Raw genomic sequence first — 57,671 nt, forward strand, 5'->3', positions numbered from 1 at the left:
CTTGCATGTGTTAAGCCTGTCGCTAGCGTTCATCCTGAGCCAGGATCAAACTCTTCGTTGTTAAATTGTTTTTTATACCTTTGCTCAGAATCTCGTTATTTATTGTAGTTATTGACGGTATGTTTCGTATTATACTATACGTCTCTTGTACTACTTGTTGATATGTAAATCTTTCAAAGAACTTGTCGCGTTTTCGTTTAGCGAACGTGGGTGCAAAGATAACAACTTTCTATTTTAACTTCCAAACGTTTTCAGAACTTTTTTCAAAAGTTTTTGTTTCATCACTTATAGACCAGCGTTCTCTCTCGAATGCGGATGCAAAAGTACTGCTCTACAACATAACTTCCAAATCTTTTCAAGACTATTTTTTAACCGGAATGTAATGAATTTTCGGGAGTCGCTGGTATATTGCACGTTACGGGGAAAACTTTTTTCAAATATCGAAATGAGTGGGAAAATCAAGAATTACTATTACTATATAATGTACGGGAAAGAAAATAAACAATACCGACTTTCCAGATAGGGAGAGACAGGGTGTAAAAGGATAAAAGTACGTAATCAACGACAAAACTTTACAATAACCCCTTTTCCGACTGTTTTTCTATTTCATCTGAAATGTTGATCCATTTTGAAGTGTCTCTTTTCACAGATTTAGTGCTTTTGTCTGACAATAGAAGAAATGAGATGCGCAGGGCGTCCTTATACACACACAATTTGGCTACAGAAAAGCAGAAATGCCGACAAAATGATAAACCTTAACTCCCGGAGAATCGAATATTTGAAAATAAAACGGACGGCGTTCCAAATATCGCAAGGAAATTTAGAGGCTTTTTCGCCTTGAAAACGGTCCTCTTTCTAATTACGACCGTCCAAATCGCCATTACGACCGTCCTAATCTTTGCGAGCTGCCGAGTGCACTACATATTAGCACGGTCGTAATGGCAAAGAGGACGGTCGCAATTGGGGAAAATGCTCAAAAAAGAGGAAAAAGTCCCTTTTTGACGGCGGAAAAGCGGATTAACATTTGTTTGGTTTCGGATGTCTTTTCATCCTAAAAAATGCGTTTTTTACAATAAGCCCCATTTGGATTTTACAACAACTATTGGATTAAATGAGTATATAGATATAACAAAAGAATGCCCCCTACCCTAAACGGATAAGAGGCATTTAATCCTTTTTTGTTTTCCTCCTGAGAGGTTAACCTAAATACGATTTGAGGAGCTTGCTACGCGTTCCTTGTCTTAGTCTTCTAATTGCTTTTTCCTTGATCTGGCGGACGCGCTCTCTTGTGAGGCCAAATTTGTCGCCAATCTCTTCCAATGTCATCTCCTGACAGCCTATACCGAAAAACATTTTGATTATCTCACATTCTCTTTCGGTTAATGTAGCAAGTGCTCGATCAATCTCTTTTGCCAATGACTCGTTCATTAACGACCGATCAGCGATAGGAGCATCATCGTTAACAAGCACATCTAAAAGACTGTTGTCTTCGCCTTCTACGAACGGGGCATCTACCGAGATATGTCTTCCTGATACTTTTAATGTATCCGAAATCTTATCTACTGGTATGTCCAGCTCATCTGCAAGTTCTTCTGGAGAAGGTCTACGTTCGTTTTCCTGTTCGAATTTAGAGAAGGCTTTGCTGATTTTATTCAACGAACCTACCTGATTCAACGGAAGACGCACAATTCTTGACTGTTCTGCCAAAGCCTGCAAGATAGACTGACGAATCCACCATACAGCATAAGAAATAAACTTGAACCCTCTTGTTTCGTCGAACTTTTCAGCTGCTTTAATCAACCCCAGGTTACCTTCATTAATAAGGTCAGGTAAACTTAATCCCTGGTTTTGATATTGCTTAGCTACAGATACGACAAAACGCAGATTCGCTCTGGTTAATTTTTCCAATGCTCTCCGGTCTCCTCTTTTGATAGCCTGTGCCAATTCTACTTCTTCTTCTACTGTGATCAAATCTTCACGGCCTATTTCCTGAAGATACTTGTCAAGAGAAGCGCTTTCGCGATTGGTAATGGACTTTGTGATCTTTAACTGTCTCATCCAATGTTTTTATATTGAGAATATCAGGGTGCAAAGATAATATTATTTTTATTGACAGAATTGGCTGGATGCACCCTACACCCAGCCAATTATAAACCTTTAACAATCTTCCCGCCAAATAAGACGAATATAACGTTATTTTATTATTCGGCCAGATCTATAGCATATACTTTTGTACGTCCATTCGGATAGAAACCTTTCACTACGATGTAGCGATCATCAGTGTTGCCTTTCAAGACCTTATCAACTATTTTTTCAAGTTGTTCCGGAGATGTAACCTTCTGATCGTTTACTACCATGATGATGAAGCCTTTCTTAATACCGGCATCTTTCAACTTGCCATTCAGCAAACCGGTCACTTCAATACCATAGCTTACACCTAATTCACGTTTCTGATCATCTGTCAACGCTTTAAAAGCGGCTCCTAAAACTTCTGCACTGTCACCGCCTCCTTTCACAACGGCCGTACTTCCTTGTGCATTACGAAGTTCTACATTAAATGTTTTTGTGCTGCCATTACGGTCTACCGTCACCTGGACTTTATCGCCCGGACGATATTTACTAATCTGTTCCTGCAAAGCATTGGCAGATTTCACTTTCACTCCGTTTACAGCAACAATCACGTCACCTTTTTCAATACCGGCTTCCTTAGCTGTACTGCGATCAGGGAAGTCTGCCACACACGCACCTTCAGACACTTTTATCTTTGATTTCAAAGCACTCAATTCTTCTTTCTGTGCACTTGGCAAGTTCGGATAACTCAACATATCAGCAATATCACCAACACTCATAATCTGAACACCCAGAATAGCGCGCTGTACGGTTCCATACTGCTTCAGGTCATTTGCAACCTTTCCTGCAATACTGATAGGCACTGCAAACGAATATCCGGCAAAGTTTCCTGTTTCGGAATAGATAGCTGTATTGATACCGACCAGTTCACCTTTCGTATTCACCAACGCACCACCACTGTTACCCGGATTCACAGCTGCATCAGTCTGGATAAACGATTCGATCTTGCTCTTATCGCCTCCTCCCATAGAAATACCACGACCTTTTGCACTTACGATACCGGCTGTAACCGTAGAAGTCAGGTTGAACGGATTACCTACAGCCAATACCCACTCTCCTACTTTCAACTTTTCAGAATCACCAAACGGAATCGTAGGCAGGTCTTTCGCATCAATCTTGATCAAAGCGATATCTGTAGTCGGATCTGTTCCTACCAGCTTAGCAGAGAACTTGCGGTTATCATTCAACGTCACTTCCAATTCATCCGCACCATCGATCACATGATTATTCGTTATAATATATCCGTCCGTTGAAATAATAACTCCGGAACCAGCCCCTACACGCGGTTGCGGCTGCGGACGCTGGAAATTACCACGTCCTCCGAATCCGAAGAAATATTCGAACGGATCGACATATTGCTGATTACCTCTGTCAGCATACTGTTTAGCGTTAGTTGTAGCTTTAATATGCACAACGCCATGAACCGTACTTTCCGCTGCGGTAGTAAAATCCGTATTCTCAGCAGCAACTGTTCCCAAGCTCGTGAGTTTATACGGTTGCTTAAACGTATTTTCAACTCCCGTAGCATATTGCACCGGCTGGCTGTTTTTGCTTGCCAGATAAGCGGTCGTTCCAACAGTAACACCTGAACTGATGGCTGCTATAAGAACAATTCCAAGCACATTCTTCCACATTGTTTTCATACTCATTTTATTTTATCAAACGTTTAAATTTAACACTTTTCTTTCGACAAAGAAAACTCAAAAAACGTGCGATTATTCCATTTGCGATTGTTTTTTTATCACTTTTAACGGCGACTTACAAGGGCTTAACTGCACTTAACAGTACTGTGTAATGCAAAGTACCTTTTTAACAATCAAGCGACTGACAAATGGTCATGTATTCAATAATATAACAGTAAGAACGGCAGAAAGTTCGAACCTATTGACAATGGATAATCGATAATTGGCAATAAGAAAAGTACCTAAACAGCCGTTATTCCCCACCCCTATCTCCAAATTCTCAATCCCCAATTCTTAATTTTCAATTTAAAAGCCCTATCTTTGTCCCATTGCAGTCTGCCGGTCTGTCGCTCATCCCTTGGGATGGGAGGAACGTCCGGGCAACACAGAGCACCATACTTCTTAACGGGAAGCTGTCCGCGAGGGTAGAGTAACGTAACAGAAAACGACCGCCGGATTCGTCCGGTAAGGGTGAAAAGGTGAGGTAAGAGCTCACCGGGTCCTATAGTAATATAGGATGCCGTACGTCTTATGGGTTGTAAGGTCATGTATACCGGCGCATGTAGGATTGCTCGTCCGATGCCGGGGGGTAGACCGCTAAAGCTTGCTGGTGACAGTAAGACGAGATAAATGGCAGACGCTTCCGTGCAAACGGAAGTACAGAACCCGGCTTACAGGCAGACTGCTTTTTTACATTTAAAATATGAAGACAGCTGATAAAAAGACGTTCGGAGAACGGATTAATGCCTTACTGACAAGAACGATCCGTTTTGTAACTTACGACATTTGGCGGATTACCGAAAATGAAGTAAGCGGGCTGAAAGAACTTTATATCAACATCATTAAAACAATCATACTCGCCTTCAGAGGTTTCCGGAATGAGAATCTGCAAACAAAAGCCTCTGCCCTCACCTATAGTACATTGTTATCTATCGTACCGCTTTTAGCTGTCTTGTTAGGCATAGCCAAGGGGTTCGGTTTTCAGGGGACAGTCCGCCAAGAGCTGTTCGACTATTTTCCCGGACATGAAGTTGAATTGAACAAGGCCTTCGAGTTCGTAGAGAGTTATCTGGCACAAGCACAAGGCGGAGTGATCATCGGAGTCGGCCTGATCCTGCTGTTCTATACGGTTATCAACCTGATTTCCTCCATAGAAGATACATTCAACGACATCTGGCAGATACAAAAATCACGCCCCTGGTACCGGAAGATATCCGATTATCTGGCCCTGTTCCTGATCCTGCCCGTACTGATGACGGCTTCCAGCGGTTTATCCATTTTCCTGTCTACGCTGCAAAATTCATTCCTCAGCCAGTATTTTTTCTTTACTCCCCTGGTCGAGCTGATTTTGAATATTGCGCCTTACATCATTACGATCTTAGCATTTACAGGGCTTTATATTTCGCTGCCCAATACAAAAGTCAGGTTTGTCAATGGGCTGGTTGCCGGATTCCTGGCCGGTATCGCTTTCCAGTTTTTCCAGTTTATCTATATCAGCGGACAGATTTGGGTGAGTAAATATAATGCTATCTATGGTAGCTTTGCCGCCCTGCCTTTATTGTTACTTTGGTTGCAACTGTCATGGCTCATCTGCCTCTTCGGTGCGGAAATTTCGTATGCGTCCCAGAACGTAAAGAAATTCAGTTTCGAACGGGACAGCAAGAATATCAGCCGGCGTTATAAAGATTTTCTCACACTGCTGATTGCCTCGCTGATCGTCAAACGATTTGTGAAAGGCGAGAAACCTTACACAGCTGACGAATTGTCGGATGCCTATCGCATCCCGATCCGTATCACCACGCAAATTCTTTACCTGTTGACCGAGTTGAACATCATTATCGAGGTCAACTACGGAGACGACGAACGGGTTGTCCATTACCAACCGGCAATCGACGTGAACAAGATCACGGTTAGTTACCTGCTGACACGCATGGACGAATACGGCTCCGAAAATTTCAAGATCGACACTTCCAAATTATTCAGCAAAGAATGGAAAGCCCTTTTGAAAACCCGTGAAGATATGATTAAGGCAAATGACACAATTCTTCTTAAAGACCTCTGAACAATTGACAATGGATAATTGACAATTGACAATTAAAAAGGGAGATGAATAAAAGTAAAGGAAATACGGATCTTACAAAGGGGAAAGTGTGGAAAGTGATCGTTCGCTTTGCACTGCCGCTTCTGATCGGGAATCTGTTGCAACAACTTTATAATGTAACCGACAGCGTTATCGTCGGACAGTTCTTAGGGAAAGAGGCATTGGCGGCCGTATCGGCTTCTTTTTTCATCTATTACTTTATCATCTCGTTTGTGATCGGCGTCGGAAGTGGGACAAGTGTCGTCATTTCGCAACTCTTCGGGGCTAAACAGTTCCAGAAAGTCCAACTCGCCTTCTCTTCCTTCTTTATCTTTATGCTGGTGGGGGGCGTTATACTATCCATCGGCGGGATTATCTTTGCCGAGCCGGTTTTTCGCCTGACAAACACGCCGGAAGAGGTTATCCCGCAGGCCGTCGCCTATTTCCGGATCTATATCGGAGGGACATTCCTGTTCGTGACATTCAATAGTATTATCTCGATCCTCCGAGGCGTGGGAGAATCCGTCCGGCCGATGATCTTTATATTAATCACGACCATCCTAAACATCCTGCTCGACTTGCTTTTCATCCTCGTATTCAAATGGGGCATCGAAGGAGCCGCCCGTGCGACCGTCATCGCGCAAGGAATCGGGATGTGTGTCGCCCTGGCCTACGTAAACAATACGCATCCCCTACTCTCCATCAAAAAGCAGGATATGCTGTTCGACGGCAAGCTATTCAAAGAAAGCCTGAAGATCGGCCTGCCGACCAGCGTGCAGCAATGCGCTATCGCCCTCGGACTGATCGCCCTATTAGGGATCGTAAACAGTTTCGGGACCAACACGCTGACAGCCTACGGAGCTGCCGGAAAGATAGACACGATCATCACGCAGGCAATCCTGACTTTATCCGGCGCATTGGCAGCATTCTGCGGGCAGAACATCGGAGCCGGACGACTGGACCGGGTCAAAAAAGGATTGAGGTTCACCATGTACGCCAATATCGCGCTGGGACTGCTGACATTCGCCGCCGTCTATCTGTTTGGCGACTCCATGATGCGCATCTTCACGAACGACGCGGATGTGATTGTTATCGGGAAGGAATATCTGTTGATTATCTGCGGTTTCTTCATCGTTCACGGGGCGTTGAACGTCTACAACGGGGCGTTGCGTGGAGCCGGCGACACCTTGTTTCCAATGGTAACCAGCCTGGTATGTCTCTGGATCATCCGCATTCCCCTCGCCTATTACCTCAGTTCATGGTTAGGACGAAGCGGGATCTGGTGGGCTATCGTGGCAAGCATCACGATCGGGCTGATCGTGACCTTCATCTATTATAAAACGGGAATCTGGAAAAGGAGATGCATCATCAAAGACGAGACATCTCCATAAACCCGTTTATCTGAATTGCATCATCTTGCTGATATACTTCCCTACGATGTCAAATTCGAGGTTGACAACCGTGCCTTTCTCGATCTGGCAGAAGTTGGTATTGTCGTGCGTGTAAGGAATGATCGCCACCTGGAAACTGTTCTGCTTTGAATTGCAGACCGTCAGGCTCACGCCATTCACACAGACGGAACCTTTCTCTACGGTTATATATCCCTGCGCGGCCATTTCCTTGTCGAACGGATATTCAAATGTATAATACCAGCTACCGTTCGCATCTTCGACGTCCGTACAAACGGCAGTCTGATCCACGTGCCCCTGCACGATATGTCCGTCCAGACGGCCATTCATCATCATGCTGCGTTCCAGATTCACCAGCGAACCCGGCTTCAGAAGCCCCAGGTTGGAACGTTCCAGGGTTTCGCGCATGGCAGTCGTTGTAAAGGTATCCCCATCTTTGCGGACAACAGTCAGGCAAACACCGTTATGAGCCACACTCTGGTCAATTTTCAATTCATCGACAAAAGAACATTTCATTGTGATATGAATATTGTCTTTATCATGCTCGATCGCTACGACCTGAGCTGTTTCTTCTACAATTCCTGAAAACATAAGATTGTTGTTTTAATGATTATCGGAGTCCAAAGATACGGAAAATAACTATATTTGCCTGTACAAATCGCAATTATAGATATGACACAACAAGACATACGTTGGCTGCAACGATTCTCTAATTACCGCAAAGCACTGGCCAAACTGCGCCAGGCTGTAGAGTTGGTTTCAAAGCAACAAGATTTATCCGAAGAGATAGACGAACTTCTGCAGGAAGGGTTGATACAGCGCTTCGAATACACGCACGAACTCTCATGGAAAGTAATGAAAGACTATGCCGAATATCAAGGATACACCGACATTCACGGCTCGCGCGACGCCATTCGGAAAGCCTTGGAAATGGGCATTATCGATGATAAGCAATGGATGAATACGATCAACGACCGCAATCTGACCTCACACAACTATGACGATGATGTGGCAACCGAAATATACGAAGCGATTGTGCAGACCTACTATCCGCTGTTCTGTCGGTTTGAAGATAAAATGTTATCCCTGTCCGATAATATGACCGACAAATGAAATACGGACTTACAGATACGGAAATCAATAAACTATGTGATCTTTTTGCCCGGTACAAGGAGATCGAGAAAGTTTTGCTTTACGGCTCACGTGCCAAAGGCAACTACAAACCATTCTCGGACGTAGACCTCACACTGATCGGCGAAAAACTGACTCATAGTGATATAAATCAAATAACATGGGCAATTGACGACCTGCTCTTACCTTATCAATTCGACATTTCTCTCTTTCACAAGCTGACAAATCCGGATTTGATGGAGCATATCCAGCGGAAAGGGATCGTCTTTTACCAGAAAAAATCTTAATATATTATGGAAGCAGAAAAAGTAGACAAGTTCCTTCTTGCCAACGAAAGCAAATTTCCCGATTATGAAATACCCATTCACCGGCTGCTCGACCTCTCGCCGGAGAAGGAGATCCTTTTAGAGCAAACCCACTTCAACAGTCCAGTCAAGATACTGCTCGCCTCCATCTTCTTAGGGATGTTCGGCGTAGACCGTTTCCTCATCGGTGACTGGGGCAAAGGCCTCTGCAAACTGTTTACAGGAGGCGGCTTCGGCTTCTGGTACCCTATCGACTGGTTCCTGATCATGAAGACGACGAAAAGGAAGAACATGGGGAGGCTGGAAGGGATTGTGAAGAAATAAAGAACCTACAAATAACAATCTCATATATAAGAGATAACTATATCTTTCCCTACTATAAACTAACCCATACTCAAAAATAAACAACCAATTATCCTGTAGAAGGAATCCAAAATACGCTGTACAGGGAATCAAGATCAATTTTATCTGTAAAATGCCGTCAGTATCGGGATAGAGCTTTCGCTAATTTACATATAAAAATAGAGGTAAAGCCTGACGCCCTACCTCTATCATTATCATAATATATTTGGAGATTATATTATTTAGCCTGTTCCAGCTGCAACGTCTTAGTCGGCTGGTCGCAAACTTCTGTCGGACCAAAGTACTGGATAGGACCTGGATAGACATAGCTTGTTGTCAAAGCCCATTCGTCGCGGTTGGCAGCGAAAGTTTTGAAAGGAGCGCCGTCCAGTTTAACCAAGGCTTTCTGGATAACCGGTTTCATTTCGCCATGACGTCTTTCCATGTTCATCATCATGGTGACAGGGATACCGCCTGCGATCCATTTGTCGGCCGGAGCAGTCGTGTTGCGTACGGATGACATATAACCTGTCTTGCCGGAAGCGATCAGGCAAGAAGCCGTGTAACCCAAAGAATAGCAATAGTCGGCATCGTAGTTAGACGGAGCAGCGCAACGTCCTTCGTAACCGAAGAAGTGGTGCTGTGCAGCAAACTTACCAACATATTTGCCTTCGGCCTTCCACTGAGCCAGCTTGTTGCCAACCATTTCAGACAGCAGCTTTTCTGTTTCGATCAGAGAAACCTGAACGTTTCCGTGCGGGTCGCGGTCGAGAGACAACTGACGTGCCACGCCTTCCGGCAGAGAAGCATACAGATCGGAGTTTTCTTTTGTCAGCTTGCTGATGATATAGGCACGCTGTTCGCTTTTCTTGATCATCTTGAATTCGGCATCGTGTTTAGCCAGGAAGTCGTTCAGCTCGGCGATCAGGCGTTTCATAGCCGGAACGAATTCGATCAGACCTTCGGGGATCAGCACCGTACCGAAGTTGTTGCCGTCGGCAGCACGTTTTGCAACGATTTCTGCGATATAGGTAACGATATCGTCCAGAGACATGTTCTTTGCTTCCACTTCTTCCGATACGATCGCGATGTTCGGCTGTGTCTGCAAAGCACATTCCAGTGCGATGTGAGAAGCCGAGCGGCCCATCAGTTTGATGAAGTGCCAGTATTTCTGGGCTGAGTTACAGTCGCGCTGGATGTTACCAATCACTTCCGAATATACTTTACAAGCCGTGTCGAAACCGAAAGATGTTTCGATCTGTTCGTTCTTCAAGTCACCGTCGATCGTCTTCGGACAACCGATAACCTGTACACCGGCATTGATGGCTTTGTAATATTCAGCCAGCACACAGGCGTTTGTGTTAGAGTCGTCACCGCCGATAATAACCAGTGCCTTAATATCCAATTCTTTCAAGATTTCCAGACCCTTGTCGAACTGTTCTTTTGTTTCCAGTTTCGTACGGCCTGAACCGATCATATCGAAACCACCCGTGTTACGGTATTCGTCGATGATGTCAGCTGTCAGTTCCATATATTTATGATCGATCAGACCACCGGGTCCGAGGATAAAGCCATACAGACGAGAGTCTTTGTTAGTAGCCTTGATGCCGTCAAACAGACCTGCAATCACGTTATGACCGCCAGGAGCCTGACCACCGGAAAGGATCACACCAACGTTCATAGCCGGCATCGCTTTCTTCTCGCTACTTTTTTCGAAAGTAACGACAGGCATTCCGTACGTGTTCGGGAACAATTTCTTGATTTCGTCCTGATCGGCAACTGATTGTGTGTACTCACCGTCAACGGCTTTTACAGCGCCTTTCAATGCAGCGGGAACCTTTGGCTGGTAAGCTGCTCTTGCAATTTGTAATGCACTCTTTGTCATTTCTTAATCTGATTTATTTAGAAATTATCTGATCCATATCTTAAAGCGATGCAAATATACGAATATTTCTGCAATCGTGAAAGATAAGCATAGGCGATTAGCTCTTTATTCCACATTTTTCTTCAGCCACTCCAGCCTGTGCATATCGGGCAGATAGATTTTAATTACTTTTGCATAATCAACCGGTTTTCCTGTATCGGTCTGATCACATAAGTTAACTCCTTCATCGTCGATTCCAAATACTTAAAGCCGCTTGATAAGATAATTTCCATTCTATTGTCGATTACTACATACCGATCATGATGAGTTAACAATGAATCATTTGAGATAAAAGTCCATAGAGAATTATACTTTTGCAAATCTGCAATATCATTCATATCCAAATGTTTTGAATGATAGATCAGTTCTACTTTTTTGTTTGGCAAAATCAACTTCAAGGCATCCGTGCTCCTATTCAGATACTGATCATACAGACATATCATTTTCGCTTCCCGGCATAAAGCTTTGATATGCAAAACAGCTTTATCTCTGGGAATATTCCGATAAAAGCAACCAGTGATATTACAGCTTATCTTATCAGACATGATATTGACATACGGATAATCCGTTCTGTCATTACATAAGATCAGTTTGTAATCAGTTTTGCCTGCCAACTCCTCTAATGTTTGCGTTGTGAGTCTGGCATATTTTAAAGAGTTATAAAGTTCCTTCGACACACTCTCACCAATCCCTATATCATCCAATTGCTTAGTGTTAGTAAGGAATTCGCCGCAACGGAATTTAAGCAAATGCATAATAATATCTTTATCATAGTCCTGATGCTCCTTAAATAAATAATATTGTTTATATAAAGTATCAGATAATACAAAGCTATATTTTCCCATATCACTCCATTTCTAACAGTTCAGCCAAAGTTGCATCGAAAAAACCTTCAGGAAAGTCACAGGTGAACTTTCCATCCTCTTTAAAGTCGATTACAACAAACGGATTCTGGATTCCTTCTTTATATAAAATGGTTACATTATCTTTCGAAAAACGTTTTTTATAAACTTCATAGCCCACCTTATATATAAGATGTTCACAATGTGTTTCAATTATCACCTGTATGCCGGCCTTTGCTATAAAAGCCAGAAATTCCCCCACTTTTGCCTGACTGGCCGGATGAAGATGTATTTCAGGATTCTCGATGAGAATAACATCATTCTTTTTTGCACGCAGGCACATTATCAACATTTTGGTCAAATAACTAACCCCGGCTCCTAATTGGAAAGGAGAAATATTTCCCAGCCCGTCACTTTTATATTGAACTTCAACCACATCATCCAAACGACGTTCTGTCTGCAATTCGGTTGGTGTATCTAATATATAAGATAACCAATAATTTACCTGGGTTGATAAAGTATAAGAAGAATCGTTTTTAATCAATTCCGGTATCAATGGATTGGATTTTTCTTTCTCGAATGAACCTAATATATACTCGCCAACAACACCTACTTTAAACTGCGGTGAAATTTTAGAATGTAGTTCCGCCCCAATTCTATTTGCAGATAAATAATATAAGTTTTGCTCTATATCAATCGGCAAACAGGCATCCTCCTCCGGTGAAAGAAAAAGCATAGAGTGTTCATTTGTCCCATGATACATAATAGGAACACCGTCTATATCAAGACTGATCCGGACACTTTTTGCATTATAATATTTATTTCGAATAGCATCAAATGTCAAATTCACAATACTATCTAACAAGACCTGCCCGTTTTTCCCAGCCTTGCGGACTGGAAGTAATACAGATTGTATCAAACTTGACTTGCCCGCCGAATTAACCCCTGTTATTATCGTAAAAGGCTTTATTTTCAAGCTTTCATCATGAAGACATTTATAGTCTTCTATTTGTATATGATTAATCATAGATGTACCCTGCTTATTATATTGTCCATACGTTCAAACCGAAAAAAAACACTCGTTGTTGAGTCAATATTGCCCGAAAAATAGCGGGAATTATCAAACTCATCTTTCACATCTTCTATATCTAATAAGAGCTTAGAAGCCCATGTATAATCAATGTCCTTAGGTATAAAAGAAAACAAGTAAGTCAATGCTTCGAAAAGTGGCATATTTATAGGCCTTCTTACTCCATTCCCAGAAAAACGAAAACCGTTTTCTCCTAAAAGAGCATAACTGACCGACATACACTGGAGAAATAGATTCTCATATTTTACAATCAATTCTTCAGGCGCATCATCATTTATATACATCATAAAACGAGCCAGAAAATCATCTATATCTCCCCGGTATTGAAGAGCCGGAATATTTTTAAACTCACCACGATGGAGCATCAGAAAGGCTATTGCCCGCAAGATTATATACTGATCTTTCATTCTTGCAGTATTAATAGATCCTCCTGTTGCTACTAAAAATTCATACGACCGACTTAAATTATATATCATATTTGTACAACGTCCACGATATAAAGCATTTCGCATTTCCTGCTTATTCAAAGATGTACCACCTCTGTTTACTCTATCAAAAATATCATACTTCACGCGTTCAGGCGTTGGTGGTTGGATGATATAGAAAAACAATTGATAGTCTTCAAATACGCCTTGCAATTTAGGATCTAAATCACTAAAGAACGCACCATTCAACTGACGCAATATTTTCAAATTATTCAACTTAAACCCTTCTTCCAGAAAACTCAGAATTGCACCAATCCTTTGCCGACCATCAACAACCTGCTTCTTGCCATTCTTATCCTCAAACAAATACATCAAAGGAATAGGTATTCCCATAAGGATAGATTCTATCAGTTCAGACTTTTGCCTCTGTTGCCATACATCATTCCTTTGAAAATCAGGATTAATAACCAACTCCTTTCTCTTCATGCAAAGCGTTTGTAAATGCAAAATACTGAACTGAGCCTTTTCCACCCGAACTTCGGCATTCGGATAAATAGTATAAGAATTATCATTATTAATGGATAAATCCGCATTTTCCACATCAACAAAGCTTTCGCTCACTTCTCCTAACTGCGACACATTATCCTTTATTTCCTGATCTTCCATATCGATTTATCCTGTATTTTATTTGTTATAAAGTATTCAGATTATCCAATCTATCACTTAGATGCAAAGATATTCAGATTTATCGAAAGGAGAAATAATTCTCACAGAAATGATCCCGGATCGAAATCCTCACCTAATCCCAATTTTCTCAATCGAGATCTAATAGCACCTTTTGTTCGCTCAAACAAACCTGCCAACTCATCAATACCATAACCTTCTGCATAAAGTCTTTTTAGTGCATTATCAGCTTCCACATCCCAAGGTAAATATGCCTTAGGGTTCTCTTTCTGTTTCTCTGCAATCGTATAGCTTTTTTCTTTTGTTGGCTCAGGGAGTCCTGATTTACAATTATTACTCCAGTTCATTACTATACTTATTTTGCTAACTACAGAAGTAAACCGATCAAAAGGCTCAATCCAGCCAGGGATATCTTTGTTGATCCACCCCATCACTTGAATTATCTCGTTATGGATAGCTTCTACTCTATCTAAATTCCAACAGATAGACTCATTATGGAAAATTCTATTTCTAAATGATCTCAAAGAATTCAGCGGAGCAGAAACAGTTCTTCTCTGTCGTAAATGTTTCGGGAGATAAGGAAAAGCACGACGAAGATCTTTCCATAATATGCGCTCATATTCACTGTTAAGCAGCGATACCCAAAAGCCCAAGGTAAGTTCTGCAATAACTTTAGATGCAAGAATAGGTTCATTACGTCCAACAATTTGTTTCTTTGCTTGAGTGATATATCTATTTAGTCCAACAAGCCCCGGCATTGTTGGGAATATGGCATACCAATCTTCCCTTCCCGTCATTGTCTGTAATTCTCGGCTTAAAGCATTTCTTAATGCAACTTCAAACGTAGAAAGCGAGACATAAAAAGCCTCAGATAATTCGACATTGCATTGATAATGTAAAATAGCTTTCTGTTCATCTTGGTGAGCATTAAAGTATCTTTCCATTCGCTTGGTGGAAAAAACTTTTTCAAAAAATTGTTTGTTATACGTCATAATAAGGTTATCTTTGCAGTGCAGTCCCGGTAATTCCTCTCCCAGATATTAGATGCTGGTGATGAATCCGGGTTTTTTTATGTCTACACATATAGTTAATAAACCAGATAAAGAAGTTTCCACTGATTTTTTAGCAACATAGTTAAAAGATCTGGTAGATTCTAATGTGATACAAAAGTAGAGATAAACATTAAGAAAAACAAGGAACACAGCAAGAAGTATAAGAAAACGCTGATTAAGCAGATCTAAACGGATTTAATATTGCTATCCGTTAAAATCAGCTTAATCAGCGTTTTCTCTATACCTGCTTCTTATTCTACAACAGGTTTCCGGTAAAGCATCGTCTTTCCCTGAGTCGACAGTGAGGCCGGGCGGGCATCGAGGGAGGTGGCGCGCTTGTAGTTCGGCTTGCTGCTCATGACGAAATGCAGGGTGATTCCGGGCTGCACGTCTTCGTAGGTCAGATAAGATTTATCGTACTTCTTGCCGTTGACATACAATTCTTTTACGTAGACATTCTCCTTGGACCAGTTTTCCGTTGTCATCCGGATCTCTTTCCCGTTGCTCATCCGGATCGAGAGCGCCTCGACACATGGAGATCCTATATTATAGATGTTGCTGGACGGAGCCACCGGATAAAAACCGGCGCAGTTGAACATATACCAGGCCGACATCTGTCCGCAATCGTCATTACCGCTCAGCGAACCCGGTTCGTTTCCATAAAAACGGTCGACGATTTCGCGTATCCACTTCTGACACTTCCAGGGCTGGCCCAGGTAATTATAGAGATAGGCGACATGATGGCAAGGTTCATTCCCATGCCAGTAACCGCCGATACGTCCCTGAATATCGTGTGCACCCGGGATATCTTCAGGCAGTTCCACCGTAAACAGTTCATCCAGCCGTTTCTCGAAAAGCTTTTTACCCGCCAGGTTGATATATCCCTGCACATCGTGCGGGACAGACCAGGTATATTGCATGGTAAATCCTTCCGTAATGTCTCCCCAGCCGTTCACCGAACCCGGTCCCTGATAAGCGATCGGAGAAAACGGAGTACGCCAATTCCCCTGGCTGTCACGGCCGCGCATATATTTTGTTTCCGGATCAATCAATGTCTGGTAAGACAAAGAGCGGTTCAGGAAATACTGATAATCATCCGTTTTCCCCAATGCTTTAGCCGCCTGCGCAATGCAATAGTCGTCGTAAGCATATTCCAGTGTCTTGGAAACAGATTCGGCCTCTTTGTCAAAGGGGACATACCCATTCCGGATATAATCGGGCAAGCAATCATAATGCTTGTTTTGAGCCGTCGTCTTCATCGCTTCGTAGGCCCGTTCGTAATCGAAGCCCTTCACACCTTTGACAATCATATCTGCCAGCACAGAGACCGCGTGATAACCGATCATGCACCAGGTCTCATTGCCGTAAAAAGACCAGACAGGCAGCATTTTTTCCACACTTTTGTCGTAATGAGCCAGCATGGAATTGGCTATATCGGCATTCACATCCTGATGCACCAGATTGAACCAGGGGTGCAAGGCCCGGTAAGTGTCCCATAAAGAAAGAGTCGTATAATTCGTAAAGCCTTTGGCCTGTTCGATATTCTTGTCCAACCCTCTGAAGCTGCCGTCGGAATCCTGGAATACAAAGGGATGCAAGGCCGCATGATAGGCAGAGGTATAGAAGGTCTCTTTTGTTTTCCGGTCTGCCGTTACCCGGTATTTCTGCAATTCTTTTTCCCACAGATCCACGCCTTTATCTTTCAGGCCGTCGAATGTCAGGCCGTCCAGTTCCTGCATATTCCGCATGGCTCCGGCTGTGCTGACCGAAGAAACTGAAGTCTTTACTGTTACAACCTCTCCCTCTTCCGTTGCAAAAGAAAGGCAAGCCATCAGGTTCTTTCCCCACGCCTCGCGATCGCTTCTGAAACGGGACGTATTATAGATCACCGGCTTTTTATCCTGCATGATGCGCAGACCGTCCAACTTTTTGGAAAAGACTGCGGTAAAATAGATGTGGCGTTCCGGCCCCCACCCTTTCACCAACTTATAGCCTGTTAAGGTCGAATCGTTCTCAATACGCAGATTAGCCCATTCACATTTCTGCCATAAGGTATGGTCCATATCGATCATGATAAAAGACTTGTCCGACTTCGGATAGGTAAACCGTAACATTCCACTCCGCAATCCGGAGGTCATTTCCGCTTTTACACCATAATCCAGTAATTGGACGGCATAATAATTCGGGGACGCCCACTCCTTATCATGCGTATAGCGGGATCGATAACCCTCATCGGGATTTTCCCGGCTTCCCGGTTCCAGCTTCATCTCCCCGGTTCCCGGGATAAACAGGAAATCGCCCAAGTCGGGAATCCCCGTTCCGCTGAGATGCGTCAGGCTGAATCCCTGGATGGAAGTATGGTTATATTTATATCCGGCCGCCGCATCGTAGTACTTGTCGTCCGTATCAGGACTAATCTGGATACCGCCGAACGGGATCTGCGCCCCGGGATATACATTACCAAAACCGTCAGTTCCCACTAATGGCCTGACATATTCCGTCAGTTTCTCATTTTGGGCCATGCCGGAGAGTGCCAGACATGACATGGCAACTAAAATACTGATTCTTGCTTTCATATCAAATAAATTATTTTAGGCACGGATTTCACGGATTCCACAGCTTAAAGATACTTCCAATACCGTGCAATCCGCATAATCCGTGCCTAATTATAATTATAGCCGAAAGTCCTATTATAATTAAGTGCTTATGTTAATATTAATTCTTTCAGCTAATATATAGACATTCTTATTATTTACCCAATTCTTTAGAGAATGAGTAAGGCGCATCGCTGTCCTGCGTACCCCGGTTCTGATTCGGAACAGGTGACATTGTATAGTTGACCGTCATGCCACGCAGCATATCGCCATGTGTCAGGTAGTTCTTCGTATAGTTCTTACCGTTAACCTTCATGGCCGAGATATAACGGTTAGCCTGACTGTTGTTGCCAGCCTTGATCACAACCTTCTTGCCATTCTCCAGGTTCAGGGTGACTCCCTTGAAGAGAGGAGAACCTAAGATATACTGGTCCGAACCCGGACAAACCGGATAGAAACCTAAAGCGGAGAAAACATACCAGGCGGAAGTCTGGCCGTTGTCTTCATCCCCGCAATAGCCGTCAGGAGTAGCGAAATAGAGTTTATCCATTACTTCGCGCGCCCAATATTGAGCCTTCCAGGGTTCACCGGAATAGTTATACATATATATCATGTGCTGGATCGGCTGGTTGCCATGTGCATAGTTACCCATGTTCATAATCTGCATTTCACGGATCTCATGGATCACGCCGCCATAATAGCTGTCATCGAACAAAGGCGGAACATTGAAGACAGAATCCATCATTGCGTTGAAGCCGGTTTTTCCTCCCATCAAGTCGATTAATCCCTGCGGATCATGGAATACAGACCAAGTATAATGCCAGCTATTTCCTTCCGTAAAGGCATCCCCCCACTTCAGCGGGTTGAACGGAGACTGGAACGTACCGTCTGCATTACGTCCACGCATCAGCTTGGTCTCCTTGTCGAACAGGTTCTTATAGTTCATTGCATGTTTTGCGAATATCGCAATTTCCGATTCCGGCTTGCCTAAAGCCTGGCCCAGTTTGTAGATAGCCCAGTCATCGTAAGCATATTCCAATGTACGGGCTGCACTTTCATTGATCTTTACATCATAGGGCACATATCCTAATTCATTGTAATATTTATATCCCAGACGTCCGGTAGACGAAATCTTCGGATGTACGTTGTTGGCGCCATGTACGACAGCTTCCCAAAGCGTTTCGATATCATATCCGCGAAGCCCTTTCAGGTAAGCATCCGCCACAATAGAAGCCGAGTTATTGCCGACCATACAGCCACGATGACCCGGGCTCGCCCACTCGGGAAGGAATCCGCTCTCCTTATATGCGTTGACAAGACCTTCCTGCATCTTCGTATTCATAGACGGATACATCAGGTTCAGGAACGGGAACAGGCAACGGAAAGTATCCCAGAAACCGGTATCGGTAAACATATAACCCGGCAACACTTCTCCGTTATACGGGCTGTAGTGCACGACTTTACCGTTTGCGTCCAGTTCATAGAAACTGCGCGGGAAAAGCAGTGAACGGTACAGGCAGGAATAGAACGTACGCAGTTTGTCCACGTCGTTATCTTCTACTGCGATGCGTCCCAACGTCTCGTTCCAAACCTGGCGGCCTGCATCTACAATCTGGTCGAACGAACGGTCGCCCAATTCCTTCAGGTTCAGTTCAGCCTGTTCGGGACTGATAAAGGAAGAAGCGACACGGGCATGTACGATCTCGCCCTTATGAGTAGAGAAACCGATAATGGCACCGGTATGGTTTTCTTGCGCTTCTGTCTCGCCTTTGCGAATTTCGCTATCGCCGACAGTAGCCTTATAAGTAAACGGTTTGTCGAATACAACTACAAAATAGTTACGGAAGTTCTTAGGAACACCACCGCTGTTACGGGTTGTATAACCGATAATCTTGTTCTCTTCCGGAATGATCTTGATATAAGAACCACGGTCGAAAGCATCTACAATCACATAAGACTTGTCCGTTTCGGGGAATGTAAAACGGAACATGGCGGCGCGTTCTGTCGGTGCGATTTCCGTCACGACATCATGATCGGCCAGATACACCCGGTAATAATTGGGTTTCGCCACCTCTGCCTTGTGTGAGAACCAACTGGCACGCTTGTCCTGGTCGAATACTACCTTACCGGTAATCGGCATAATGGCAAACTGACCATAGTCGTTGATCCAGGGACTGGGCTGGTGAGTCTGTTTAAAACCACGGATTTTATCTGCATCGTATGTGTAAGCCCAGCCATCTCCCATCTTTCCTGTCTGGGGCATCCAGAAATTCATACCCCAAGGCAGGGCAATCGCCGGATAGGTATTTCCCGTCGACAGGGATATTTTCGACTGGCTTCCGACCAGCGGATTGACGTAATCCACCAGCTCCGTCTTGTCAGCCGCCACCGCAGTAAAGAGGCTGCTGCAAAGCGTAATCGCTAAAATAAATAACTTTTTCATGGATAGAATATGTTTAATTAATTAGTAGACTGAGAATAGGGCTTATCTGTACCCATAAAAATACGTTTTTTATTCGGAGACGACGTCATTTCGAATGTCAGCGTACCGCCATCCATAATATCCTGCTGGGTGATATAGCCTTTCGTATAAGGTTTGCCATTCAGTTTCACCGACTTGACATAGCGATTCCTGTCACTTACCTTATCAGCCCTGACCTCAAAAGTCTTTCCGTTTTCCAGCGTCACCTTCATATAAGGAAGGAAAGGAGCACCCAATACATATTGGTCTGTTCCCGGACAAACCGGATAGAATCCCATCGCAGACAGGATATACCAGGCAGACATCTGCCCGCAATCATCATTACCACACAAGCCGTCGATATTGTTGCGATACATCTTGTTCATAATCTCACGCTGCCAGTACTGCGTCTTCCAAGGTTGAGAAGTCCAGACATACAGGAACGGGATGTGATGGCTCGGTTCGTTGCCATGCACATAACCACCCAGCAATCCCTCTTCCGTCACATCTTCCGTATCGGCAAAAAATTCAGCCGGCAGATGCATCGTGAACAGGGAGTCGAGCTTAGACACAAACGACTTGTCTCCTCCCATCAGGCGGATCATATTATCCACATCCTGCGGCACGTAAAAAGAATAGTTCAAGGCATTTCCTTCTATAAAGCCTTCACCATGCGTACTCAACAGGTTGAAGTTTTCCTTCCACCGGCCGTCTGCATAACGGGGGCGGGCATAACCAATGCCGGTATCGAATACATTCGCATAATTGGTAGCCCGTTTCTTATATGTCTCGGCCACTTCACGGTTTCCGGCCAAAAGCGCCGTATGATAGATTGTCCAGTCGTCATAAGCATATTCGAGTGTCAAAGATGCAGCACTGCCATTATGGTCGAGTGCGACATATCCTTTTTGCATATATTCGCCGGTCCCGTCCAAATAAGGGATAGTCGAACTGCTCACCATTGCCTTCAACACCTCGTCTTTATCCAACGGAAGACCTTTGGCAACCGCATCTGCCAGAACGGAAACGGAGTGATACCCGATCATACACCAGTTTTCATTCGCCATATGGCTCCAGACAGGCAAAGCCTTATGTACACTCTGTTCGCAATGCTTCAGCATGGAACGGGCGATATCCGTATTGACCTGGCGATTGATAATATTAAACAACGGATGCAGGGCACGGTAGGTGTCCCAAACGGAAAAGACCGTATAGTTCGTGAAACCGTCAGCCTGGTGAATATTATGATCCAATCCACGATACTGACCGTCAACATCGGTATATACGCAAGGATTGATCATCGTATGATAGAGGGAAGTGTAAAGCATTGCCAACTGGTCTTCACTGCCGTTCGCCTCGATAACGGATAACTCCTTATTCCAGGTTTCATTTGCCCGGGCAGCCAATTGATCGAAGCTATAGCCGGATGCTTCGGCCTGCAAATTCTTTAAAGCGCCGGCAGCACTCACGCCGGAAAGAGCCACCTTTACCTCTAATTCTTCGGATGCGGCCGGATCAAAATCAAAATAAGCTACAATCTTGCGTCCGCCTATATCCGGAAAGTTTTCTTTCATATTAAACTTACCGTATCCGCCCCGGTAGTCAACCTTCGCCTTCTCTTCGCAACCATAATGTATGACCGGTTTGGAAAAAGACATGGCAAAATAGGTATAATTGGTACGCGCCCATCCGTTTGTAATCCGGTAGCCGGTAACCAATGTATCATTTTCGACACGGATATTCGTCCACAGGACTTTCCCATCATAGTTATATATGCCATGAATCATATCCAGGACGATCCGCTGGTTCTTTGCCTCTTTCGGGAATGTATATTTATGGACTCCTACCCGTTTGGTTGTCGTCAGCTGCGCTTTTACACCGTAATCCGCCAGCATCACTTCATAGTAGCCGGGACGGGATATTTCCGTCTCGTGTGAAAAGCGGGAACGATAGCCGCCATCAGGATTTGTGGCTGTCCCCGGGTTCAGTTTCAAAGCGCCGGTCGTCGGCATAATCAGGATATCACCCAGGTCGGAATGCCCTGTTCCGCTGAAATGCGTATGGCTGAACCCAACAATACTGCTGTCCTTATGCTGGTAACCTGCACAGTATTCATATACGCGGGGCTGGTATTTACCATCTATATTATGAGGGATCGTGTCTGTATCGGGACTCAACTGCACCAGTCCGAAAGGCACACAAGCCCCCGGAAACGTATGCCCCATCCCGTTTGTCCCGATGATCGGGTTGACCAAAGAAGATTTATCCTGTGCGGACAAACCGCCAAAAGCCAATAAGGCGGAAAATAAAAGGATCGTCTTTTTCATGATATCATTATCTGTTTATATTCTTATTTTGACAAAAAAGCCTGGTATTCATCCCACATGCTTTCAATGCTGCTCTCTTCGCCGAAGATGCTCTTGATCGCTTTGTCGAAGCTCCATTCATCGATGTCGCGGACAGTCTCGTGGAATTTCCGGATCGCATCCGGATCTTTGGTTGTCAGCCACTGGATAAAGAAACCGGTCGTACGATAACCGTCCATCCAGTTACCGCCCGGTTTACGGGTACTCATATCGAAATATCCGGCCTGTGCGCGGACTGCATCCGCCATACCTTCGATACAAGCCCAAAATGTCTTGTTTGTTGAGTAGGAACCGATTCCTTTCGGTTCAAACTGATAAGCGTGTACCAATTCGTGATACAAAACGCCACGTGTTTCAAAATCGAGTTTATACAGCGATTCGTTTGCCGATTTCTCGATATGTTGCGTGCTATAAACAATCGAGATGACAGGCGGATTGCCACCTTTAGCCGACACGCCGTCATAGTCCTTCAACGTGTACTCGATTTTCTGCACGTCGTTCATTGTGTCTTTGGCCGTATAGAACAAAATCTCTGCCACTTTACGGGCATGGTACCGGATATACTCGTCAGGATCTTGTACGAGGCCGGTATAAATTGAAGCCCCTTTTGTATCAGGGTCCAACACTTCAAAATCGACATTGGGATACTTAAAGCTCTCCCAGTTTGCATTCAAATTCGTATCATATAATAATACATCGCCCAAAACCAGTGTATCACCTGTTTCGGTACTGGCTTCCAGCATATATTGTTTATAGTTAGAAGGTTTGGCTATCGAACAAAGGATTTCCTGGTAGCGGGAACAAAATTTCTGGTCTTTCCGTTCGTCTACCACCACCCAATTCTTTCCGTCATACGATCCCTTCAATGTCCAGGCAGCCGGATCGTGGGCTGGTGTTTCGCCGGACGAATAAATTTTATAACTCTGGACAGGAACAGTACATTGCTCATCAAAAACAACCTTATTAACTCCCTTCGTCCCGACAAAACAAGTGGTCGGATTTCCATCCGACAGTTCGGGGACATTTACCGGTAATTTGGTCTGACAAGAACACAATAATAAACTTATCGATATAAATATACTTATTTTCATAACACAACTATTAAAATTAAGCAATATACTGTTCACTCTCCAAAGTTAGAAAAACAAATTAAAATAGACTAATTCCATCCAGGATTCTGATGTCCCTGCAATGCCGGGTTAGCCTGCATTTCATCCAACGGAATCGGCCATAACAATGCATATTCAGGAATAGCACCTACCCGGATCTGTCCGTCAGGTTTATTCTGAATCTTAGCAGAAGTAAGGGGAACCCAATTCAACTTACCGGATTGTGCACCGACTTCTTCCGGATACAAACGAGTACGGCGGATATCATCCCAAACTTTAAATTCCAATGGGAATTCATGCAAACGTTCTGTCAAGATTGACTGGATCAAAGCATCACCTGTTGCTGTTTCATTTGCCAGACCTGCGCGATTACGCACCTGGTTGAGATAACCTAACGCAGCGCTTTCCTGACCTGTACGAGCCAAACCTTCAGCTGCGATCAACAAGACTTCCGAATAACGGAACATCGGCATATTGTAGTCGCCGTCATGACCTTCCATCAAAGATTTTTCATCAAACCAAGCCCAGTTACCAATATTATTCAATTGATGACTAACACCTGTAGCATCTGTATATTCTCTGAAGAAGAATTGCTTTTCATGTCCACGGATATCGGCCGGATCATAACTGTTTACAATCATGTCACAGGGCAGATAAATGTTTTCCAGAACGTCGCCACCCGGATGGAAAATTGCACTACCATTCGCATCTTTCCACTGAGAAGCATCTGATCCCATCGAATGGGCAGCATAAGAGTTACCTACTTTATGGTTGGTATAGTTATACTCTTTTGCATAAATGATCTCGTTAGATGATTTTGTGGTCTTGATCACATTAAATGCCGAATTGAGATCATCACTGCTACCACCAGCCTGAACCAAGGCGTGCTGGCCACCTTCGACCACCTTCAACGCCATCTGAGCAGCCTTTGCATAATCAGCATCTCCACCGTTAAGCGGAGCTCCTGCTCTCTGCAGATAGACTTGTGCCAACAGAGTCTGGGCCATCGGAAGAGTTGCATAGCAACCATTATCGTAGAATGCCTTATTAGGCAAACCATTATTGTTTACGATGTCAAGCAAATCCTGTTCGATATAGCCGTAAACTTCAGCAGCCGGAATACGTTCTTTAAAGATTCCATCCGGAGAAGTATAAGGTTCAGAAATATAAGGCACATCTCCAAATTCCTTTACCAACCAGAAATAAGCATACGCACGGAAGAATTTACCCTGTGCCACATAATACTTGATCGTCTCTTCGCTCAGAACGCCCGTCATATTCGGGACATTGGCAATCACGAAATTTGCACGAGAAATACCTTTGTAGAACTCATGCCAATAGCTCATGGCCTGGTCTTCAAATGATGCGACATTGAAGTTACAACCTTCCGATGCATTTGTAAACTGACGGTCTTTACGTCTGTCAACATACAAACCTGAAATAATACCACCCCAACAAGTTGCTTTAGGGGTCCAACCGCCACCTGTATTGTGCAGATAAGGCACACCACCGAAATACAATGCGTTCACACCGGTTTCAGCATCAGCTGCAGTCTGCCAGAACTGATTTGAATCTTTCTGGTCCAATGGCTTCTCTTCCAGGAAGCTGTCACATGAACTCATGGCCAACGAGCAGATGCACAATAATGAAATATATCTTTTCTTTAGTTTCATAATGATCTTATATTATTTTTGACTGATTAAAATGCAACATTAACACCAAACATGAATGTTCTCGGACGCGGATAAGTAAAGAACTGACGGTTAGCACCCCAGTTGTTACCACCTAAACGAGAAGAGTTGTCCGGGTCATATCCTAAATAATCCGAAGCAGTGATCAAGAATGCATTATTCACGTTAGCATACAGACGTAAAGAAGACAAACCAATCGACTTGATCAGATTTGAATCAAATGTATAACCCAACTGAATCATGTTACAACGCAGATAAGCACCATTGGCAACCCAATCATCATCAGCTGCATTATTTGCACCCTGACCGAAGTTGTTCAGACGAAGAGCCTGTTCTTGTCCGTTCGGATTCAAAGTCGGATGCCATGCATCCTGATAAATGCGGTCAAGACCGTTGGTCAGGAAACGAGCCACAGTAGAGTGGTAATATTCCTGCATAACATCAACACCCCATGTATATTGGAAATCAACCGTCAAATCGAAATTCTTATAGTTGAACGTATTGACGAAAGAACCCGTCCAGTCAGGTAAACCGTTACCAATGATTGTACGGTCTTTAGATGTTACTTTTTCACCGATAACAGACGGAACATTCATTGTTTCCGGATCCCAGTTTTCAGGTTTGCCATCATAAATACCGATACGTTTGTAACCGTAGAACGAAGAAAGCGGTTCGCCTTCACGGATAAGCATGTCATAACCTACGAAACCGTCAGTTGTAATCTGGCGTTTTCCTGTAATCGGGTCAACTGAAGCGCTTTCATCCAATTTCTCAACACGGCTTCTGTTGAAACCTAAGTTAATCGTTGAAGTCCATTGGAAATCATGATTTTGAATAGGATGTGCAGTAACCAGGATATCGACACCACGGTTGGATACAGCTCCGACATTATCCAGGATTGAAGAATAACCTGTTGATTCCGGAACCGGACGGTCAAGCAACAAATCCGATGTATATTTGTAATAACCGGATACATCAAAGCTCAAACGATCCTTAAACAAACCAAGTTCAACACCAAAGTCAAACTGACCGGTCTTTTCCCATTTCAACTTAGAGTTCGGCATATTGTCCAAATAAGAAACCATATGCAAAGCATCACCGATAATCGTAGTAGACTGGCTTACAGTAGCCAAAGAACGATATGTACCGATTTCAGAGTTACCGGTCAAACCATAAGAAGTATGCAGTTTCAATTTGCTGATAGTCGGATTGTCTTCCAGGAAACTTTCACGGGACATCAACCAACCTAAACCGACAGACGGGAAGAACGCATACTTATTACCGGATCCGAACTTGGAAGAACCATCATAACGTCCGGTCACTGTTGCCATATACTTATTGTCATAAGAATAAGCCAAACGGAGGAAGTATGAGTTCATTGTCCATTTGTCATAGTCGCTGCCTACACCCGGACGGTCCGTACCTTTACCCAAGTTGTAATAACCATAGAAGTCATCCGTAAACTTACTGTCGGAAGCATTGAAAGATGTATATTCACGTCCCTGCCAAGACAAACCGAGCATGGCATTGATAGAATGCTTATCCAACAACGTAGAATAGTTCATATAGGTTTCTTCCTGCCAGTAGAAAGCGTTTGAATTACTTGCAGAAGCATAACCTTCGGAATTCTGGTTGATCATAGGACGCGGAGTGAACGGAGTGTAATTGGCGTCACGGCTGTTCTGGTAGTCCACACCGAACTGTGTCTTCAAATCCAACCCTTTCAACAAATGGAATGTAAGGGCTGCATTACCGAAGATTTTTGTACGGTATTGCATAGCGTACATATTTTTCAACAATTCAACCGGGTTACCGACAGGTTCCGGACTAAATCCTTGAGTACCGCTGTTAGGATTATCCTTGTCATTCAAGATAGCAGTCGTTCTAATGATATTAGTCTGCGTATATTCACCATCCAGCTTAACCGGCAAGAACGGCAACTGTTCGAGCATCGTACGCAAAGCTCCCTGTCCGTAAGGGTTATCGGAAGTACGGTTACCCCATGTATGGTTCACCAACAAATTCACTGAAGTAGACAGCCATTTCGTTGGTTTGTCGTCATACGCCAATTTCGCATTGATACGTTTGAAATAAGAATTAAGCAAAATACCTTCCTGGTCAGTATAGTTGATGAATGCTCCGACTGAAGAGCCGTCACCTGCGCGCTGGATACTGATCTGATGGTTGTGGGAAACAGCCGTACGGGAAGCTTCATCCTGCCAGTTTGTATTATATTTAGGAGAGCCGTCAGCATTGAACAAACGCTCGTCTGTAAATATCTGAGACAAATCAGTGGTAAAATTCTTACCCTGCCATGCATTGGCATTTTCCAAACCTTGCTTGAAAGCAGCCATCCATTCATAAGAATCCATCACGTCCATCTGTTTAGCCATCGTACCGACCGAAACAGAACCATCGTAAGAGATATGAACGCCTTTGCCTCCGTCACCACGCTTGGTAGTTACCAAAACAACACCGTTCGCACCACGAGCACCGTAGATTGCTGCGGAAGATGCATCTTTCAATACTTCGATAGACTGAATGTCATTCGGGTTGAGCAACTGGAAGTCAGACATAACCACACCGTCGACAACATACAAAGGAGAGGAAGATGCCTGGATCGTGGACACACCACGAATAACAACACGCATTTCACCACCCGGCTGTCCGGTATTGGAGAAAATGTTCACACCGGCTACTTTACCTTTCAAACCATCGAGGGCATTGAACGATTGCGTTTTGATGATTTCTTCACCTTTAGCCGTAGAGATAGAACCTGTCAAGTCCGATTTACGCATCGTACCATAACCGACTACCACTACTTCATCCAATGTCTGGGAATCCTCTTTCAAGAGTACAGTAATAGTAGACTGGTTTCCGACTTTAACCTCCTGAGTCAGGTAACCGATAAAAGAAATTTGCAGTACAGCCCCCGCAGGAACATTCGAGATGGAGAAATGTCCATCCATGTCTGTCATCGTACCGTTTGTAGTACCTTTCACAACGATGTTAGCTCCGGCAACCGGACCTAATTCGTCATTTACGACGCCTGTTATCGTCTTACCTTGCTGCGCCACCATTACGTTACCATCCGATGCTGAAACCGGAACAGCAAACGCTGCATGAGCAGAAAAAGCAGACATTAGCAAACATAAGGCTGAGGCCTTCACTATCCCACATGGAGATAATAGTTTAGATTCATTCATCTTTTTTGCTTTTTAATTTTTAACACATAATACATAATAATATTGGGAATATCTTTACCAATCAAGGCATTCATTAATTTTTGTATTTCGATGGCAATATTACTTGATCTTAACACATTCGTAGTAACACTGAAACACCAAAAGAGTATCAAAATCAACCGCTGGTCAATTATGACACTCTTTTGGACAACCAGGACACTATCAATTCACAAACACTTACTACTTATTTTTAACCATTCCTATCCGAAACGAGACTCCCCGGATGATGCGTTTCTCCAATATGCCAAGACCGGACATTCCATTAACAAAAAATACAAGAAGCCCTTTTTTGGAGCATTTTCTATTTCGTCCAAAATATGGGTTCATTTTGAACTGACTCTTTGCTTGATTTTAGTATTCTTTGCTGACAACAAATGAAACGAGGTGCCGAGACCGTCCCGGAAAACAGGCAGTATGATTGCCAGAAGGCGAAAACAGCGTCAATGTGATAAAGCTTAACTCCCGGAGAATCGAATATTTGCGGACGAAGACGGACTGCGTTCCAAATATTCCAAGGAAATTTTGGAGGCTTGTTGCCGTGAGGTGCGCAGAAAATTGTCTTGAAGTAACGCTTCATCGCTCTGAAGGTTGACTTCGTGCTATATGAAGTCAACCTTCAGAGCTACAAAGTTCCGGATCAGAGCGATAAAGTCCCTCTTCATGGCGATAAGGAGCCTGATCATAGGAAAAAGTCCCTTTTTGAGGTCAAAAAAGCGGATTAACATTTGTTTGGTTTCGGATGCCTTTCGGACCTGAAAAATACGTTTTTTACAATAACCCCCTATTCCCTCTGCCGATATTGGCGCGGAGTCATCTGGTATTTTTGAGAGAATTCGCGATAGAAATAGGATTTATTGGAGATGCCGACCTGGTAAATGATTTCCTGGACACTCAAATTGGTTGTAACCAAAAGCTGGGCGGCATGCGTCAACCGGTAATCCTTGATAAAATCGGTCGGCGTCAATGGCGAAATCTTTTTGAAACGGCGATACAGCGCACGGGAGTTCATGCCCAACTTATCTGCAATAAATTCGGGCCGCAATGCCTCCTGGGTAAGATTATCCCGGATAATAGCCGTAACAGAATCCATAAACTCTTTATCCTCCTGGTGGATCAACTGCCCACCGGACTGCTCATAGGCGCTTTCCGGCGAATAATAGTAGTCTTTCAGTTCCTTTTTAGTCGCCATCAACCGGTTCACAACGGAATGGAGCACGACGGCAGAGAACGGCTTGGTCAGATAAGCATCCGCACCCAGATCCAGCCCTTCCGCCTGTTCACGATCCGAGACTTTAGCCGAGACTATTATTAAAGGTATATGGCGGGTAAACTTATCCGCTTTAAGACGACTGATAAATTCAAACCCGTCCATACTCGGCATCATGATATCCGTAATAATCAGATCCGGTGATTGCCGGTCCATCAAAGTCAGCGCCTCTTCTGCACGGAACGCTTCTAACACCGTATATTCGGAAGACAATGTTTCTTTTATCAGCCAGACGATATCCCGATTGTCATCCACCACTAATATAACCGGCTTATCGGTCTTCACAGCTGCTTCGCCTGTTACAGGCGAAGCAGACGGTTGTACAACCGTCGAAACAGCAGTTTGCCCGCTTTTTTCCAGCGTTTCCTCTTCTACGCTCTCCTCTTCTGCTTCCAGAAGAGGCAGAATAACCGTAAACTCGGCATATTCGCCTTCTTTACTATCCACCTTTATTTCTCCACGCAACAATTGCACCAGACTATGGCAGATAAAAAGGCCCAATCCGTTGCGGGATGTCATCTGGGTATAATTATTCACCTCCAGATCACCCAAGATGCGGAAACGGTCGAATATTGTTCGCAAATCGGACTCCCCTATCCCTTTTCCCGTATTGTAGACCTGTATGATTAAAGAGCCGTTTTCCGTCCGGACAGAAACACGAACCGCCCCGTCCCGTTTCGTATATTTAAAAGCATTCGACACCAGATTTCTCATAATTGTCTTCAAACCGGCAACATCCGTATTCCAATAAAGGGGAGCATCCAAGCCGGAAACCGTAAAGCTGATATTATTCTGTTCAGCCACAGGCATAAACAATTCACACTGCTTTTGAACCAAGCTGCTAACGGATACCTTTTTAATATGCAGACGGCTGAATCCGGCTTCTTCGATCTTTCTGAAATCCAGAATTTCCTGTATCAGTTCATTCAGACTTGTCACGTTTTCGCCCAAAATACGGGCATACTTCTCCAATTTTCCATCTGCCGACCGTCCGGCAGCACCTTTGATATAATCATTCACTCCGTTAATCAAAGTAAGAGGCGTACAGAGTTCATGTGTGATATTGGCAAAGAAATTCAGTTTCGCTTCATACAGTTGCTCCTTCTGCTCTTCCCTGATTTTCCGGGCTACCTCAGACTGCTTTTTCGATATCCGGAAACGTACCCAACAAAAAATACCGGAACAGACAGCCATAAACAACAAACAGTAGATAGACAAGGCCCAGGTACTAAGATACCAGGGTGGCAACACCCGTATATGCAATAAGTATTCCTTTGCATCCGAATCGAAGACATCATTCTTATAACGGACTTTCAATACATAATTATCATAAGGCAGTTTCGTAAAAGAGACCTGGTTGTCTTTTTGAAGTTCGGTCCACGAAGTATTATAGTTTTCCAACAGGTACGAATATTCATAATTTTCCCCGTGTATATAGTCTGTCGCCACAAAAGATATCGAGAAAGTGGAGATGTCGGGAGGTATAGTCACATAACCGGTTTTCTGGTCCGTTACATAATCATACAAACCATGTGTCTCATCTCCCATCTTCAGTTCAAAGAAATGCAGGTCCGGCTTATAATTTTCCTGCCGGTCGTTCTGCGGGTCCACCCACACCAACCCGTTTATTCCTCCAAAAAACAATTTTCCGGTATAAGGACATTCCCAATAGGCATCATCCGAAAATTCCGTCACCGGCAAATCCGGACTTCCATAGTTATGGAAGAAACGGTTATGGGGATTATACTTGGTAAGGCCTTTATTGGTGCTCAGCCAGATACAGCCGTCCGGATCTTCAAGGATACCATGGACCATGTCGTTTTTCATACCGTCGGCCTTGCTGTATTGATGGACTTCGGCCAGATTATTGGCGTGCAACTTCATTTGAGTCATCCCCGAACTGGCCCCCAAATAGAATGTCGAATCCTGGCTATAGCACATACAAAGCACATCGCCGACAGCCCGGTTGCCGGCATTATTCATCGGAATAAACTCATACTGTTTGCTAATCAGGTTGAAGCAGACCAGTCCATATCCGCCACGACTTCCCAAATAAAGCATGGAAGTCTCATCATCGTAATTCATGGAATGAAACTCATTGCAAATCTTTCCATCCTTTTCCAAAACAAACGATTCCACATATTTAATAACAAGTTCGCTTCCACTCTTGCCGATTTTAACTTCCAACAATCCATATCCCGTTGTTGCCAGCCAAAGCGTCGAATCATTCACTTCCCGTATTGCATGGACATATTGGATCTTGGTGTCGGCATTGCCGGTTAAGGTATGGACTTTCTTGTCCAGTAAAGAATAATAGGATAATCCGGGACCTTCCGTTCCAATCCAAACCCAGGGATAATAATTGCTTTTGCGAAAACAATAAACACGGTCACTGGCAAGACCGTTTGCCATCGTAAAATGAGTGATCTTATCAGCTGGTATTTTCCCTTTACCATACGAATCGTAGTCTTCCACCCGGACAAATCCATTCCCTTTTGTCCCGAACCATACCGTTTTCTCGTCCTCTGTATAGATGGACCGGACCGGATTACGCATGACAATCGGCAGATTCTCCAGTTTTATCCCTGAAAAACGATTATATTTATCATAATACATCTGAACCCCCTGCCCATCTGTTCCAATCCAAAGGATATCCTGCTTGCGATCGGGCAAGGCGCAGAATAAGCTTACATCAAAAGACTGTATATCTTCCGGTCTGTCGATATTCAGCAAAAGACCATTCCTGAAAACCAGATAGACATCGGAATGAAACAAAGCGATGCGCGACAGTTTGCCGTATTGTTCCATCCATCCGGTCAGATCGGCAATGTACTTTTTCTTGCGGTCTTTTATGTTATAAGAATAAAGGCCGTTATCCACATCCACGAAATAGAGAATATCGCTCACATAATAGGCACGGTCCACTTCCTTATCATGGATAATATCGTCTTTTATGTTCAGCGTAATCGGAAGCGACTCGAAATCAGGACGGACCTCCTTCAGGCAGCCATCTCCGGTCAGGAGACAAAACTGTTTTTCCCCGACTGCGAACAAAACTTTAACATCTCCCTCATTCATTCCTTGCATATGCACATCCTGAAAAGAACCTTTTGCCGGAGAATAGCAAGAGATAAAATCCTTTTGCTTTACGATCAATGTATTACCCATCGAATCGGCCGCCACATTCAGGCATTCCGGGTATTCCGTATAAGACTCCGTGACTTTCCGGTCCTTCAAAGCAAAACGGTTCAAGCCCATCGAGGTCGACACCCATAAATATCCCTCCCCGCCATAAGTGATTTTATTAATAATATTACTGCATAAGGTATATTTATTATTCGGCTCGAAGCGGAATACATACGTATTTTTGCCATTGTACAGGTTCAAACCGTCATAAGTACCGATCCACATATACCCGTTCTCATCCTGGTACATTTCGAGAATCGCATTATTGGACAGATCGATATTATGGGCCAAATGCAGGGATATTTCAGCAGACAGTGGAAAGGAAAACAAAGCAATACAGGCAATTGCAGACTTGACCCAACGGGAAAGTGCTACATATTCAGACCCAGTTTTGATAATGGATAAATTCATAATAACGGTTATTTGACTACAAATATAAGAATATCATTTGAATGACAACGAAAAATATTTTCAGCAGACAAATTATCCGGAAGACTTCGTATCTTTGCAAGGTAAATATTCTATGTATAAGTTTAACACAACAAATACAAAATGAAAAAGTATCTTATCCTTGCCGCTTCCACTCTGCTCCTCGCAGCTTGTAGCGAAAAACCGGGTTACGAAATTACCGGTTCGGTTTCAAATGCCGATTTGAATGGCCAGTACGTATATCTCTATGAATATGGAGTAAAAGACGCTGTGCCTCTCGACAGTGCTTTGGTGCAAAACGGAGCGTTTGTTCTGAAAGGCAGTCAAAATAGTCCGGCTCTCCGTACACTCCGTTTTTCTGAAGAAGCAGTAGAACCTGCACGTGTCGCTCCGGGAGAGAATGCCCCGTTTATGGCAACATTCGTACTCGAAAACGGAAAACTGACGGTTACGTTGGATTCGACATCTACGGTCAGCGGTACACCGGAAAATGATGCACAGAAAGAGTTACAGGGCAAAATCAAAGGTTTGCGTTCAGGTATCGACAAGCTGATTGCCGACATGAAATCGGGCGACGAAAAGCTGATCGAACAGGCGGAAGCCAAATATGATGAAATCGACCAGAAAATAACGGAAGCTGTTGTCAACTACATTCTGGCCCATACGGACAAACAGACCGCAGCCAAGAACCTGTATGACTTCCGTTACAATATCGGCGAAGACCAGCAAAATGAGATCATCTCCAAAGCGGATTCTACATTTAAGGCTGTTCCGGGAATCAGCTATATGATCGATCATCTGAACGTGCTGAAAAAGGTTGCCGTAGGACAGAAATTCACAGACTTCGAAATGCCGGATGCAAAAGGCGAAATGCACAAGCTATCCGAATATGTAGGCAATGGCAAGGTGGTTCTGATCGACTTCTGGGCATCTTGGTGTCCTCCCTGCCGCGCAGAAATGCCGAATCTGGTAAAAACATACAAACAGTATAAGAACAAAGGTTTCGATATTGTAGGTATCTCCCTGGACAGCAAAGCGGATGCATGGGCTAAAGGCGTAAAAGACCTGGACATCACCTGGACACAATTGTCCGACCTGAAAGGATGGCAGAACGGCGGAGCTGCTCTTTATGGAGTAAATAGCATCCCTCATACCTTACTGGTAGATAAAGATGGTACAATCATCGCCAAAAACCTGCACGGGCAAGACTTGGAAGACAAAATCAAAGAAGTTTTAAAATAACATAATCGGGGCTGAACGAAATTTCTTACTTTTCGTTCAGCCCTTATTTATAACCGCTAAATCATGAAAACTAAAACACGACTCCTATGGCTCCTTATTGCCACAAGTCACTTATTCGTTTGTGCTCAAAACACGGAACCGTCCCGTTTTACCAAACAAGCAAATGAACAAGTACTCAAAACACTTCCTTTTGACAACAAACAAGATTTTGAAGATGCAACCCGGGGCTTTATCGCCACAATAGACGAACCGGCAATCACCGGCGAGAACGGGAAAGAGGTTTATGGACTTGCTGTCTGGGATTTCCTGAAACAAGAGGCTCCTGCCTCTGCAAACCCCAGTCTCTGGCGACAAGGGCAGCTGAACCGGATACACGGATTATTCGAGGTACTGCCGGGCAAAATATACCAGATACGGGGATTCGACCTTGCAAACATGACGTTCGTCCGCAGTGATAACGGCTGGATCGTCATTGATGTATTATTATCAAAAGAAACGGCCTTGGCCGGTTATAACCTGCTCAAAAAACATGTTGCCGACCTTCCCGTAAAGGCGGTTATTTATACACATCCCCACGTAGATCATTTTGCAGGTATCGACGCCATCCTGGAAAATGCTCCGAACCAACCGAACTCTATCGAAATCATCGGTCCAAAAGGGTTCTTTGAAGAAGCCGTCAGCGAGAACCTGATGGCCGGCGTTGCTATGGGACGCAGAGCGACTTATATGTATGGACGCAGCTTGCCTAAAAACGAGAAGGGTAATATCGGTACCGGCCTCGGACAAACAACAGCTGTAGGGACCAGCGGTTTAGTCCCTCCCACCCGCGAGATATCGGAAGAAGGCGAAACGCTGCGGATTGACGGTGTGGAGATCGACTTCATGTCGGTACCCGGGGCGGAGGCTCCTGTGGAAATCATGATGTATTTTCCGGAAATGAAAGCATTTTGCGTTGCCGAAGAGATCAATCACAACTTGCATAACTTATTGACCCTGCGCGGCGCCAAAGTGCGTAACGGCCAGTTATGGAGCAAATATATCGACAAGGCGATCGTGAAATGCGGCGACCAGGTGGAAGTATCTTTCTCAACCCACCATTGGCCGACATGGGGCAATAAGAAGATCGTGGGTTATTGGGAAAAGCAGCGGGATCTGTACCGTTACCTGCACGACCAGACCCTCCATCTTGCCAACCAGGGATATACTCCGAGGGAAATCGCGGAGATGATAAAATTACCGGGGGCTATCGCCAATGAATTTGCCAACCGAGGATATTACGGCACGGTGAGCCATAACGTAAAAGCCCAATACCAAATGTATTTTGGTTGGTTCGACGGCATCCCCGCCAATCTGAATCCATTGCCACCGACAGAAGAAGGTAAAAAATATGTGGAAGCTATCGGCGGAGAAGAAGCTGTAATGGAAAAAGCAAAGGAAGCCTATAACCAAGGTGAATATCGCTGGACTGCGACCCTGCTGAACAACCTTGTCTTCGCTAATCCGAATCATAAAGCGGCTCGCCAACTGCTGGCGGACACTTATTCACAATTAGGATATCAAGCCGAAAGCGGCCCCTGGCGCAATTTCTACCTGACAGGGGCGCAGGAACTGACAAACGGAATAGCAGGAAAAGGTAAAACAAGCTCAAATATAGCCAGAATGTCTCAGAATCTAAGCCTCGAGATGCTATTCGATATGCTGGCGATCCAAATAAACGGAGAGAAAGCAGCTGATAAGGATATAATCATCAATGTCAGCCTGACAGATACAAAAGAACAGGCGACCCTGATATTAAAAAATGGAGCCTTATCGAACCGTATCGGCATACTCCACGCAGCTCCGACGGTAAGTCTGAAAGGTGACAAGCAAACGATCTACACGAGCTTCACGCAACCGGAAAGCATAATGGCTAATATGCAAGCAAAAAAATTATCGGTCGAAGGACGCCTCGAAAGTTTAAAAGATTTGTTCGCCACTTTCGAAGCCCCGGACAGTTATTTTAACATTATCGAACCCTAAATATCAAAGCTATGTCTGCTCAAATCACTTTAAAATGGAAAAAAGACTCTACTTTTGAGACAGAGTTAAATGGTCATCCCCTTATTATTGACACATCCGTGGAGAATGGGGGGAACGATGAAGGGCCACGCCCGAAAGCTCTTATGCTTGTGGCTCTGGCAGGTTGTACAGGAATGGATGTCGCCCCTCTCTTCCGGAAGATGAGGGTACGATTTGAAAGCCTGTCGATCGATGTTACAGCCGGGACGTCAGAAGGGATACCTATGATCTATACGGATTTCCATATAACCTATCATGTAACAGGGAATCCGGACGACAGTGCAAAAATGTTGAAAGCTGTCCGTATGTCGCAAGAGACCTATTGCGGAGTATCGTTTATGATGAAAAAGATAGCTCCCGTAACATGGCAGATTATTCTGAACGGAATACCACTTAATACTGATTCCGCCGATAAATAACGAACCGGGGCTGTTGCACGGCTGGATTAAAAATTTTATCTTTGTGCGGTCTTATTGAAAGCGATCTTACATTAAAATTAGCATAAAGTTTTATTATCACTTTAATATAATAAATTAGCGATTATGATTTATTCACATGAAGTTCAACACATGTGTGTTGTAAAGAAGGGAGCTGACCACCAGTGTGCTCCGATTCCCGAAGAAGGAAAGTGGGTTAGAGCAACTCAGATTTCTGACATCTCTGGTTTGACTCACGGTATCGGTTGGTGTGCACCGAAACAGGGTGGATGTAAGCTGACTCTGAACGTTAAAGAAGGAATTATTCAGGAAGCACTTGTAGAAACTATCGGTTGTTCCGGTATGACTCACTCTGCTGCTATGGCTTCGGAAATCCTGCCGGGCAAAACATTGCTGGAAGCATTGAACACTGACCTGGTTTGTGATGCTATCAACACTGCAATGCGCGAATTGTTCCTGCAGATCGTTTACGGTCGTACACAGTCCGCTTTCTCTGAAGACGGTCTGCCTATCGGCGCCGGCTTGGAAGACTTAGGTAAAGGTCTGCGTAGCCAGGTAGGTACAATGTACGGAACATTGGCAAAGGGTACTCGTTACCTGGAAATGGCTGAAGGCTACTGTACTCGTATGGCTCTTGATGCTGACGACGAAGTAATCGGTTATGAATTTATCCACCTGGGCAAATTCATGGATATGGTAAAGAAGGGTATGGATGCTAACGAAGCACTGGAAAAAGCAAAAGGCTCTTACGGTCGTTTCAAAGAAGCTGTAAAATATATCGATCCTCGTAATGAATAAGAAAACACTGACACGCGTCCTCCTTGGGCTGACAGCTATCACCATTGTGGCTTCGGTTATCACCTATTTCGTGATTAAACCGGATCGTCCCTGGATGGCTTTCTATGTGCTCTGTTGCGGCGGTGTGCTTGTTTTCAATTTTCTGATATCTTTATTCCTGGTAAATAAGAATTTTAAAAAGTAAAAAATAATATGGCTTTATTTGAAAGTTATGACCGTCGTATCGAGCATATCAACGCGGTTTTAAAAGAATATGGTATCAACGGTATCGAAGATGCAAAGGCTATCTGCGACGCTAAAGGTATCGACCCTTATACAATGTGTAAGGAAACACAACCTATCTGTTTCGAAAATGCTTGCTGGGCTTACGTTGTAGGCGCTGCTATCGCAATTAAGAAAGGCTGCATGAATGCTGCTGAAGCTGCCGAAGCTATCGGTATCGGTCTGCAGGCATTCTGTATCGCCGGTTCTGTAGCCGACGATCGTAAGGTAGGTATCGGCCACGGTAACCTGGCTGCCCGTCTGCTTCGTGAAGAAACAAAATGTTTCGCATTCCTGGCTGGCCACGAATCATTCGCTGCTGCCGAAGGTGCAATCAAGATCGCTGAAATGGCAAACAAAGTTCGTAAAGAACCGTTGCGTGTCATCCTGAACGGTCTGGGCAAGGATGCTGCTAAAATCATCTCCCGTATCAACGGCTTTACTTATGTCCGCACTCAGTTCGACTATATGACTGGCGACGTAAACGTAATCGAAGAAAAAGCATACTCTACCGGTCTGCGTGCAAAAGTTAAGTGCTACGGCGCTGACGATGTTCGCGAAGGTGTTGCCATCATGCGTAAAGAAGGTGTTGACGTATCTATCACAGGTAACTCAACCAACCCGACTCGCTTCCAGCACCCGGTTGCAGGTACTTACAAGAAAGAATGTATGGAAAACGGTCACCCGTATTTCTCTGTAGCATCCGGTGGCGGTACAGGCCGTACATTGCACCCGGACAACATGGCTGCCGGTCCTGCTTCTTATGGTATGACCGACACGATGGGCCGTATGCACGGTGACGCTCAGTTCGCTGGTTCTTCATCCGTTCCTGCTCACGTAGAAATGATGGGATTCCTCGGAATGGGTAACAACCCGATGGTAGGTGCTACGGTTGCCGTAGCGGTTGCTATCGAGGAAGCTATGAAGAAGTAATTCAGACTTCATATAAATAAAGCTCCTGTAATCTTGATGGTTACAGGAGCTTTTCTTTTTATTCCAACTCAACTTATTATACCTGTAAACTATAATATTCCCAAATTATCACTACATTTGCCAATCAAGATATATAATGGAATATGAACAGTACCTATATTAATGAGTTTCACAAGGAATGGATAGAGAGCACTCGACAGTCAATCGAATCTTGGAAGAAGCAGCCCATCTCTGTAGAAGATGTAAGGAGGCAGCAGGAGATGTTAGATCAGCAGAGGGCTATAAGAGAAGGCAAGTTGAAAAGTTAAAACAATATGATAGGTTTCACTTATAACAGTCAACAGGAATTCTGTGCCGTACTGGTCCAACCCTATGTTAGGGCAAAACGGGAAGCCACGGAAGATGAAATTGCGACTTATATGGAAGCATTAGGTTTCATTATGGATTATGCTGATGAGTTCCACAATGACAAGTACGAGATATTTGATGCAGTCCCCAATAATGTGCTATATGGAATAGATAGTAAGCTATACTTCATTGATACCCAAATCAGGCTAAGAACGAATAATCAATAAATCCGATAGATAATATATAAATCATCAGAACAAAACAAAGCTAAGATTGTTATTTAATAAACAAACATCAAATAAAAAGTTCTTCACATACATCATAAAACTGGCAAAGACAATAAACAATGACATCTAAAACAGGTAAACACTTGACAAGCTTCATCTTGTTCCCGATGATGTTCTTCTTGCTACTCTCCTGTCCAACAAAGAGAGAGTTCAAGCAGATGTTGCATATACCTGTTCGGACAGCCAATGTCGAAAATTGCAGTAATACGCTAAATACCTGTATCTTTGAGCTTTCTTCTTCCGGAAAGGAGCAAGATAAGCCTCAATATACATATCTATCCGATTTATTCTCAACAAACACACATATTTATCCACCGATCCGGACAACCCTGTCTGAACAAGTAAGACGAAATACAGATGTATTCATACAGACTTCACTGTTCATCTGTTATCGTAAACTAATTATTTAAGACTGCGTCACAATTGAGTATCCTCTACAGACAAAAGACTTAAACAAATTAGTTCACTTACAAATACATTTAGAATATGATAAATCAGAATAAACAGGAGATGTCCTATACATACTCCATGATCGGCTTATTTACCCTTTCATTACGGTTAGTGGTCGGATGGACCTATTTTTCAGCTTTCTGGAGACGCCTTATTTTAGAGAATAAACTGATACCGGATATGCCCGGCTATATAGGAGAAAAGTTCAATCACTTCCTGCCCAATGCCCTTGGCATTAAACCGATGATCGAATATCTGGTCACAAACCCGGATGTCCTTTGGTGGGCAATGGTTATATTTACAATTATAGAAGGGATCGTCGGACTATTCATCATGCTGGGATTGTTCACCCGGCTAATGAGTATCGGGGTATTCAGTCTGGCTACCGGTATTCTGTTAGGTTCGGGATGGCTGGGTACCACCTGTGTCGATGAATGGCAGATCGGGATATTAGGGGCTGTTGCCGGATTCACGGTCTTTTTATCGGGAGGAGGCAAATATTCCCTTGATTACCTGTTGATACCCAAAATACAGGGGTTGCGTAAGCTGCCATGGATCGTATGGTTGACCTCCGGAGCGTTACCGTTGAGAACCGGCACAATCAATAAAATAGCCGGAATCGGCGCTTTTGCACTGTTATTCCTGTCGCTTGCCACCAACCAGGTCTTTCACAACGGGGTCTGGGGAAAACTGCATAACAAATCGGTCAAGCCAAAGATTGAAATATCGGATGCAAGTATCGATCACGGCAAACTATCCTTTACGGTCTATCGCGTAGAAGGGGCAGATGTATATGGTTCTTTCCTGATCGGCATCACATTGAAAGACAAAGAAGGGAATGTGGTTCTGGACAAGGATGCGGAAGCACTGTCCAAGTTCCCGGCGTCAGACATCGAAAACAAGTATATTGCCAAAGTCGCACCGGGCAAGCATAGTCTGGTAATACCGCTCGGCAGCAAAGCAGGCTTAACGATCAGTGACCGTTCCATAGCCAATCTGCCGAAAGGGACATATACCCTGCTCCTTACCGACATTAGCGGGATTACCTGGAAAGAAGAGTTTACACATGAAGAATAGATATACCAATCCCCACAAAAAAGGAGTGTGTCAAAAGTCCTATTTATAGCGTCTGTGTCCTGGCGGGCTTGACCCGCCATCTCATCCTGATCACTGTAGATCAGTTTAGTATAAGGTTGCGGGGCAAGCCCGCAATGACACGCTAAAACGTTAGAACTTACTTTTGACACATTCCCTTTTTTCCAAGCACTAACCCTGCTTTATCCAATCATAAAGCTTTAGGGTAGCAACGACCTGAGATATTCCGGAAATTCGGCAGTCGTCCAGTTTCCTTCATATTTCCGGCCATTCACAAAGAAAGTAGGTGTACTATCCACTCCGTTCTTCTCGCCTGAAGTATAGTCGTCCTGTACTTTACGGGCATAAGATTCCAGGCCGAAATCATGTTTAAACTTCTCTACATCCATATCGATGATACGGGCATACTCTATCAAATGGGCATCATCCAACTCACGCTGGTTCTCAAGCAGGATATCATGCATTTCCCAGAACTTTCCCTGCCCCGAAGCAGCTTCTGCGGCAATAGCTGCATGCAGGGCATACGGGTGTACTTCCTCCAATGGAAAGTTGCGGAAAACGAAGCGGATATTATCTCCCTGCTCTTTCAGGATATCCTGCATGATATAAAACGCCTTTTTGCAATACGGACACTGATAGTCGGCGTACTCCACTATCTCTATCGGAGCCTCGGCAGGACCCAGGATATGATCCTTTTCTGTAACATGTAAACTCATATCGATAACTATTTTATTGATTATGAATTAAGAACACCTCTATCCGGTTGTTTGTTGCAAATATTATGCAATCAATCCGGATTGTTTGCATAGTTTTTATTTACCTTCGCAGGTATGAAAAGAGGATATGCAGATTTGCCGCTTCATTACGGGACAGTACCTCCCTGGCTTGCCCAGCGCATGTGCCTGTTGGGAGGCGCCATCGTCGAAGCGATTGTGATCGAATATGGACGCGCGGCTTTACTGCAACGGCTGAGCGATCCGTTCTGGTTCCAGTCACTGGGATGTGTACTGGGGATGGACTGGCATTCGTCCGGCATTACGACATCAGTAATGAACGCCCTGAAGAAAGCGATCAATAAGCGGTCGGAAGAGTTGGGCGTATATGTATGCGGCGGACGCGGAAAGGCATCCCTCCAGACACCGGCAGAGCTTTTGGCCATAGCAGGCAGGACCGGACTGAACGGAGACGAGCTGGTAAAACACAGCAAACTGTCTGCGAAAGTGGACAACACAGCCGTGCAAGACGGCTTTCAGCTATATCTTCACTCTTTTGTCGTTACCAAAGAAGAGGAATGGGCGGTTGTCCAACAAGGCATGAACCCCAACGAACGGATGGCCCGCCGCTACCACTGGCTATCCTCCTCCCTCCGTTCCTTTATGGAAGAGCCCCATACATCTGTCTGTGGCCGCAACCAGGGACTGATCCTGAACCTCACCGATAAACTCGCCACTCCGACAAAAGAGGGTATCCTCGAACTGACCAAAGAGACACCCGACAAGCTTATGCATGAAGTATCCCTCATCCTGCCCCGCCACCACGAGGTGAAAGCTGAAGATGTCAACCTGAAACGTTTAGGCGCCGCCTTGATCCTGGCACACGAGACGAATGTTTCCGATATGGAGTCGCTCCTACTGCTTGAGGGGGTCGGCCCCCGGACATTGCAATCGTTGACATTGGTCAGCGAAGTGATACACGGAACCCCCTCGCGCTTCTCCGATCCGGCCCGTTTCTCTTTTGCACACGGCGGGAAAGACGGACATCCTTTTCCTGTCCCGACAAGCGTGTATGACGAGACGATCGAAGTATTCGACAAAGCGATCCGGCAAGCAAAGTTAGGAGACAAGGATAAATCCGAAGCCCTGAAGAATCTCTCCGTTATCTCACAAGAGATGGAGAAAGGCTATACACCCAACAATTACTTTGATAAACTGGTGGAACACGAACGAAACACCTCCTACAAATATGGCGGGAAAACAGTATATGGAGATGCTAAAAAGCCCAAAGGCAAAGGTGGGACGCAACTTAGCCTTTGGGACGAATAATGGTTATTTCCTAACTAACGTGTACTTATACCCCGTTTCCGAACAATCTTGCAGAAACAGCGTATCTCCCTTGATGGAGAGCGGGAAAGCCGGATTGGTTTCATAGAATACATCCATCAGGTAGGCCTCGTAGCCTAAACCTGTATCCGCTTTGCGCCAGTTCAGGGCACCCGGTTCCGCCTTACCGTCTTCAGTCCAGACGTACCGGTCACCATCGAAAGTGATGAACGTATTCTCGTACTCGCAAAACTCACGGGCATTCTTGCCACTTACCAGTTCCCACTTCCCGTTGACCAACTGCTTGATCTCCGGCAGGTCTTTTTCGATCAGCGAAAGGTTAGCCTTCGTTGTCTCTTTCTTCTTATTGTCCTGGCAGGCCGTACCCAGAGGAAGGATACAGACAAGCAGTAGCAGCCATACTTTCATCAGATTCTTCATATCTCTTGTTTATTTACAGTGTTCCTTAATCAATTTGTCGGCAAGCGGGTCGCCCAGCTCTTTCGCCTTATTGAACGCCTCGCAAGCCTCAGCCTTTTTCTCCAGGCGGACATAGCAGACGCCACGCAAACGGTAGCAAGCCCCGAAATCGGGTGCAATGGCAATCGCCTTCTCTATACTCTTCAGGGCATCTTCATACTTCTGCAGACGCACATAAACGGAAGCTTCTTCAGCATAGTAGTCCGGTGTCTGCGGGCTTGCCGAAATAGCCTCCTGGATGTCCTTCAACGCTCCTTCCAGGTCACCGGCACGGAACTTCGCCTGTTCACGCAGGAAGTAGAAATTAGGCAACACTTTCCCGCCGGCCAGCACATAATAAAGGTCATAGTCGGCAATCGCCTCGGCATACTGTGCCAGACGGAGGCGCCAGTCGATCCGTTCCAGGACATAGGCAGCCGCTTCGTTATTCATATTCGCTCCGCACTTCTCGACAGCCTTGTCCAACAGGTCGATCACATCCCCGATATTGAACCCGGTGATCCGTTCTTTTGCTTTCGCCGCCATATAATAGGATGAGGCGGAAGCAATATCGCTGTTATTAACGATCATGTATTCATCGAATGCCTGTTGAAACTCGCCTTTATTGAAATAGATATCCGCTTTCAACTGATGGTAAGCAGGCAGGTCATCCTCTGCAATCGCCTTGTCCAACGCCTCCATAGCCGCATCGATTGACCAGGCAGGATCGGTCAAGGTCGTATCAGCCGAAGCCACACCATAAATCAGTTTGGCACGGTTATACCAACTATCCGCCTTCTTGTCGCTATACTTGGAGGCTGTCTTTATATCTTCCAAAGCTTTCTCCAGATAGGAGACCTCTTCAGCCGGCGAACTTGCCAGATCGGCACGGTTATAAGCATAGAGGTCGGCACGGTTCAAGTAGCCTTCCTGTGCGCTCGGGAAAGTGCCGATGAAATCATTGATTGTCTCCAGACACGTCTTCGCATCCTGTGTCCCGGCAAGTAAATAGAGGGCAACGGATGCCTGGTCTACCTCTTTCGGCCATCCTTTCCGGATACCGATACTGCGGTAAACAGAGCCTAAATAGTCGGCAGACCCGATCGACAGGCTGCCCGCATAACCGGCGGAAAGACCGTAGCACACATCTTTCTTCCCCCCCGCATCGGCCTGCGCCAACGCAAAAACCTCGCCTTCGGGTGTCAATAACGGAGCATTCAGTTCGTTCTCATCCAATGCGATCGCCATCTTATAATATTTATAAGGATCTTTCAATTTACTCACTTCGGTAATTGCTCCCGACTTAAAAGACGCCGTCTTTCCGGTAGAAAAGGGCAAAAGGTAAGCATTCGTACCGTTCGCAACCGGTTCGGCAGCGATCACGAGAAAAGCGGCTTTCTTGGGGACCTCTACCTGGAACTTTATAACATCGTAGAGTTCATCCGCTCCCTGTATATTCTTAACCGGGTATGTCTTTCCTTCCGTATCGGTAACGGTCGCCTTCTCAGCCCCTTTGAAGATATCGTATGAAGAGACAGCATCACCGGCCTCGGAGACGAAAAATCCCGTACCCGTAGCCAGTTTGTTACCATCCTTTCCATAAGTTGTAATCGTAAAGACGGCCTTTTTAGCCTTGTCCATCCATTTAGGGGCGTTTTTCTGAGCTGCTGCCGACAGGCAGAGGCAGCTAATAAAGATCAATTGCAGTATTCGTTTCATTTCTTTTCATGTTATCAGATACGGACGCAAATGTAAGGATTTATCTCTAATTGTTATCCTTTTTCCCTTATCTTTGTCCAAACGTTTTACCTTTCAAACCTGTTATTTATGAAACATCTATTATTTATTCTTATGAGCAGTCTGTTTGCATACACCTCCCTTTCGGCAGGTAACTTTACAGTTGATAAGTTGAAAACGCGCGACGGCGGCGAGCTGGCCATCACATTCATCAAACATGCAAGCCTGATGATCGAATACGGCGGCCATGTCATACAGGTCGATCCCGTCTCCGAATATGCCAACTATGCCACCTTCCCGAAAGCAGACATCATCCTGATCACTCACGAACATGGCGACCACCTGGACAAGAAAGCCATTGCTGCGTCCGAAAAGGCCGGCACACTCATCATCGCGAACGAAAACAGCCAGAAAATCATCGGCAAGGGCACCGTCATGAAGAACGGAGACAAGCTCAAACCGACAGACTATCTGACGATCGAAGCCGTACCCGCCTACAACACGACTCCCGGAAGAGAGAAATTCCATCCCCGCCACCGTGACAACGGCTACATCCTGACATTAGGCGGCACGCGTATCTATATAGCCGGCGACACGGAAGACATCCCGGAGCTGAAGAATCTCAAAGACATAGACATCGCCTTCCTCCCGGTCAACCAGCCCTATACAATGACCGTTCCCCAGGCGGCCAACGCTGCAAGGATGTTCTCGCCGAAAATCCTGTACCCCTACCATTACGGGGACACAAAGATCAGCGAACTCAAAGAGGCTCTGCAAGGTAGCGGCGTGGAGGTAAGGATCCGGGAGATGCAATGACACAGGCGAACGCAAATCCGCTATTGCTCTTTTAAAAAGTAAACACAATTCCTTTTTTAACTTAATCTTGTCCTTCGGGAGCTACTCCGGATAGGGGTAAAAACGGCATTTCAGTCTTTAGGTTAAACGCAGGTCATGAACATGAATGCGGCTAATCTAAAACAAGGATTGATATGTTGATGAAAAATGTGATGTTGATTCTTTTCCTGGCAAACGCAAACACTCTCTTAGCCCAGGAAAACGACACGGTCAAGGTGGAGAAGCCCGCCGGAGTACCGGTAGTCTCTTACTCTTCCCCTAAAGAATACACCATAGCCGGGATCGAGGTGACAGGGTGCAAGGATTATGATGATTTTGTATTGATCGGCTTTTCCGGGCTTTCGGTAGGTGACGTGATTTCCGTTCCCGGAAGCCAGATAACAGATGCCGTCAAACGCTATTGGAAGCATGGCCTGTTTTCCGACGTGAAAATATCGGCATCCAGGATCGAGGATGACAAGATATGGCTCGAGATCCATCTCAAGCAGCGGTCCCGCGTCTCGCAGGTCAACTACAACGGCATTAAGAAATCGGAAAGAGAAGACCTGGAAAGTAGGCTGCAACTGAAGAAAGGACACCAGATCACGCCCAACCTGGCAGACCGGGCAAAGCTCGTCATACAAAAGTACTTCGAGGGAAAAGGATTCAAGAACGTAGATGTGGAGATCAACCAAACGGATGACCTGTCGCACGAAGGACAAGTTATCGTAGATGTAAACATCGATAAAAACGAAAAAGTAAAGATCCGCAAGATATCGTTCCGGGGTAATGAAGCTTTGACCGACTCCGAGCTGAAAAAGGCGATGAAAAAAACGAACGAGAAGTTTAACCTGTCACGGGACTTCAAAAGCAGCCTTCTTGAGATATTCTCCACAAAGAAATTTACAGCAGAGGAGTATGAGAAAGACAAAAAGAACATAATCTCGAAATATAATGAAATGGGTTACCGCGACGCAGTGCTGACAGCCGACACCATACGGAACGTCAATGATAAGACCGTCGACATCGACATCCGGATAGAGGAAGGCCGGAAATACTATCTGAAAGGGATTACGTTTGTCGGTAATACGCACTACTCGACCGATTTCCTTACCGCAGTGCTGAATATGAAAGCAGGAGAAGTCTACAACCAAAAGAAGCTGAACGAACGGCTTATCAGTGACGATGACGCCCTGTCGAACGTCTACTACAACAACGGTTACCTGTTCTTTAGCGCCGACCCCATAGAAACGGATGCCAGCAATGACTCCATTGCATTGGAGATCCGCATACAGGAAGGCCCGCAGGCTGTCATCAACCGGATCATCATCAATGGGAACGAGCGTCTTTATGAAGATGTGGTACGCCGTGAGCTGTACACCAAACCGGGGATGATGTTCAGCCGTGAAGACCTGATGCGTTCCGTACGCGAACTGGCCCAATCGGGGCATTTCGACCCGGAACGGTTGGTTCCGCAACCGCTGCCCAATGCTGAAAACGGGACGGTCGACATCAAATACGACCTTGTGTCAAAAGCCAATGACCAAATAGAATTCTCCGCCGGTTGGGGACAAACGGGACTGATCGGCAAACTAAGCCTGAAGTTCACCAATTTCTCGATGAAGAACCTCCTCAACCCCAATTCATACAAAGGCATCATCCCGCAAGGTGAAGGGCAGACACTGACGTTGAGCGGTGAGACGAACGGGCGTTATTACCAGGCCTACAGCATTGCCTTCATGGACCCCTGGTTTGGGAAAAAGCGCCCGAACGCTCTTTCCCTGAACGCATACTTTTCCCGGCAGACCGGCATCAGCCAACGTTATTACGACCGCAACTACTATCAAAACAGTTTCGAACAGAGTTTTGACCCGGACCAGTCTTTTATGTCACTTGGGGGCTCCGTCGGATATGGCAAGCGGCTGAACTGGCCGGATAATTACTTTCAATTCTCGGCGACACTGAACTACCAGATGTATATAATGAAGAACTGGAACTCTTTCCTTGCTAAGAATGGCAACAGCCATAACATAAATCTCGAACTCCGGCTGCAACGTAATTCGATAGACAACCCTCTCTATACCCGGCGGGGGTCACAGCTGGATCTGTCCGTAGCCCTGACACCGCCCTATTCGTTGTTCGACGGAAAAGATTATGCCGCTATGGACGACCAAGACTCCCGAAAATTCAAGTTCGTCGAATATCACAAGTGGAAGTTTAAAGCCAAATTCTTTTCACCGCTTGCCCCGTCTTCCGTGAAGCGGACTCCGGTCTTGATGACACGCGTCGAATATGGCTTTGTCGGCTCTTACAACAAACATAAGAAATCACCTTTCGAGACCTTCTATGTCGGGGGTGACGGGATGAGCGGTTATTCCGGTGCCTACGGGACTGAGACGATTGCTTTGAGAGGTTACGAAAACGGTTCTATTGCAGGCAGCGACGGTCCTGAGACATTCGGCTATGCTTATTCAAAGCTCGCGATGGAACTGCGTTATCCATTCTTACTGGAACCTTCATCGACGATATACGGGCTGGTGTTTCTGGAAGCGGGTAATGCCTGGAAGGATATGAAGTCATTCAATCCGTTCGACCTGAAACGATCGGCCGGAGTGGGTGTCCGTATCTTCCTTCCAATGATCGGCCTGATGGGACTGGATTGGGGATATGGCTTCGATGTTCCCAACTATGGAGGCAAGGGCAAACGCAACGGCAGTAAACTCAGTTTCGTATTAGGACAGGAGTTTTAATTCCTGCCCCTACGAAGCCTGCTATTTTGATTCAAATATTCTTGAAACTGTAAAAAGCGTGAAGGTCCTGACTTGTCAAGATTGCCTGTAAAATGATCTTGCAGTACTTCATGGGGTTACGGTGCCGTAAAGGAAGGAACAACCCGGCAGATAGAATGAACGATGCCGGATGTGTGCCCCTTCCATACCCACCCGCTATTCATGTCACAGCTGTGAAACAAAAGAAATCCAATTGTAACATAGAAGGAGGACAGTTGTGACATGCAAAGAAGACAACCGTAACATGCAATAGAGGACCGATGTTTATCCGTTATTGATTCAAATATTCATACATGAACTAAAAATTGCGTCCAGTATCCCACCACAAACGACTGCCGGCATGGTCCGGTTTGCCGAAGGCTTCGACAAGTCTCTCGTAGAGAGGGGCGTCGGTATCGACGATATCGGCGGGGAAGTTCAGGCGGCGGATCATCGTTTCGGTATCGATGCAACCGTCTTTGCTGTTGTTGATACGCACCGGGAAGAGGCGCGGATAGCCCGTACGCCGCTGTTCGGCCCAGGCTTCGCCACCTTCCGGGAAGAGGGCGATCCATTTCTGGGTGATTATCTTTTCGAGTTTCACTTCATGGGATGCCTCTTCCTCCCACTTGGGGGTGACAAGGCAACGGGCTGCAATATCGTTCGCAGGATCGAAAGCGTCCCGATAATCGGCCCCCACCCTTTCGGATTGCAGATAGTCATCCGATCCATCAGCCCCCCACTGGCGGAAAGAGGTGACAACGCCTTCGCGGTAACAAGTGCCGGGGTCTTCCGCAGTCCACCCCCGGAGGGCGGCTTCGGCACGCAGGAACCAGATTTCAGCAGCGGTCATAAGAATCGGAGCAGTCGACTGGTTCACGTACAGGCAGGAATGGGAAGCGTAGAGAAAATGGGAAAAGCAGGTACCTTGACGAATCCCCTTGTAGCGGTTCTTCAAAGCTACGACCGCCTCATCGCCCGGACGTTCCACATCTTCCGCACAGGGCTCGAAAAAGAGCTCCATGCGGGGATCTTCATAACCGGTGAGAATCGACTCCATAGAGGCGTTCATGAAAGCTTCACCCCATACCCGGTTGATCTCGCCTAATGGATTCTGATAGCCGTTGCGGGTCGAGACGCGTACGCATTCGGAAGGCTGTTCGAAGACACCCGCTTTATCGAAAGCTGATTTGAGGAACTCCGCCTTAGCCCGCGCAGGGTCAACCATTGCGATACGGACAGCCAGACGCATCCGGAGTGAGTTGGCAAAACGGAGCCACGAGATGGGACGGCCGTCCAGCAGGATGTCAAACTTCGAGATATCCGGACCTTTCGCTCTCGACTCGGCATATTCACGGAGTATGCCGGCCGCTTCATCCAAGTCGCGAAAGAAAGCGTCGTAGGCTTCTTGCTGCGTATCGGGACGGTAATTGCCCTCGGTGTTTGCAAAGTTCGTATAGACGATAGGGCCGTAGATATCCGAGATGCGGTGCATCACTTCCACCTTCAATACCTTGGTCACGGCATAGACCGAGGGGTAAACCACACGCGTGGAATCTTCCAGTTTCTTGATCTGGGGCAGGACATAAGCGTAGGTATAGCCCCAGTCGGTGCCATTCCAGCCATCCTGAAGGTTATAATCAGAGTTATGGCTACCGCCATTCAGGGGTTTGTAATCATGCATATAGCCGCTGAACATATCGGCGTTCAGGTTCTGCATCAACTGGAAAGGCCAGTTCTTGCCTTTGCCGAAGTCGTAGTTGAAGTAGATACCTTGCTGGATGATGTCGAGCGGGATGCCGAGGTTATTGAAGTCGATCTTCATATCTTCGTCAGTGATGCCGGTCTGATCCGTATTGAAATCTTTGAAGTCGCCGGTGCACGAGACGAGCAAAGCGGATAGTGCCAACAGGGTGGCTACGAGTGTTATAGATAGCGTTCTCATAGGTCAATCGTTAGAATTCACATTTGATATTAAATCCGAAGCTGCGGGTGGTCGGCAGTCCATAGACCTCGATACCCTGGTTGTCGTTTCCGGTGGAAAGGATTAAATCGGGATCGAAGGGCGCATCCTTATATATAAAGAAGAGATTACGCGCGACAAACGAGAGATGTACCTGGCTGAAGGCACGGCTTGCAGCCATCCATTTCTCCGGCAAGCGGTAACCGAGGGAGAGCTCGCGCAAACGGATATTGGTAGCGTTATACATATAATATTCCGTCACACCGGCACGCCCGGCTACGACATTCTTATAAAAGCCTTCGACATTCTCGATCTTATGCCCTTCGAGCATCACGTAACCGGCATCACGGGCGGCTGCCGTCTCTTTCGTCACACCGAAGAGGTCCATATCCGCCTGTGTCTGCGAGAGGATATCGCCTCCGATACGGCTGTCGATCAGGAAAGAGAGGGTAATGTCACGATAGCTGACCGTATTGCTCCAACTGAGGTTGAGTTTCGGATTGCAGTTGCCGACTTTGATGAGGTTGCCTTCGCCCTCGACTTGCGGCAGGCCCTTCTTCTCCCCTTCCGTCTCGTAGAGGATTTGTCCGTCCGCATCCCGGCGGAAGGCTTTACCGTAGATATCGCCGAAAGCACCTCCCTCTTTCAGCTTCATAGCATAGCTGGATGAGAAGCCGCTGGGACCGTAGACAAAGACCGGCAGTTCTTCGTGCAGTTTCATCACCCGGTTCTTGTTGGCTGAAAGGTTCAGTTCGCTCTTCCAGGTAATATCTTGCCACATAACGGGTACGCCTCCGAGAGTAACTTCCCACCCCCTGTTACGGATATCTCCGGCATTGACATAGCGATAGGCATACTTGTCGCCGGAACGGGCGGGGAGCTTGAAGAACTGGTTGCGTGTATTGGTCTGGTACCAAGTCGCACTCAAATTCAGGCGGTTGTCGAAGAGACGCCATTCGGTACCCAACTCGACAGAGGTCGTCATCTCCGGCTTCATATCTTCAAAAGGGGCGGCGTCGGCATATTCGATCTCGCCTCCCGCACCGACATGCGACACGGGATTGGTGACATAAAGCGGTATATCGTTACCGACCTTGCTCCACACGGCACGTAGCTTGGAAAAGGAAACCCATTCAGGTAGCGGCAGTGTCTTGTCCATGATCCAGGCCGCCCCAATCGAGGGATAAAAGAAGCCGGAACCTTCGTGCGGCGTATAGGCCAATGTGCTCGCCCAGTCGTTGCGGGCGGTCAGGTCGAGGATCAAGGTTTCCTTATAACCAACCTGCGCAGTGGCGAAGAGTGACTGCATCTGACGGCGGGCGTCGATCTGCTGGTTGATGTAAGCCGAGCCGTTCATATTGATGTTAGCTATATTGAAGACGTTCGCATACTTAAGCGAGGCAGTCTTGGAATCGTAGCGAAGGGAGTTAACCGTCTTGTCGTTGATACTGGCGCCGATGGCTCCCTGGAGGGAAAAGTCACTGAATTTCTTCTCGAACAGGGCCATTACGTCACCATAGAACATCGTCTCTTGGTAGTCCATCTCAATATAACGCCCGTTCACTCCGGCAAGAGCGGGGGCGGTAGAAGCATAAAACTTCTGGCGGATCTTGTCCGAGACATTATCGGCACTTCCACGGGCTTGCAGGCGGAACCAGTCCGTCACCTTCAGTTCAGCGGTCAGCGAAGCCATCGTCCGGTTACGAAGGTCCTTGCTCTGGATGCGGTTGACGACCCAATAGGGATTCTGCTCGAAGTCTTCTGTTCCCGAATGCCAGTTCTGGACGTACAAATTACGCGTCTCGTCCCACACTTCGAAATGGTCGCGATACTCGGAGATGTCTTTGCCCCGCGGAAAACGGTAAAGGCCGACCAGCGCGTTCATATAGAAGCCGCCACTCGGGTTGCGGTCGTTGATAATCTGACGGAAGAGGTTGACGTTCGCATCCAGCTTCAAGCGGTCGCCGAATAGTTTGGCAGTCTCCCGGAAATTTATATTGTGTTTCCTCAACCGGTTATTCTCCATGATACCCTTACTGGTCGTATTGGCATAAGAGAAATAAGTTTGATAGCGTTCGTTACCGGTGCTGACGGAGAAGGCAGTCATGGAGTTGAGACCGGTGCGGAAGAAATCGCCGGCATTATCATAAGCCGGCATAGCCTGTTTCGCGCCCCAGCTCTCCACGCCATTGCTCTCACCATACGTGTTCTGGAATTCGGGTAGACAAAAGGCCTTGTCAAAAACGAGGCTGGTGGAGAAAGTGATCTTCCTGACGTCTGTCCGGCCTTTCTTTGTGGTAATGAGGATAACACCATTCGCCGCCTGGCTCCCATATAAAGCGGCGGCAGGAGAGCCTTTCAGAATACTGATACTTTCCACGTCTTCCGGATTGAGGTTGGAAATACCGTCTCCCCCGTCGCGGTTGCCGGCATCAGCCGTACCGCCGATAGCGGTAAAGGCTTGCTCATTGGAAGTGTTCAAGACCGGTACGCCGTCTATCACATACAACGGTTGGTTGTTTCCGGCTACGGAACGGACACCGCGCATCAGCACTTTGGCTGAACTGCCCAGACCGGAAGAGGTCTTGTTCACCTGCATACCGGCAACCTTGCCTGCCAGCGAAGTAATCATGTTCGGGGCTTTCACACGCGTCAGTTCCTCACCGTCCACCTGTTTGACAGAATAGGTCAAGGCGGATTCTTTCCGCTTGAGACCCAAAGCAGTCACGACAACTCCTTCAAGCTGAAGGGCATCTTCCGACATCTTGATATACAGGTATTGTTGCCCCCGGACAAAGATTGCCTGGGACTCATATCCGATAAAAGAAATTGTTATTATCGAATTGTCCGTAACAAAGAACGTGAAGTCTCCGTTTACATCAGCGATAACACCGTTAGTGGTACCGTTTTCCACGATATTGGCGCCCGATAACGGTTTCCCGCTTTCATCCACAACTTTCCCGGAGACCTTGACCTTAGACACCTGAGCTTGTGAAATATGTAGCTCCTTACCAATCGCTTCATTACCCCCATAAGCATATACTGATCCACACAACAGAAACAACAGGAAAATACTCCCTGACAAATATCTCATTTCGCCTATCCTTTCGTTAAACCTAACGGCAAAGATATATAAAAAAAGTCATAGTTACGACTTAGTAAAATCATAACTATGACTGGACAGGCTTACAGCAATAAAGCTGATATACAGATAGAAAGCTTAGAAACTATACTGTACGGCGAGATTCATACGATTGGCGTGGCGTTTGTCGCTGTTGAAGTCGGTTCGCCAGCCGCGAAGATATTCAGCCCCCACCTGTAAATCGGAAGTAATATTCCAAAAAAGTGTTGCATTCAGATATTGTCCGTAACGGTACTGGCCGGACGGGGTGGCGGGGTAACCGTCATGGCTGTACAGGCGGGATTGCCCGTAGGTGCTGGTAAGAAACACCTTCGGACAGATGTTGTATTGCAGCCCGGCAAACCAGCCCATCATCGGAAGGACCTGCATCCGGCCTTCCTTCTCCGGGTTCGGAACGACATCGACATCCAACATACTCATATCGTTCAAGAACTGCCCGATACCTTTCCCATAAACACCCTGGCCATACACTTGGAGGCATTTCGTTACGTTGACCGTGGCAGATGCCAATACTCCCCAGCCGGTTTCGGACTCCGCTTTGTGGGCGGTCAGGTTGTCGTATGTCATGCTGCGGATAATACCTGCTGCGCGGATGTGGCTCTTGGGGTTCCAGCTATATTGCAGGTAGACGGGGAAGTTGGGCATCCGCTGTTTGGTGATGCTGACATGGTCGTTCGTCAAGCCGTCCACAACCGGCATTTCCACACCGATACCGGCTTTCAGCCCCTTGGCAAGCGCATGTTCATAGCGAATCTGGGTAGCATGATAGATAGACAGCCCGTTCGGACCAGCAAAGTCGATCGTTGCAGGCACATTGCCCAAGTCCATGAACGAACCGTAATCGTAACCGACCGTGAAACCGCGAGCCGACATATAAGCATTCCGAAGCTCGAAGGTCTTGCCGCCTCCCCCACGGAAGTTACCGGCTGTGTAAACGACAAAGTCACCCAGCAGGTCTGTATGCCCGACCAGCTTCAGGAAAATCGTACTGGTCGTTGCGTCCATCTGAAACTGGTTCCGTACGTAAGACTGCCCTTTACCCGGGATCAGGGCCGGATAGAAATCTATATTATCGGAAATACCGCCAAAGTCATATTCGGCTGCCAATTTCACATATCCGCCGATACCGAGTGCAAACTTGCCTTTCCGGTCTGTCAGCAAGAAGCGGGGGGCTTTCGGTTCGTGGAAGCGGGGGCTCTGTGTTTCATTCATGATCCGGATAATCTCGTCGCCCGCCTTGTCAATGGAGACAAACATGACGGTGTTTGGCTCATTATCCTCAACCACAACTTTCTGGGCCTGGGAATGGGCAGAAACCAGTCCCATTCCGAGCAGTAGAACTGCGCTTTTCAACAATGTTTTCATAAATGTGCTTTTTGTTTAGATGAATTTCAGATTTGAACAGATACCAGCGTAAAAGGTTGTGTTAAATGATTGCTTTAACGAGTAAATATCACTATTTTTGTTGCCGTAATAAAAAAATAAGAAGAAGATGAAGAAGCTGTTTGCTATGTGTTTAGTCGCCTTTTCGGCTCTCATATCCGTTCATTTGCAAGCGCAAGAGGTTGAAACGCTGGTTCAGATCGATACCGACATGGGAAAGATTAAAGTAAAACTCTTTAATGACACACCCCAGCATCGTGATAATTTTATCAAAAACGTGAAGGAACACCGCTACGACGGACTGTTGTTTCACCGTGTCATCAAACAATTTATGATACAGGCCGGCGACATTAATTCAAAAGACGCCCCGATGGAACAACATTTAGGAGACGGCGACCTGGATTATACCATTCCGGCAGAGATTGTCTTCCCAAAGTATTTCCATAAACGCGGTATGCTGTGCGCAGCCCGTACCGGTGACGACGAAAATCCCGAACGCGCCTCATCGGCAACCCAGTTCTATATCGTGACCGGTAAGTTCTTCACGGAAATGGAACTGGATAAAATGGAGCACGAACAAGGCATCACCTTCACCCCCGAACAACGGCAAGCCTATATGCTGGAAGGCGGCACGCCGCATCTGGACGGGAAATATACAGTTTTCGGCGAAGTCATAAAAGGGATGAAAGCGGTAGACAAGATACAGTTCATCGAAACGAATGGAGAAGACCGCCCTGTCAAGAACATCAAAATCAAATCAATGACGATTGTCAATAAATAAACAACAAAACATGGAAACAACAGAAACATTGGTGGTCATGGACACCACATTAGGAGAAATAAAAATCAAATTATATAACGACACGCCGCAACATCGCGACAACTTTATCAAGCTGGCAAAAGCCGGACAGTACGACGGGCTGCTGTTTCACCGTGTCATCAAGGATTTCATGGTGCAGGGTGGCGACGTCACTTCCAAAGACGCCCCGATGAACAAGCAGTTGGGTGCCGGCGACCTGGGATATACCGTACCTGCCGAATTTATCTATCCGAAGTATTTCCACAAAAAGGGAGCGATCTGTGCTGCCCGTACCGGAGACGAAGTAAACCCGGAGAAAGCGTCGTCCGCCTCCCAGTTCTATATCGTGACAGGCAAGAAATATTCGGAAGCCGAACTCGGCCAAATGGAAAAACAGTTGGAAGGACGACTGAAACAGGCAATCTTCAACCGCCTGCAAACAGAACATAAGCCCCAAATCATGGAGTTGTACCGCAGCGGCAATAAGGAAGAGTTAGCAATCCTGCGTGACACCCTGATCGGAAAGACCGAACTGGAAGCCGAAAAGCGGAAAGACGAAACCAAAATGCCGGCGGAACTGTGCGAAACATACAAGACGATTGGCGGTGTCCCCTTCCTCGACAACCAATATACGGTGTACGGCGAAGTGGTAGAAGGACTGGACGTGGTAGACGCAATCCAGCAAGTAAAGACAAATAAACAGGACCGCCCGACAGAAAATGTAGTAATCAAGTCGGTAAAGGTTTTGGAATGATACAGCTTTCGATCTATAAAGAACATTATAAAGAAACAATACGCCTGGGTGTCCCGATTATGTTGGGACAGTTAGGCATTATTATTGTCGGTTTCGCCGATAACATCATGGTCGGGCATCACAGTACGCCCGAACTGGCGGCCGCCTCTTTCGTCAACAACTTCTTCAATCTTGTTTTCATTGCCGGGATGGGATTCTCCTACGGGCTCACGCCTATTATCGGTGGGTTCTTCGCCCGGAAGGAATATGCCAAAGCCGGCGAAACGCTGAAAAACAGTCTTTTTATCAACTTCATTGTCGGTGTGTTGCTCTGCCTCTGTATGCTGGCGCTGCTGCTGAACATCGAGATACTGAAGCAACCGGAAGAATTGATGCCTTATATCGTGCCCTACTATATACTGCAACTCTTCTCGGTGATATTCGCAATGCTCTTCAACTCG

At 45.7% G+C, this 57,671-nt stretch carries 39 protein-coding genes, 1 other RNA gene and 1 pseudogene (1 of these 41 running past the window's edge); 20 read left to right on the forward strand and 21 right to left on the reverse strand.

The window, feature by feature from the left end; all coding sequences use genetic code 11:
• Window positions 1-1,197 precede the first annotated feature (1,197 nt).
• Both DWU89_RS09415 and DWU89_RS09425 read right to left on the reverse strand, forming a co-directional pair.
• Entirely contained in the window at window positions 1,198-2,058 is an 861-nt protein-coding gene (locus DWU89_RS09415) for a sigma-70 family RNA polymerase sigma factor (protein WP_005641668.1), read from the reverse strand.
• A 143-nt stretch (window positions 2,059-2,201) separates the two neighbouring features.
• Window positions 2,202-3,773 (reverse strand): Do family serine endopeptidase, encoded by a 1,572-nt coding sequence (locus DWU89_RS09425; RefSeq protein WP_115499447.1) that lies wholly within the window; start codon window positions 3,771-3,773, stop codon window positions 2,202-2,204.
• Window positions 3,774-4,143: 370 nt separating this feature from the next.
• Between DWU89_RS09425 and rnpB the strand changes: the two genes are divergently transcribed.
• The 3 genes from rnpB to DWU89_RS09440 all read left to right on the forward strand — a co-directional run bounded on the left by rnpB (window position 4,144) and on the right by DWU89_RS09440 (window position 7,283).
• An RNA gene (rnpB, locus tag DWU89_RS09430) (RNase P RNA component class A) lies at window positions 4,144-4,502 on the forward strand.
• Between the two features lie 13 nt (window positions 4,503-4,515).
• Entirely contained in the window at window positions 4,516-5,874 is a 1,359-nt protein-coding gene (locus DWU89_RS09435) for a YihY/virulence factor BrkB family protein (protein ID WP_115499397.1), read from the forward strand.
• A 44-nt stretch (window positions 5,875-5,918) separates the two neighbouring features.
• Window positions 5,919-7,283, forward strand: coding sequence for an MATE family efflux transporter (locus DWU89_RS09440; protein WP_115499398.1), 1,365 nt, complete (start codon window positions 5,919-5,921; stop codon window positions 7,281-7,283).
• A gap of 6 nt (window positions 7,284-7,289) precedes the next feature.
• Here the strand turns inward: DWU89_RS09440 and DWU89_RS09445 are convergent, their stop codons facing one another.
• Window positions 7,290-7,892 carry a riboflavin synthase gene (locus DWU89_RS09445; RefSeq protein ID WP_115499399.1) on the reverse strand — a complete coding sequence of 201 codons (603 nt, stop codon included), beginning with the start codon at window positions 7,890-7,892 and terminating at the stop codon, window positions 7,290-7,292.
• A gap of 81 nt (window positions 7,893-7,973) precedes the next feature.
• Between DWU89_RS09445 and DWU89_RS09450 the strand changes: the two genes are divergently transcribed.
• From DWU89_RS09450 to DWU89_RS09460, 3 genes are read left to right on the forward strand one after another with little or no spacing between them, the layout of a single operon-like run.
• Window positions 7,974-8,414 (forward strand): nucleotidyltransferase substrate binding protein, encoded by a 441-nt coding sequence (locus DWU89_RS09450; protein WP_115499400.1) that lies wholly within the window; start codon window positions 7,974-7,976, stop codon window positions 8,412-8,414.
• Window positions 8,411-8,719: a nucleotidyltransferase domain-containing protein gene (locus DWU89_RS09455; RefSeq protein WP_115499401.1), complete on the forward strand. Its 309-nt coding sequence runs from the start codon at window positions 8,411-8,413 to the stop codon at window positions 8,717-8,719. The genes DWU89_RS09450 and DWU89_RS09455 overlap by 4 nt, the downstream gene beginning before the upstream one ends.
• Window positions 8,720-8,725: 6 nt before the next feature.
• Complete coding sequence (locus DWU89_RS09460) at window positions 8,726-9,061, forward strand: TM2 domain-containing protein (RefSeq protein WP_115499402.1); 336 nt, start codon at window positions 8,726-8,728, stop codon at window positions 9,059-9,061.
• Window positions 9,062-9,317: 256 nt separating this feature from the next.
• Here the strand turns inward: DWU89_RS09460 and DWU89_RS09465 are convergent, their stop codons facing one another.
• From DWU89_RS09465 to DWU89_RS09525, 12 genes are all read right to left on the reverse strand, one after another.
• Complete coding sequence (locus tag DWU89_RS09465) at window positions 9,318-10,964, reverse strand: diphosphate--fructose-6-phosphate 1-phosphotransferase (protein ID WP_115499403.1); 1,647 nt, start codon at window positions 10,962-10,964, stop codon at window positions 9,318-9,320.
• Between the two features lie 164 nt (window positions 10,965-11,128).
• Window positions 11,129-11,848, reverse strand: a complete 720-nt coding sequence (locus DWU89_RS09470; RefSeq protein WP_115499404.1) for a hypothetical protein — start codon at window positions 11,846-11,848, stop codon at window positions 11,129-11,131.
• Between the two features lies 1 nt (window position 11,849).
• Window positions 11,850-12,872, reverse strand: a complete 1,023-nt coding sequence (locus DWU89_RS09475; RefSeq protein ID WP_115499405.1) for an AAA family ATPase — start codon at window positions 12,870-12,872, stop codon at window positions 11,850-11,852.
• Entirely contained in the window at window positions 12,869-14,026 is a 1,158-nt protein-coding gene (locus tag DWU89_RS09480) for a GmrSD restriction endonuclease domain-containing protein (protein ID WP_115499406.1), read from the reverse strand. The genes DWU89_RS09475 and DWU89_RS09480 overlap by 4 nt, the downstream gene beginning before the upstream one ends.
• A 101-nt stretch (window positions 14,027-14,127) precedes the next feature.
• Window positions 14,128-15,036, reverse strand: a complete 909-nt coding sequence (locus DWU89_RS09485) for a hypothetical protein (RefSeq protein ID WP_244205887.1) — start codon at window positions 15,034-15,036, stop codon at window positions 14,128-14,130.
• Between the two features lie 311 nt (window positions 15,037-15,347).
• Entirely contained in the window at window positions 15,348-17,672 is a 2,325-nt protein-coding gene (locus DWU89_RS09490) for a GH92 family glycosyl hydrolase (RefSeq protein WP_115499407.1), read from the reverse strand.
• Window positions 17,673-17,844: 172 nt separating this feature from the next.
• Window positions 17,845-20,133, reverse strand: coding sequence for a GH92 family glycosyl hydrolase (locus tag DWU89_RS09495; protein WP_115499408.1), 2,289 nt, complete (start codon window positions 20,131-20,133; stop codon window positions 17,845-17,847).
• A 17-nt stretch (window positions 20,134-20,150) separates the two neighbouring features.
• The gene (locus tag DWU89_RS09500; protein WP_115499409.1) at window positions 20,151-22,478 is read right to left on the reverse strand and encodes a GH92 family glycosyl hydrolase; all 2,328 of its coding nucleotides are present in this window, start codon (window positions 22,476-22,478) and stop codon (window positions 20,151-20,153) included.
• A 23-nt stretch (window positions 22,479-22,501) separates the two neighbouring features.
• The gene (locus DWU89_RS09505; RefSeq protein ID WP_115499410.1) at window positions 22,502-23,608 is read right to left on the reverse strand and encodes a basic secretory protein-like protein; all 1,107 of its coding nucleotides are present in this window, start codon (window positions 23,606-23,608) and stop codon (window positions 22,502-22,504) included.
• 68 nt (window positions 23,609-23,676) lie between these two features.
• Window positions 23,677-25,299, reverse strand: coding sequence for a RagB/SusD family nutrient uptake outer membrane protein (locus tag DWU89_RS09510; protein ID WP_115499411.1), 1,623 nt, complete (start codon window positions 25,297-25,299; stop codon window positions 23,677-23,679).
• A 26-nt stretch (window positions 25,300-25,325) separates the two neighbouring features.
• A complete protein-coding gene (locus DWU89_RS09515; RefSeq protein WP_233547709.1) occupies window positions 25,326-28,397 on the reverse strand; it encodes a SusC/RagA family TonB-linked outer membrane protein in 3,072 nt (1,023 codons plus the stop codon).
• 946 nt (window positions 28,398-29,343) lie between these two features.
• Window positions 29,344-33,426 carry a hybrid sensor histidine kinase/response regulator transcription factor gene (locus DWU89_RS09525; protein WP_115499414.1) on the reverse strand — a complete coding sequence of 1,361 codons (4,083 nt, stop codon included), beginning with the start codon at window positions 33,424-33,426 and terminating at the stop codon, window positions 29,344-29,346.
• Window positions 33,427-33,567: 141 nt separating this feature from the next.
• Here DWU89_RS09525 and DWU89_RS09530 point away from each other — a divergent pair, with 141 nt between their 5' ends.
• The 8 genes and pseudogenes from DWU89_RS09530 (at window position 33,568) to DWU89_RS09565 (ending at window position 41,335) form a co-directional block, all read left to right on the forward strand.
• On the forward strand, window positions 33,568-34,686 hold the full coding sequence (locus DWU89_RS09530) for a TlpA disulfide reductase family protein (RefSeq protein ID WP_115499415.1): 1,119 nt from the start codon (window positions 33,568-33,570) through the stop codon (window positions 34,684-34,686).
• A 63-nt stretch (window positions 34,687-34,749) separates the two neighbouring features.
• Window positions 34,750-36,705: an alkyl/aryl-sulfatase gene (locus DWU89_RS09535; protein WP_115499416.1), complete on the forward strand. Its 1,956-nt coding sequence runs from the start codon at window positions 34,750-34,752 to the stop codon at window positions 36,703-36,705.
• Between the two features lie 11 nt (window positions 36,706-36,716).
• Window positions 36,717-37,163 (forward strand): OsmC family protein, encoded by a 447-nt coding sequence (locus tag DWU89_RS09540; RefSeq protein ID WP_115499417.1) that lies wholly within the window; start codon window positions 36,717-36,719, stop codon window positions 37,161-37,163.
• 123 nt (window positions 37,164-37,286) lie between these two features.
• Window positions 37,287-37,979, forward strand: a complete 693-nt coding sequence (locus tag DWU89_RS09545; protein WP_115499418.1) for an iron-sulfur cluster assembly scaffold protein — start codon at window positions 37,287-37,289, stop codon at window positions 37,977-37,979.
• On the forward strand, window positions 37,972-38,163 hold the full coding sequence (locus DWU89_RS09550; protein WP_115499419.1) for a hypothetical protein: 192 nt from the start codon (window positions 37,972-37,974) through the stop codon (window positions 38,161-38,163). Before DWU89_RS09545 ends, DWU89_RS09550 begins: the two co-directional genes overlap by 8 nt.
• A gap of 8 nt (window positions 38,164-38,171) precedes the next feature.
• The gene (locus DWU89_RS09555; protein ID WP_115499420.1) at window positions 38,172-39,173 is read left to right on the forward strand and encodes a GGGtGRT protein; all 1,002 of its coding nucleotides are present in this window, start codon (window positions 38,172-38,174) and stop codon (window positions 39,171-39,173) included.
• 178 nt (window positions 39,174-39,351) lie between these two features.
• Window positions 39,352-39,748 (forward strand): annotated as a pseudogene (locus DWU89_RS09560) (putative polyvalent protein kinase domain-containing protein).
• Between the two features lie 546 nt (window positions 39,749-40,294).
• Entirely contained in the window at window positions 40,295-41,335 is a 1,041-nt protein-coding gene (locus DWU89_RS09565; protein WP_115499421.1) for a TQO small subunit DoxD, read from the forward strand.
• A 218-nt stretch (window positions 41,336-41,553) separates the two neighbouring features.
• Here the strand turns inward: DWU89_RS09565 and DWU89_RS09570 are convergent, their stop codons facing one another.
• On the reverse strand, window positions 41,554-42,069 hold the full coding sequence (locus DWU89_RS09570) for a DsbA family protein (RefSeq protein WP_115499422.1): 516 nt from the start codon (window positions 42,067-42,069) through the stop codon (window positions 41,554-41,556).
• Window positions 42,070-42,183: 114 nt separating this feature from the next.
• On the opposite strand from DWU89_RS09570, the gene DWU89_RS09575 reads away from it, so the two are divergent.
• On the forward strand, window positions 42,184-43,395 hold the full coding sequence (locus DWU89_RS09575; RefSeq protein WP_115499423.1) for a DUF763 domain-containing protein: 1,212 nt from the start codon (window positions 42,184-42,186) through the stop codon (window positions 43,393-43,395).
• A gap of 3 nt (window positions 43,396-43,398) precedes the next feature.
• Here DWU89_RS09575 and DWU89_RS09580 read toward each other — a convergent pair whose 3' ends face one another.
• Together DWU89_RS09580 and DWU89_RS09585 are read right to left on the reverse strand one after the other, a co-directional pair.
• Entirely contained in the window at window positions 43,399-43,833 is a 435-nt protein-coding gene (locus DWU89_RS09580; RefSeq protein ID WP_115499424.1) for a hypothetical protein, read from the reverse strand.
• Window positions 43,834-43,842: 9 nt separating this feature from the next.
• Window positions 43,843-45,570, reverse strand: coding sequence for a serine protease (locus DWU89_RS09585; RefSeq protein ID WP_115499425.1), 1,728 nt, complete (start codon window positions 45,568-45,570; stop codon window positions 43,843-43,845).
• Window positions 45,571-45,702: 132 nt separating this feature from the next.
• Between DWU89_RS09585 and DWU89_RS09590 the strand changes: the two genes are divergently transcribed.
• Window positions 45,703-46,404, forward strand: a complete 702-nt coding sequence (locus DWU89_RS09590; RefSeq protein ID WP_392391925.1) for an MBL fold metallo-hydrolase — start codon at window positions 45,703-45,705, stop codon at window positions 46,402-46,404.
• 173 nt (window positions 46,405-46,577) lie between these two features.
• Entirely contained in the window at window positions 46,578-49,172 is a 2,595-nt protein-coding gene (locus DWU89_RS09595) for a BamA/OMP85 family outer membrane protein (RefSeq protein ID WP_115499427.1), read from the forward strand.
• Between the two features lie 337 nt (window positions 49,173-49,509).
• On the opposite strand, the gene DWU89_RS09600 is transcribed toward DWU89_RS09595, so the two are convergent.
• The 3 genes from DWU89_RS09600 to DWU89_RS09610 all read right to left on the reverse strand — a co-directional run bounded on the left by DWU89_RS09600 (window position 49,510) and on the right by DWU89_RS09610 (window position 55,660).
• Window positions 49,510-51,135, reverse strand: a complete 1,626-nt coding sequence (locus tag DWU89_RS09600; RefSeq protein ID WP_115499428.1) for a SusD/RagB family nutrient-binding outer membrane lipoprotein — start codon at window positions 51,133-51,135, stop codon at window positions 49,510-49,512.
• Between the two features lie 10 nt (window positions 51,136-51,145).
• Entirely contained in the window at window positions 51,146-54,247 is a 3,102-nt protein-coding gene (locus DWU89_RS09605) for a SusC/RagA family TonB-linked outer membrane protein (protein WP_115499429.1), read from the reverse strand.
• Window positions 54,248-54,373: 126 nt separating this feature from the next.
• Entirely contained in the window at window positions 54,374-55,660 is a 1,287-nt protein-coding gene (locus DWU89_RS09610) for a DcaP family trimeric outer membrane transporter (RefSeq protein ID WP_115499430.1), read from the reverse strand.
• A gap of 127 nt (window positions 55,661-55,787) precedes the next feature.
• Here DWU89_RS09610 and DWU89_RS09615 point away from each other — a divergent pair, with 127 nt between their 5' ends.
• The 3 genes in view from DWU89_RS09615 to DWU89_RS09625 are tightly spaced (at most 10 nt apart) and all read left to right on the forward strand, a layout consistent with a single transcriptional unit that may run on beyond the window.
• The gene (locus tag DWU89_RS09615; protein WP_115499431.1) at window positions 55,788-56,459 is read left to right on the forward strand and encodes a peptidylprolyl isomerase; all 672 of its coding nucleotides are present in this window, start codon (window positions 55,788-55,790) and stop codon (window positions 56,457-56,459) included.
• A gap of 10 nt (window positions 56,460-56,469) precedes the next feature.
• Window positions 56,470-57,231, forward strand: coding sequence for a peptidylprolyl isomerase (locus tag DWU89_RS09620; protein ID WP_115499432.1), 762 nt, complete (start codon window positions 56,470-56,472; stop codon window positions 57,229-57,231).
• Window positions 57,228-57,671: the beginning of an MATE family efflux transporter gene (locus tag DWU89_RS09625; protein ID WP_115499433.1), read on the forward strand. The gene runs 891 nt beyond the window's last position; 444 of the gene's 1,335 nt are visible here — the first part of the coding sequence; it begins with the start codon at window positions 57,228-57,230; the stop codon falls past the right edge of the window. Before DWU89_RS09620 ends, DWU89_RS09625 begins: the two co-directional genes overlap by 4 nt.

This window comes from Parabacteroides acidifaciens (assembly GCF_003363715.1).
Classification (GTDB): Bacteria; Bacteroidota; Bacteroidia; order Bacteroidales; family Tannerellaceae; genus Parabacteroides; species Parabacteroides acidifaciens.

Bases quoted from the DNA above. Each gene is read 5' to 3' on its own strand.
- DWU89_RS09415 (WP_005641668.1), bottom strand. From the start codon at position 2,058: ATGAGACAGTTAAAGATCACAAAGTCCATTACCAATCGCGAAAGCGCT.
- DWU89_RS09425 (WP_115499447.1), bottom strand. From the start codon at position 3,773: ATGAAAACAATGTGGAAGAATGTGCTTGGAATTGTTCTTATAGCAGCC.
- DWU89_RS09435 (WP_115499397.1), top strand. From the start codon at position 4,516: ATGAAGACAGCTGATAAAAAGACGTTCGGAGAACGGATTAATGCCTTA.
- DWU89_RS09440 (WP_115499398.1), top strand. From the start codon at position 5,919: ATGAATAAAAGTAAAGGAAATACGGATCTTACAAAGGGGAAAGTGTGG.
- DWU89_RS09445 (WP_115499399.1), bottom strand. From the start codon at position 7,892: ATGTTTTCAGGAATTGTAGAAGAAACAGCTCAGGTCGTAGCGATCGAG.
- DWU89_RS09450 (WP_115499400.1), top strand. From the start codon at position 7,974: ATGACACAACAAGACATACGTTGGCTGCAACGATTCTCTAATTACCGC.
- DWU89_RS09455 (WP_115499401.1), top strand. From the start codon at position 8,411: ATGAAATACGGACTTACAGATACGGAAATCAATAAACTATGTGATCTT.
- DWU89_RS09460 (WP_115499402.1), top strand. From the start codon at position 8,726: ATGGAAGCAGAAAAAGTAGACAAGTTCCTTCTTGCCAACGAAAGCAAA.
- DWU89_RS09465 (WP_115499403.1), bottom strand. From the start codon at position 10,964: ATGACAAAGAGTGCATTACAAATTGCAAGAGCAGCTTACCAGCCAAAG.
- DWU89_RS09470 (WP_115499404.1), bottom strand. From the start codon at position 11,848: ATGGGAAAATATAGCTTTGTATTATCTGATACTTTATATAAACAATAT.
- DWU89_RS09475 (WP_115499405.1), bottom strand. From the start codon at position 12,872: ATGATTAATCATATACAAATAGAAGACTATAAATGTCTTCATGATGAA.
- DWU89_RS09480 (WP_115499406.1), bottom strand. From the start codon at position 14,026: ATGGAAGATCAGGAAATAAAGGATAATGTGTCGCAGTTAGGAGAAGTG.
- DWU89_RS09485 (WP_244205887.1), bottom strand. From the start codon at position 15,036: ATGACGTATAACAAACAATTTTTTGAAAAAGTTTTTTCCACCAAGCGA.
- DWU89_RS09490 (WP_115499407.1), bottom strand. From the start codon at position 17,672: ATGAAAGCAAGAATCAGTATTTTAGTTGCCATGTCATGTCTGGCACTC.
- DWU89_RS09495 (WP_115499408.1), bottom strand. From the start codon at position 20,133: ATGAAAAAGTTATTTATTTTAGCGATTACGCTTTGCAGCAGCCTCTTT.
- DWU89_RS09500 (WP_115499409.1), bottom strand. From the start codon at position 22,478: ATGAAAAAGACGATCCTTTTATTTTCCGCCTTATTGGCTTTTGGCGGT.
- DWU89_RS09505 (WP_115499410.1), bottom strand. From the start codon at position 23,608: ATGAAAATAAGTATATTTATATCGATAAGTTTATTATTGTGTTCTTGT.
- DWU89_RS09510 (WP_115499411.1), bottom strand. From the start codon at position 25,299: ATGAAACTAAAGAAAAGATATATTTCATTATTGTGCATCTGCTCGTTG.
- DWU89_RS09515 (WP_233547709.1), bottom strand. From the start codon at position 28,397: ATGGTGGCGCAGCAAGGTAAGACGATAACAGGCGTCGTAAATGACGAA.
- DWU89_RS09525 (WP_115499414.1), bottom strand. From the start codon at position 33,426: ATGAATTTATCCATTATCAAAACTGGGTCTGAATATGTAGCACTTTCC.
- DWU89_RS09530 (WP_115499415.1), top strand. From the start codon at position 33,568: ATGAAAAAGTATCTTATCCTTGCCGCTTCCACTCTGCTCCTCGCAGCT.
- DWU89_RS09535 (WP_115499416.1), top strand. From the start codon at position 34,750: ATGAAAACTAAAACACGACTCCTATGGCTCCTTATTGCCACAAGTCAC.
- DWU89_RS09540 (WP_115499417.1), top strand. From the start codon at position 36,717: ATGTCTGCTCAAATCACTTTAAAATGGAAAAAAGACTCTACTTTTGAG.
- DWU89_RS09545 (WP_115499418.1), top strand. From the start codon at position 37,287: ATGATTTATTCACATGAAGTTCAACACATGTGTGTTGTAAAGAAGGGA.
- DWU89_RS09550 (WP_115499419.1), top strand. From the start codon at position 37,972: ATGAATAAGAAAACACTGACACGCGTCCTCCTTGGGCTGACAGCTATC.
- DWU89_RS09555 (WP_115499420.1), top strand. From the start codon at position 38,172: ATGGCTTTATTTGAAAGTTATGACCGTCGTATCGAGCATATCAACGCG.
- DWU89_RS09565 (WP_115499421.1), top strand. From the start codon at position 40,295: ATGATAAATCAGAATAAACAGGAGATGTCCTATACATACTCCATGATC.
- DWU89_RS09570 (WP_115499422.1), bottom strand. From the start codon at position 42,069: ATGAGTTTACATGTTACAGAAAAGGATCATATCCTGGGTCCTGCCGAG.
- DWU89_RS09575 (WP_115499423.1), top strand. From the start codon at position 42,184: ATGAAAAGAGGATATGCAGATTTGCCGCTTCATTACGGGACAGTACCT.
- DWU89_RS09580 (WP_115499424.1), bottom strand. From the start codon at position 43,833: ATGAAGAATCTGATGAAAGTATGGCTGCTACTGCTTGTCTGTATCCTT.
- DWU89_RS09585 (WP_115499425.1), bottom strand. From the start codon at position 45,570: ATGAAACGAATACTGCAATTGATCTTTATTAGCTGCCTCTGCCTGTCG.
- DWU89_RS09590 (WP_392391925.1), top strand. From the start codon at position 45,703: ATGAGCAGTCTGTTTGCATACACCTCCCTTTCGGCAGGTAACTTTACA.
- DWU89_RS09595 (WP_115499427.1), top strand. From the start codon at position 46,578: ATGTTGATGAAAAATGTGATGTTGATTCTTTTCCTGGCAAACGCAAAC.
- DWU89_RS09600 (WP_115499428.1), bottom strand. From the start codon at position 51,135: ATGAGAACGCTATCTATAACACTCGTAGCCACCCTGTTGGCACTATCC.
- DWU89_RS09605 (WP_115499429.1), bottom strand. From the start codon at position 54,247: ATGAGATATTTGTCAGGGAGTATTTTCCTGTTGTTTCTGTTGTGTGGA.
- DWU89_RS09610 (WP_115499430.1), bottom strand. From the start codon at position 55,660: ATGAAAACATTGTTGAAAAGCGCAGTTCTACTGCTCGGAATGGGACTG.
- DWU89_RS09615 (WP_115499431.1), top strand. From the start codon at position 55,788: ATGAAGAAGCTGTTTGCTATGTGTTTAGTCGCCTTTTCGGCTCTCATA.
- DWU89_RS09620 (WP_115499432.1), top strand. From the start codon at position 56,470: ATGGAAACAACAGAAACATTGGTGGTCATGGACACCACATTAGGAGAA.